Source organism: Aphanizomenon flos-aquae FACHB-1287, assembly GCF_014698755.1.
Lineage (GTDB): Bacteria > Cyanobacteriota > Cyanobacteriia > Cyanobacteriales > Nostocaceae > Dolichospermum > Dolichospermum flosaquae.
On record NZ_JACJTO010000003.1, the window covers coordinates 115,343 to 173,013 of the forward strand.

Below are 57,671 nucleotides of genomic sequence, written 5' to 3' on the forward strand. Positions count from 1 at the left end.
CCCGGAACTACTTTTATTATTTGGTTACAATCTGTAGGTGAAAATAGGAAATAAAATTAAAATTCGGGAAGTTATCTTGAGAAATTTTCCCAATAGCAAAGCTAGGGGTAAGGGTAAAGAAGATTTCAGCGATTTTATGTTTTTTAGACCAGTTTGGTTTAAAATTTGCCTATTGACGAGTGATTACTAAATTGGAAGTCAGAGTAATATTTAAATCCTCTTCAGGTTTAAGCACAAAAACCTCAGCTTTTTGTTTTCGTAATAATACACTAGCTAAAGCGCCCGCTGCTGCCCCACCTACAGGTTCTAAAACTTCAATTTTCTTGTTACCTGTAACTAATGAAATTAGACTAGCTGCACCGGCACCGATAGCTGCGTCAGTTAATATTTGTCCTGTGCTTGCTCCTTTGCTAATTGTTTCGGTTTGGGTGATAGTTTTAGAGTTAGCAAAAATCTGTAATCTTTGTCCAGAAGGAAATACTAATTCTCTGGCTACAAAACGCACACCTTGCTGGTTATTGCTAGAAGATCGATTATTTAGTTTTACTGGTTGTAATTCGCCAATAACTTCTGTATTAGCAGGAATTAAAATATTTCTGTTGCTGTCGGTAATATTTTCAGCTATTTTCAAGGTTAAGGCTAATTTTTCACCAGGTTTGACTATAACTTTTTCTTTTTCGTAGGTGACAGGTAAAGTTACATTAGCGGGGATACTAATTGTCCGCGATTGATTGAGATTAAATCCTTGGGCAAAAACAGGATTAAATGATAGTATGGGGATAGCTGTACCTGTGGTAATGGCTATGGCCATGAGTGCAGCGGTGCGAGATTGCCAACGGATAGAATTATTCATGATGGAAGTACCAATAATGTATGATATGTGAGATGACGTGGATTGATTAGAATAGTTTCTGGAAGATTTATATATTTTATTATAGCTTGAATTTTGGATAACTGTTAATTAGTTATGAAACTCCTATTTTCATTTTGTTAATCCTTTAATTCTGGACATCCTGATTCTGATAACCTACACTGTTAATAATTGTTTGACAGCAGCGTTGATAATTTTTTCCCTTTCTGTTTGAGTTTGTGTTAGTTTGGTTTCTAGTTCATCACATAGTTTCATTAATTTATCTACTTTGGTAACTATGCGTTTTTGTTCTGCAAGTGGTGGGAGAGGAAAAGGTAAGTTTCTAATAGCATCCACACCTATATTACCCTGATTAGCAGTTCCAGTTTCTGAACTAAATAATAAATCCAAAATCATTGAAGATTTTAGAAAAATATTTACTAATTGTATAAATAGAGTTTCACTTATTCTTAAGCTACCAACTCTTTGATTTAAATATAAATTTTTATCAGCAATATGTTTATCCTCTACTACTGAAGTAAAACAGTAGTCTCTTTTGTTTTTAGTTCCTGTCATCGTTATCAGAATATCTCCCTTGCGAATTAAGAATTTCTCATTTTCAAAAGCTATTTCATCAGTTATATATACTGGACTCTGTTCTAACATTATTTTATCATTTTTTACATTACCAAGCCTAATAACTTGATTGCTTGATAATTCTACATACGAATCACTTTTAAAAGCATATCCTCCGAAAAATGAACATATTTCACCTAATCTTACCCATTCCCAACCTATAGGTAAATCATAAGGTATTTCATCATCTTTAATTGCAGGTAAAGATTTCTCCTTCTTAACCTTCCCTTCCTTAACTAACCGTTCCTTTTCCTTCTTAATTCTCTCCAACAAAACCGCCGCAGGTTCATCATTTGCATTTTGCGGAACTAGCTTACCCATAACAGCCAGTTGGAGAATAGCTTGACGCAATTTACCAATATTTTCTGGCGCACTGTAGAGAATGTCAAAATTATCGCTAATGCGCTGCCAATTTTTGGTGAAAGTCTCTGGTGTCTCAGCAGTCAGGAGTTTGTTTAATGCAGCATTATTTATTAATATGCGGGTTTCTTGTTTCTTTTTTTGACGTGCTTCTAATTCGTCGCACAGTTTCATTAATTCATCTACTTTTATAACTATGCGTTTTTGTTCATTGAGGGGGGGAACTGCTATTTTAAAAGTTTCTAAATTTGTTTTTGATATAGCTTTAAAAGTTGAACCAACTCCCATTTCTGATATTTTTTTTTCAAATGCTCTGAGGAAATAAAGTAAGTAAAAATTATTAGTATTATCAATACTTCTTAAAGCTGCTAATCCGCGCCCAATACAAGATTTTTCTTGACATATATTAGTTGAACCTACAGGCGCGCGTACTGAAATTAAAATATCATTTTCTTCAGCAATCTTTAGCGGAATTTCACACCAGACTCTTGGGGTAGGATATAAATTATTGAAATCGGATTTACCTTGATAAAAAGGTAAGCCTTTTTTATGATTATTATAGTATGTTGAATCTGGAGATTGTCCCATTACTATTAATACATAACTATCTAAATTAACCCACATCCAGTTTTTTGGTAATTCAAAAGGAATTTCACTATTATCTATTTTGCTAGTAGTGCGAACCTTTTGAATCTTTTCCTTAACTAACCGTTCCTTTTCCTTCTTAATTCTCTCCAACAAAACCGCCGCTGGTTCATCATTTGCATCCTGCGGTACTAACTTACCCCTCACAGCTAAATCTAAAATCAATTCCCGTAACTTCTGCACACCATTAGGCGCTTCAGCCAACAAATCAAAATGTTTAAAAAACGTCTCTAACTTCATACAAATTCCCCTCCTAAAGCCGTCATCAATTCCAATTTTAAACTATTGCGAGTTTCACCCAAATCAGCTAAAAGACTTGCATATTCTTCTAACATATCCTCCACATCTCGATGTTCAAAATCAACAGTGTGAGGATTTTTAATATCTAAATTATATCCATTATCCTTAATCACCTGGATAGGAACTCTCCACGCAAATTCCGATTCTATTCTATTATCCCACCAAGCCTTCTCCGGTGCAAATTCTTCAATCCTAATGGGCTTAGTTTTCGAGTAGGATTTATAACCCGGTGGATAGGGGTGTTCATAATACCAAATCTCTTGAGTAGGTTCACCCTTAGTAAAGAATAATAAATTAGTTTTAATGCCAGTATAAGGACTAAAAACCCCATTCGGTAAACGGACAATAGTATGTAAATTACAATCCTCTAACAACTTTTCTTTAATGCGGGTTTTCACACCTTCACCAAATAAAGTACCATCTGGTAAAACAATACCACCTCGTCCCCCATCTTGTAATAAATTGCTAATTAATAATAAAAATAAATCAGCGGTTTCTTTAGTGCGGAAAGTAGCGGGAAAACCAGACTCAATACCATCTTCCTCCATACCACCAAAAGGGGGATTAGTAATAATTACATTTACTCTATCACTAGGTTTATAATCTCGTAAAGGTCGAGATAAGGTATTATCATGAGTTATAGCTGGAACTTCCACACCATGCAATAACATATTCGTCATACATAATAAATGGGGTAGGGGTTTTTTCTCCACACCTTTAATTAACTTATGTAATTTTTCCCTATCATTTGCAGTCTTCACATATTTATTTTTAATATGTTCCAAAGCACAAGTTAAAAAACCTCCCGTACCGCAAGCCGGGTCTAAAATTCTTTCTCCTAATTTCGGGTCAATCATATCCACCATAAACTGAGTTACAGCGCGGGGAGTGTAATATTCTCCAGCATTACCCGCGCTTTGTAAATCACGGAGAATTTGTTCATAAATGTCGCCAAATAAATGCCGGTCTTGAGAATTATTAAAATCAATTTCATTTAATTTATTAATTACTTGACGGATAAGAGTGCCATTTTTCATATAATTATAGGCATCCTCAAATACGTCCCTAACAACAAACCCGCGAGGGTTTTTATCTTGATAGGTATTCGCATCTTTTAAGGTTTTAAATAAAACATTATCCACAAAATCAAGTAAAGTATCCCCCGTGATTCCTTCCGCGTCTGTAGCCCAATTCCGCCAGCGTAAAGCCTCTGGAATGGGAGAATGGTAATTATCATCTAATAGTTCATATTCTGCTTCTCTGTCGTCAAAAATCTTCAGGAATATCATCCATACTAATTGACTAATGCGCTGGGCATCACCATCCACACCCGCATCTTTACGCATGATATCCTGAATAGTTTTAATTGTGGTACTGATTGACATTTGTTGATAGAGATAGAGTTTTTGTATTATATACGTAGGTTGGGTAGAACGAAGTGAAACCCAACACCTCAACAGGTTGTTTATGTCGGGTTTCGTTCCTCAACCCAACCTACATTTGCTTTTATTTATTATGTAATTCATATTTCATGATGCCATATAAAGTTGATTTTTTAACTCCTGTAATGCCTCTAAATACTTTTGTTTATTACCAAATAACTTGATAATTTCCATAGGTGTACCTATTTTATCAAACGGTTGCACTTTTAAATCATTTATATCTTCAATATTTTCAATCCCTTCGTCTGCATATTTATCTAAAAGTGCATTTAAAACCCCACGGGCTTTTTCACTGTATTTATGAAAATAATCACGCTGACGTACTTTTTTAGCCCGTTCTTTACGACTTAACGCCGGTTGGTCAAAAGCCACATGACAAATTAAATCAAAAGGATCAAGATCTTTCCCCACTTCCTCCGCTAATGCTTCTAATAAAATTCCCTGTTCATTCAATTCTTTAATAATAGCTTGTTTCTGTTCTGCTGCACTCCAACGACGCATAAATTTATCTAAAGTTGTAAATTCTTGTTGGACAGTTTTCCGGGTATAGTCTTTAATAGATTCGGTGATTAATTTACCATCTTTACCATAATAAAGAGTCCTTTCGGAAACTATATCAACATTCACATCTACAGGTACAAATTTAACTTGCTTTTGTCCTGATTTTTCTGGTAAATCATCAATATTATTATCTCCATTATCATCATCTGGAGGTACGGGAGAATCCCCTGTTTTTGGTTCATATATTTGTATAGGTTCACCATCAAAATCTTTATCATTAAATTTTTTAGTCGCTTTTTTAAAATCCATAATTGTGAAATATGTTTTATCAAATTCTTCATTAATTCTTGTGCCTCTACCAATGATTTGTTTAAACTCAGTCGGTGAATTAATTTCTTTATCTAAAACAATTAATTTGCAGGTTTGGGCATCTATTCCTGTAGTCATTAATTTGGATGTTGTCACAATCACAGGATAGGGACTTTCTGGTAGAATAAAGTTATCTAATTCGGCTTTTCCCTGTTCATCATCTCCTGTAATTCGCATAATATATTTACGATTTTTGGCAACTAAATCACCATTTTCATTAATTAAAGCCTGACGCATTCTTTCGGCGTGGTCTATATCTTCACAGAAAACAATGGTTTTATCAAATCTGTTGGTAGCTTTGAGAAATTCGGTAATTTTTTCCGCTACTAAAATATCTCGATTTTCTAATATTAATGTGCGGTTAATATCTTTTTGGCTGTAAAGTTTATCTGCAATTAATCGCTGATATTTATCTAATTCTCCCGGTGCTGGTTGCCAGCCTTCTAAGTCTTTATCAATGTCAATTCTGACAACTTTATAAGGTGCTAAAAATCCATCTTCTATGCCCTGTTTCAGAGAATAAGTATAAATGGGTTGGCCAAAATAATCTATATTAGAAACCTCTTTAGTTTCCTTGGGTGTAGCTGTTAAACCGATTTGGGTAGCAGCAGAAAAATATTCTAAAATTTCCCGCCATGCAGAATCATCAGCCGCGCTACCACGATGACATTCATCAATGATAATTAAATCAAAGAATCCCCTAGAGAATTGTTTATAAATATTTTTAGATTCCTCTGTTCCTGATACACCTTGATAAAGGGCTAAATAAATTTCATAGGCTTTATCTACTTGACGTTTAGTGATTTTCGTCATGGGAGAACCAAAGGGTTTAAAATCATTGGTTTTAGTTTGGTCTATGAGAATATTTCTATCTGCTAAAAATAAGATTTTGTTTTTAGTTTTAGATTTCCATAACCGCCAAATAATTTGAAAGGCTGTGAAGGTTTTCCCCGTACCTGTAGCCATAACTAATAATATCCTATTTTCACCTTTAGCGATCGCTTCTACAGTTTTATTAATAGCTATTTGTTGATAATAACGAGGTGATTTACCACTACCATCATCATAATAACTTTGGGTAACAATAGGCTGTAATTGATCATCAATATTTCGCCATTTACAGTAACGTTGCCATAATTCTTGAGGGGTGGGAAATTTATCTAAAGGAATTTCTCTTTCTATGATTCCTGATGTTACAGTTCTATCATGTTCTAAAAATGCGTCACCATTGGAACTGTAAACAAAAGGTATATCTAACATTTCTGCATAATTAAGCGCTTGCTGCATACCACTTCCCACACTGTGGTTATTATCTTTCGCTTCAATGACAGCAATTTGGATATTAGGTTTGTAATAAAGAATATAATCAGCGCGTTTACTTTCTCCTCTTGTGACTAATTTACCTCTTACATAGACTCGACCGGCGGTAAAAGTGACTTCTTCACGGATTTGGGTGTATAAATTCCATCCTGCTGTTTGCACTATGGCAGGAGTAATGTATTTAGTACAGATATCGCGCTCATTGAGGGCTTTTTTGTCAAAGTCCATAGGATTTATTCTTGTTATATCTTCAGCACATATATTACTTATTGTATCAGTAACCGCAATTTTAACAATCACTTTCCTTGACATTTAGTTTGCGATTAAGTCCAGTACAAAAATAGCTATCTAAATAGGGTCAAAAAACAATCCACAATGATTAAACTAATTGGGAGCATTTATAGTTCCAATTAATGTGATGTTTTTATCTTCAAAAAAAATATTTAGAGTGCGAGAACATCAAAAAATCCCTAAAAATACTAAATACAATTAATAACAGTCAAAAATCAAAGGCAGAATTTCCCTTTTCACATTTATTGGTCAGCTTGTGTTGCTCAGAGGTGACAATAATATGATTTAATGGTGGAAAGGCAATTTTTAAATTGAACAGAAGTTTGAATTTTTATGGATATCACCCCCAATAAATCATCAACTCAATTTTTATCTTCAGAAGAATCTGCTCAAGTTGACGCAGCTTTGTTATCTTCTCCTGAGAAATTTTTAACTAGATTGACAATTTCTTCATTGCGGACTTTACAACATATTGCTAAAGAATATGATGTTTCTATTGAGGAGTTGACAACAAAACAAATTATTACCTGGTTTGAAAATGATGCTAAAGTGAGAAGAGAAAAAGGGATTGAGGAAGCATTTTTAAAGTGGTAAATTGTGGTATGGAAGACCCTAACCCTCGTTTTGCTGTAATCTTTCCACTCTTCAACACCAATATAAAGTCACCAATTCTCACTACAAAATCAGCAAAATATTAACGAATTTTCACGGCTGTTCCTGTGGCCGTAATTACTAATAAAACACCAGATTGATCAACATTAATTGTTCCTGTATCAACGGCAATACCAACAACCGCATCCGCGCCTAAGCGTTGCGCTCTCTGTTCTAATTCTTCGATTGCTTTGCGTTGTCCTTCTTCAAAGAGACTTTCATAGCTACCAGTGCGGCCACCGATAATATCCCGAATACTCGCTAAAAAATCCCGCAGGAAATTGCTACCATAAACCACTTCTGCTGTCACAATACCTAAATATGACTGAATTACAGCACCTTGAATAACGTCAGTAGTAGTTAAAATCATAAATTTTTTAAATGTTATTTATGAGTACCGATTGCTTAAAGTATTAATCTAGTGCTATAATGGCGAAAATGTCAAGTATTTTCAGAAATTATTAATATACATTGTGTAAATGTAAATAAATAGGGATTACAAAAATAAATATTTTTGTTTTAATGTATGAATAAAAACAATTGAAAAGAATGCAGGGAAATTTATTATGTACAAAAAAACATCATTTGTATTAAGTGTCTTATTATTGGGATGTTTCTTGACCAGCACACCTGTACTAGTGAAAGCTGACGTATTAGTAGTACAAGCTGATAATGCAGAGTTAAAAAATCTAATAGAAGACGGAAAAAGACTTGTAGATAATAAAGATTATAATGGAGCGATCGCTGTTTATCAACAAGCAGCAAAATTAGATCCCAAAAATGCGGGAATTTATGCGGGTATTGGTTACTTATACACTCAGCAAGGCAATTTTACCCTAGGCTTAGATGCTTATCGTCGAGCTATTGCCATTAATCCTAATAACAGCGATTTTTATTACGCTGTTGGTTATATTAAAAGTAACACAAGAGATAATAAAGGCGCGAGAGAAGCTTACCGTAAGGCTATTCAGTTAAATCGGAGTAATTTCAACGCTTATTTAGGGTTAGGGGTTGCTCAAGCTAGTTTGGGTGATTATCAAGCAGCTATGTGGGCTTATGAACAAGCAATTAATTTAGATAAAAATAATCCCCGCACTTATGAGTTACTTGGTGTTATGTTTCAACAAAAACGACAAACTCCACAAGCAAACAAAGTTCTTAAAAAAGCATTGGATTTATATCGTCTTAGTAATGATTTAGATAGTGTTGATAGAGTAAAACAAATGTTAGGAGAAATGTAATTTTTAAGTTTTGAATCTCTAATCTTATAATAATAGGATTAGGGATTTATTGATGTTACAGCACTTCTCGCTGTTAAGAGGTACACTAACAACAATTAGTAATTTTTTTAAATATTTAGGATTCATTAAGTTGAGTGCAACTGAGATAACTATATCAAACATTTCTGTTGTAGTTGGAGCAAAAGTACGTAAAAAAGATTTGACTTGTAACCACCATAACTCAATTGGATTAAAATCGGGAGAATATGGATACTAATTTAGATAAAAAACTAAGTGTGTAGGAGCTGGATGTGCTAAACTCCTACTATCAAATGACACCACCACCTTGGACGGCTCAACGTCGTTGTGACGAAGTATCGCGCAGATTTCAAAGGAGTAATGACAACGGTACTCTGAAAAATATCACCACTGGGACGCTCAGAGGTGAACCAGTTGTTTGTGCTGGTACTAGCCAAAATACTGCTTGTACAAGTAATAATTTATTATTTACTCTCAAACGTGGAGTTAATCCCAGTGCTACTCTCCGCAGACTCTTAGACCGTCGGGGTTTGGCTGCTGGTAATACACTCAATGAAAGTGCAGGTGACACAATTAATATTGATTTCCAGCTTTACTTAGATAATGCCACCGTTGAACCGGATTAAATTAACATGATTTGGCGGATATTAAAAATTGTCGCCTGTATTGGCGGTTTGTCAATGTTACTTTCAAGTTCGGCAGGAAATATTAGTATTTCTGCTGAAGAAACTAGGACGACAAAACCGCCAATTCAATTATCAGCAGCACAGTTACAGGAAAAAGCGGCAGTAATTTAAAATATCAAATAGTTACCCCAGATAATCAACGTTATCAACTCAATTATCAGACAGTGAAACGACTAGATAATAACATAGATTTGGCGATTTTACAGTTTACTAGCAAAAAAGATTATCAAGTTGCTAAAATTGGCAATTCTGATGAGGTAAAAAGACTAATAAATGTCCATGTAGCGGGTTTCCCTCGCCAGACAGGAGGTGTGAGGAAATCTATTTATGATTGTCGCAGTGGAAGAGTAATTGACAATTTACCGGAAAATATTGATAGTGGCTACAATTTATTTTATGACAATCCTACATTGGGAGGAATGAGTGGCGGAGCAGTGTTGAATGACCAGGGAGAAGTCATAGAAATTCATGGTCAAGGAGAAGAATCAAATGATGTTGATATTGATAGAATAAATTCCTCTGTTGCTATTGTAAAATCAGGTAGAAATTCAGGTATTCCTATTAATACTTTTCTTAGGCTATCGGCAAGAAATGGTGTAGATGTGGGTGTGCGTTTCCCTGATGCGTCGAAGATTAAAAGATCCCAAACGGATGATTATTTTGCTCAAGGTGTTGAGAAGGGACTTCAGGGGGATAATCTCGGAGCAATAGTAGCTTATACCGAAGCAATTCGCCTTAATCCCAAGTATGCCGAAGCGTATAACAGGCGGGGAATTGTCTATGTTAATTTAGGAGATAAACAAGCAGCAATAGATGATTTCACCCAAGCTATCAAGATTAATCCTAACTATGACAAAGCCTACAACAACCGAGGAAATGTCCGTTCTGATTTAGGAGATAAACAAGCAGCAATAGATGATTTCACCCAAGCTATCAAGATTAATCCTAACTATGCCAATGCCTACAACAACCGAGGAAATGTCCGTTATGATTTAGGAGATAAGCAAGCAGCAATAGATGATTTCACCCAAGCTATCAAGATTAATCCTAACTATGACAAAGCCTACAACAACCGGGGAAGTGTCCGTGATGATTTAGGAGATAAGCAAGGAGCAATAGATGATTTCAACCTAGCTATCAAGATTAATCCTAACGATGCCGAAGCCTACAACAACCGGGGAAATGTCCATTATGAATTAGGAGATAAGCAAGGAGCAATAGATGATTTTCAGCAAGCTGCAAACCTCTTTCAGCAACAAGGAAACACAGAAGGCTATCAAAAAGTTTTGGAAGTTCTTAGAAAGATTCAGCCATAATAAAACTTAACTCATGAATAATTAATTATCTCAAATAAAGGAACGAAGAATGTCTGAATCAGGATATCCAGGATTTAAGGATTAACAGGATGTTTGATTGTAATTGAATGATGAGATTTTGAGAATTTTCTATTATTCTCACAGTTACTTTCTTCTTTGCGTCTTTCCTCCTTTGCGACTCTGCGCGAAACATAGCACACAGGAACACACGAAGAGAATATTAATTTTATCCTGAAAATCCTCAAATCCTGGAAATCCTGATTCTGACAATTAACACACAGGAACACACGAAAAGAATATTATTTTCATCCTGAAAATCCTCAAATCCTGTACTTCGACTTCGCTCAGTAACCGGAAATCCTGATTCAGACCAAAAATATCATGTATAATTAAACAAATCCTAATTCTGAAAAAAAGACAAAAATATGCAAATTACTATCGAAATTCCTGAAGATATTGGCAACCAACTACAACGAAACTGGCAAGACGTACCACAAAAACTCTTAGAAGCTTTAGCAGTAGAAGCTTATAAAAATAAAATCATGACCTCTGTGCAAATTCAACAATTACTAAAATTTGCTTCACTTCAAGAAACTGAACATTTTTTAAAACAATCTCAAATTTCTCTAGATTATCCTCAAGAAAATTTAGTCCAAGATAAACAAACAAAAACTTTAGCTGATGCTTTTAACGAACTTCAGCAAATTTGTATTGAAGAAGATTATTCTTTAGAAATTTCCTCTCGTCAAGACCGTCCCAACTTCTTTTTTTAATATCCGCAATGACTTTTTTATGTGATACGAACATCATTAGCGAATTAGTACGACCTCAGCCGAATACTGGTGTTTTAATATGGGTAAAAAATTTATCTTCCATAAATATTAGTGTAATTACTCTGGAAGAAATACATTAATGACATTTATGATCATAAATCCTGAAAATCCTTTAATCCTGGATATCCTGATTCAGACAATTAACATACAGGGATACACGAAAAAAATATTATTTTCATCCTGAAAATCCTCAAATCCTGGATATCCTGATTCTGACAATTAACACACAGGAACACACGAAAAGAATATTATTTTCATCCTGAAAATCCTCAAATCCTGGACATCCTGATTCTGACAATTAATTAATTTCCAATGAATTAATTATCTTGTCTGCTGTTTCCACAAACTGATCATAATCATCTACTTTCGCAGTATAAGTAATTGTATAAGCCTGATCACCTTTTAAAGTCACAACCTGCATATTCTTTAAAATATCTTGACCATTTTTACCCGTAAACACCAATTTACTAGCTTCTTTATTTGCCAAAGTCGTTACACTTTTATCAACAATCTTTGCACCCGATACAGTATTATTAATTTCCTGAATACTGGATTTTTGTAAATCATCTAATGTACCAGAAAACTTATCAACGCTAATTGTTACCTTTTCTTGAAAATTATCTTTATCACTTTGTTTAGGAGAGATAAAAGTCACAACTTCGGCTGTAATTGGGTTTTCTAAATCTTGTCTTTCCCAGGTTTTTGGATATTTTACCTTTATCCCATATTGAAAATTTTCATATATATTAAAATCATCTTTTTTAGTAATAAATAAAATAGTTAAGCTGATAAATATTGTCATTCCTAATCCCACCAGCAACTTCCAATCTATAGGCTGCGGTAATAACTTTTTAACTGCTTGTAATGCTTCCTTTGCTGTAGGGTAACGGTTACGAAAATCATAACTTACCATTTTATCTAAAACAGTGGCTAGTTTGGGACTAACATTTGCATACTTACGCCAAATAATTTCCCCCGTCTTTATATCTTCTTCTAATTTATCAGGTAATAAACCTGTAATTGCTTGAATAGCAATTATTCCCACTGCATAAATATCACTACTCAATTGTGGTTTACCTCTTTGTTGTTCAAGTGGCATATAACCAGGAGTACCAATAATTACAGTAGAAGTAATTTGTCCCTGTTTATTAACTAGCTGTGTACGAACTTCTTTAACTGCACCAAAATCAATCAGGAAAATTGTATTATCTAAATGACGACGACGGATATTATCTGGTTTAATATCTCGGTGAATAACTTTGTATTTATGAACAAATTCTAATGCTTCTAAAATTTCTATTAGGAGTTGAATAACATCAGCTTCACTCATCTTTTGACCTGATATTAATTCATCACTCAAATCATTACCTTTTATATATTCTTGAACTATATAAAATTTCTGATATTCTTCTATGTGGGCTAAAAGTTGAGGAATTTGGTCATGCTTACCTAACGTTTCTAGCATTACTGCTTCTTGGTCAAAAAGCCTTTTAAGTATTATTAAAGTAGCCGGATCTGTACTGGCTGGTGTAAACTGCTTAACAACACAAAGAGGATTTCCTGGTCGCTTGGTATCTTTCGCTAAAAAGGTAGTCCCAAATCCACCTTGTCCTAGATTTTGAATAATGTGATAACGCCCGTCTATAATTGTGCCTATCATTAGACTCACCCTTTAGTCAAAAAGTCATTTTCCCCCCATTTAGGGTTGATTATGACACAAATTTGACATTAAAAGTCTATTAATTTCCGCAACTGCTATAGATCTAACCTTGATCCTAACTGATTTTGAGGATTAGTAATTGTCGAAATCAACCTTCTAAATTCATCGGACCTAAGTATTTAGTTAAAAAAGGCGAAAAAACCTCATAAATCAAAGTTAGCGGTTTTCCATGATGCCAAAACAAATAATGACGACCCCAAAAAGGTCCCCGTTCCTCAAAACCCGACTCTAACGCCTCTGAGTTACCATAATAAATACCTTGCACATCTCTATATAACTCAGTCCGTAACCGCGCCAAACTTGCCCAAATTGGTAGAGACTTGTTTTGTAAATACTCATCTACATGACTTGCTTCCCACCAAGAAGCAGCATAATATAACCGTTGACCAGAAGCAGTTCGCACCCACACCTGTCTTCTAATTCTTGGACCCGGTAACATTTGCATCATAGCAGGTGCATTATCCAAACTCATGCCAATGGGTGACATATCAATCACATCTACCTCCGTGGGATCACCCGTCAGCAGTTGTACGTGTCGAGTTGGAGAACCATCACCTAAAAGCAGTAATTGCCAAGCTGGAGCTAACTGAGTGTGAGGTAAACCTCTTTTGACAACTTCCTCAGCACCCACCCAAATGGGAGTTAGATAATGCCAGGCACTAGGGAGGATAACATTATGTATCGGATTAAAAATAGTAGTCAATGTTCTTTACAAAAGTTCATCTATCTATATACTATAACAATCTAATTTGATTTATCCACACTCCTAATTCCTCTTCGCGCCTCCGCGCCTCTGCGTGAGACAAAAAATCCTCGACTTACCAGAAAATTGCCCTAAAACTCAGAAACCCACTCCTAATATCATTTCTCTGACATTAAAAGTAGGTATTGTAAGTTAAAAATGCGGATGGCGAGACTCGAACTCGCAAGGGCTATGCCCACACGCACCTCAAGCGTGCGCGTATACCAATTCCGCCACATCCGCAGGATTTCAACACAGGTTTTACTATAACATAAAAAATCTCTTAACTGCAATATTTTTCAAATATTTCTCAAATATTTTTTGAATGGGTATGAGACTAACAGAAATATAGTTACAGCACCAGTCATATTAAAAGGTCTAGCAAAGATACCACATAATCCAATAGTCTGCTAAGAATGAAGTTTGGGAATCTCCTGTCACGATTTATAGTAATACAAAAGCTTTATGTCAACAGGATGGGAGAAAATGTGAATCTACTGGTACTGATATCGTAACTAGAAAATGAAATTTGATAAAATATTAATTGCCAATCGAGGAGAAATAGCCCTTCGCATTCTCCGAGCCTGTGAAGAAATGGGAATTGCCACAGTTGCCGTTCATTCTACCGTTGACAGAAACGCTCTCCACGTGCAACTTGCAGATGAGGCCGTTTGTATTGGTGAACCTGCCAGCAGTAAAAGTTATTTGAACATTCCTAATATTATTGCTGCCGCATTAACGCGCAACACTAGTGCCATACATCCTGGTTATGGTTTTTTATCTGAAAATGCCAGATTTGCAGAAATTTGTGCTGACCATCATATTGCTTTTATTGGTCCTAGTCCCGAATCTATTAGACTGATGGGGGATAAGTCCACCGCTAAAGAGACAATGCAAAAAGCTGGTGTACCTACAGTTCCTGGTAGTGAAGGATTAGTAGAATCTGTCACTGCAGGACTAGCGATCGCTCAAAAAATTGGTTATCCTGTAATGATTAAAGCTACCGCCGGTGGTGGTGGTAGGGGAATGCGGCTTGTCCGCTCGGAAGATGAATTTGTAAGACTGTTCCTTGCAGCCCAAGGGGAAGCAGGAGCAGCTTTTGGTAATTCAGGCGTTTATATAGAAAAATTTATTGAACGTCCCCGTCACATTGAATTTCAGATATTAGCGGACAATTACGGTAACGTCATCCATTTAGGTGAAAGAGATTGTTCAATTCAGCGTCGTAACCAAAAACTTCTAGAAGAAGCTCCCAGTCCGGCTCTTGACCCCGACCTACGGCAAAAAATGGGAAAAGCTGCCGTGAAAGCTGCCCAGTTTATTAACTATACTGGTGCAGGAACTATTGAGTTTCTCCTAGATAAATCTGGTAAGTTCTATTTCATGGAAATGAATACTCGGATACAAGTTGAGCATCCAGTTACGGAGATGATTACTGGTGTAGACTTAGTGGTTGAACAAATTCGCATTGCTCAAGGGGAAAGACTAAAACTGACACAAAAGGATGTGGTTCTCAGAGGACATTCAATAGAATGCCGAATTAACGCCGAAGATCCAGATCATGATTTTCGCCCAGCCCCTGGCAGAATTAGCGGTTATCTGCCGCCAGGAGGACCAGGCGTAAGGATTGATTCCCACGTATACACAGATTACCACATCCCCCCTTATTACGATTCCCTGATTGGTAAATTAATTGTCTGGGGACCTGATAGAGCTACTGCTATTACCCGTATGAGACGAGCATTACGAGAATGTGCTATTACTGGAGTCCCTACAACCATTCCCTTTCATCAAAAAATCATGGAAAACTCCCAATTTTTGCAGGGTAATATTTACACCAGCTTTGTTCAGGATATGAAAATGCAATGATTGGTGATTGGTGATTGGTGATTGGTAAAATTCTTACCCATTACCAATTACCAATTACCCATTACCAATTACCCATTACCCATTACCAATTACCCATTACCCATTACCCATTACCCATTACCCATTACCAATTACCCATTACCCATTACCCATTACCAATTACCCATTACCCATTACCAATTACCCATTACCCATTACCCATTACCCATTACCCATTACCAATTACCCATTACCCATTACCCATTACCCATTACCCATTACCCATTACCCATTACCTGTACAACATGGTCAGTAATCCTTGCTGACCTAGTAAAATTTCTCGGATAAAACTAAAAATACCTACCCAAATAATCGGGGTAATATCTACACCACCAATAGGCTGTACCAACTTCCGCAACGGGATTAAAAAGGGTTCAGTCGGCCAAGCGATAAGACTAAAAGGCAACCGATTGAGATGGAATTGGGGATACCACGTCAGAATAATGCGGAAAATAAATAAAAACGTCATTACTCCCAAAAAGGGACTAAGAATCCAAGCAGTCAGGTTAACACCAGTCATTTTGTTTAGCTACGATTTGTGAGAAAATCCTCAATTTAGCCGCAAGTTGAGAAACTTGAAGTTTTGTAACGTATTCTTTCCTTAATTTTAACTAAATAGTGCCATTTTATTGTGAGAATAGAAAAACAAAGTTATTAACTTGGGATCATCAATCAAGTAGATACCAAGTTAGATACATAATCCTGGTCCGCTTTTCAAGAAAGTAATCCAAGATTAAAATGAGAATAAACTGTGTAAAAAAAGGTTGAGAACTATGACACCCTCTTTAGCAAATTTTCTTTGGAGTCTGGTTTGGGGTACTGCAATTGTGGTTATCCCTGCTACCATTGGTCTAATTTTCATTAGCCAAAAAGATAAAATCCAACGTTTTTAATTCTTAGGGACTGGGGACTGGGGAAGAATTTTCCCCTTTCTTCTCCTTTCTCCTGAAATTCTCGACTCCAGTATTCTTCTTCTACAATATTATGACTGGTTAAAATAGTGATAGTAAGTGTAACTCGTTAATATAGATTTGATATTAGGAAAACGCCAATGGTTAATTTTGGGCTGAACTCAGCCAGTGTTTTAGCTCAGGTAAATTTTGGAGCAAACTCAGCCAGTATTCTGGGAATTTTCCTGGCTGTAGCTGGAGCAGCACTGTACTTTCTTCGTACTGTCCGTCCAGAACTGTCAAGAGATCAAGACATCTTTTTTGCAGCGGTTGGCTTATTATGTGGCTTTATTCTGGTCTTCCAAGGTTGGCGACTTGATCCAATTTTACAATTTGGTCAACTGCTTTTGGTAGGTTCTACGGTATTTTTTGCGGTTGAAAGTATTCGTTTGCGGAGTATCGCTACTCAACAAGCTAAACGGAATACTCCCATAGTAGATGATGAGCGGGAGGTCAGCAGAAAATATTCCTATTCTGAGCGGCGCAATTATCAAGCGGAGATGGATGCAGATTTAGAACCGCTACCTTATGAAGAAGAGGAAGAAGTTCCTCAACGCCCCAGAATTCGCGGTAGTCGTGATGAGCGTTCTCCCCGTGATGACTATTACGAAGACCAATCACCCCGCAGTTCATCAAACCCACGCACCAGAGAAAGACCGGATTCAGGAGCAAGAAAACGTCGTTCTAATTCTGGGCGTTCGGTCAGTCGTCCCAGCGGGAGTTATGAAGATGAAAATTGGGGTTCTGCTTCTAGACCAGTTGATGATTGGGAAGGTTCAAATTCTCAAGATGAAGCCAGAAAACCACCACGGCGCAATAATAGCGGTAATAGCCCTAATAATCGTCCCCCACGCCCTGAAAGCGGTGAGGATGATACTCCTACTTCTAGACCGAGAAAACGTCGTCCCCCCAGAGATTCAGTTCCTCCCAGAAGACAAGATGATGATGAGGCGATACCCACGGAGTATGTACCCTACAATCCCATTAATAAGCCAAATAATGAGCCGGATAATTCCGATTTTGATACCGATATTTAAAATATTTGGGGTGGACGACGGAAAACATTGATGTGAAGACATTTACATTTAGCTTCTGGCTCCAAAAATCACTTTATTGGAGCCTAATTTTTGGTTTGGTTAGTTTACTAGTATCTTGTACTGCTGATAATATTCCGATGGGAGTGACTTCTCTGAATAGCCGATATACGGAGGAACAACCTGCTATTAGTGGAAATGGTCGTTTGTTAGCGTTTATATCTAATCGCTCTCGTCATCAGCAGTTATTAATATACGATTTAGAAAATCAGAGTTTTATACCGACACCGGGCTTAAACCGACAATCAGTAGTTGCAGAAAGTCCTAGTTTGAGTTATTCGGGACGCTACATTTGTTATATTACTAGTGATCAGGGTAGACCTGTAGTAGCACTTTATGATCGGGCTTCCCAACAGTCACAGATTCTAACTCCTACCTATCGTGGTTGGGTAAGAAATCCTAGTATTAGTCCTGATGGTCGTTATGTGGCGTTTGAATCATCTGATCGTGGACAATGGGATATTGAAGTTTTAGACAGGGGTCCGACTGTTGAGTTAGATATTCCTAATGGTGCAACAGTGAATACCAATTAAAATTTCTTTTGTCTGAATAATTGGTAATTGGTAATTGGTAATTGGTAATTGGTAATTGGTAATTGGTAATTGGTAATTGGTAATTGGTAATTGGTAATTGGTAATTGGTTTACCCTCTGCGGTTCCTCCTTCCTGCTTTTCTTTCCTGTTCCCTGTTCGCTGTTCCCTCATCTTTAAATGAATTATAAATTATCAATTATTTTAATTTTCTGCTCAACTCTATTAACTGGGTGTTTTGGCTATCCACGTTTACTCAGTTACCCGTTTGATTCGGGGGGAAGGAGTCTTAATAGTTTTTCATCGGAATTAAACCCGCAAATATCGGGTCGATATATTGTGTTTACGAGCGATCGCAGAGGCAGTCAAGATGTATATATGTTTGATACGTTAACTCGTAATTTGATAGATTTACCTGGGTTAAATTCTTTTGATACGATTGCTTCTCATCCAGCGGCTTCTGACAATGGTAAATTTATTGTGTTTGCTGCTAGTCGTCAAGGACGAACCCAAATTGTTTTTTATGATCGAGATGTACGTCAATTACGGAATTTAGCGGGTAATTTGCCAGGAGAAGTACGCAATCCTACCATTAGTGCTGATGGTAATAGAATCGCGTTTGAGTATAGTAATAATGGACAATGGGATGTTTTGGTTTATGACCGCTTTGGGCGAAAATTGAATATCCCTCAAGATCCTAGTTAGTCAGGGGGAAAGCGGAAAGAAATATTATTTTGCAACTGACAACTGACAACCAACAACTAACAACTGACTAATCACTGTTTTGTACAGATTCGATGAGCGATCGCACTTGTTGAGTTCCTTGAGATGGTTCAAAGGAAAGGGGAAATTTACCTTTTACTAGCATTCGTAACCCCAAAGGTGCAAGACTGAGTAATCCTTGTAAATCGCGGAAATAATCACCAACTACTTGGATTCCAAATTGACGTTCATCAATCCAACCACCTTGTTTGACTAAATCTACTAAAACCTTGCGGTGACGAATTGAACGACTGTCACTAGCTTGTTTACGTTCCAGAATTTCCTGTTTAATTTTGGTGATTTGCTCTAATGGAGCAACCGACATAGGACAAACCGAATCACAGTAAAGACAACGAGTACAACCCCAAACCCCTTGAATTCCTTCACTATAGCTTTCTAATCGTTGTTCTGTATTGCTATCACGGGAATCTGCTACCATGCGATATGCTTTAGCCAGAGCATGAGGTCCGACAAAGTCAGGATTGACTTCCAAAGCATTACATTCAGAATAACAAGCCCCACACATAATACAATTACCAGTTTGATCAAGGAGCGATCGCTCTTGTGGTGTTTGTAAAAACTCTCTTTCAGGAACTTGTCTACTTGCTGTACTCACATAAGGGGTAACTGTCTCCAAATTATTCCAAAAACCACTCATATCCACCACCAAATCTTTAATGACCGGCATATTGCCCAAAGGTGCAACTGTAATTTCTGGAGTAGTTTGAGGCTGATTTCCAGATAGTGAGATTTTTTCTAGTCTAGCTAGTTCACTTCCCACATTTTCCTTACAAGCCAAAGCAGAACGGCCATTAATCCGCACAGCACAACTACCACAAATTGTATTGCGGCAATTTTTGCGAAATGCTAAAGTTCCATCTTGTTCCCACTTGATCTGATTGAGACAATCCAGGATAGTATTGCCTGGTTCTACCTGTAAAAGGTAAGATTTGAGAACAGGACGAGAATTTTCTTGTTGTCGAGTAATCTTAAAAATAACTTCCATTATTATCAATCCAAATGTGGGGTACAAATCTTCTCTATTGCCTTACCTACCTCAAAATCATGAAGCTAGGGAGGGATGAAGTCCAAAGCATCAAGTATAAAAATACATTTTCTTTTATGCTTAAGTTGACCAAAGCCTTCATCCTTGATCCTTTACACTTAATAGTTCTTTCGTCAAGCCCTAGTTATAAAAATTCTACATCTTTAAATATATAGAAGTGTTCAAGCCAGTAAATATTTTTTCTGGTGGCTATCAAATACTCAATAGATGTGGTAAATTTATTCTTTCCCTAGACAGACGTGGACAATTTGATTCCTGCGGAGCGCTTCGCTATCAGAGCTTGGAATCTGACGGTAATCAATCGCGGAGACTTTCCAGCCCGTTTTTTGTTTCTAGTCACTCATAGCTAACGTAGTGAAGCTATAAAATTATAAACTTTAACTGACTCACAAAAAAGCTAGTCCAAAATAGATTAACTTTTATAAAAGTCTTGACATCATCCTTATGACAGCATCAACCATAGGGAAAATCTTTACTGGTTTTACCCCCTCTACTCCAGGGATATAGATCAAAATTTAGTTTCAATTTAAAATTTAAATTCAAAAAATATTTTGCTATTATTATTTCATGCTACTATTTAATAGAAAATTACGAACTAACAAAATCAGAAACAATAGCCGCATAAGCACAGCTAAAGATGATGATTGGGTGCTAATCTATATCAAAGGCGAGTAAGATTAACACCGAGTGTGAAAAACCTGTAATTTATTGGCACAAAGAATGGCAGTTCCTCGATTTGAGGAAACCCCAAGACCGAACTGCATTAACTTTTTTGGAGTAGAACTAACCTGATTTGTAAAGGTGGCTTGAAGTTACACCGCTACAGTAGCACCCAAAGGGAAAATAATTTAATTTCTGATGGTTAATGATGGTTAAAAACGCAGTAAAATTAGTGACAATAAATTTTTGTGGCAACTATAACAGAGAATCGAATTATAGTCATCTATCAGAGATTCCCTTGTTACTTCCATATCAGCAGGAATTCACTCATCACCCTCATGTTCGTTGATTTCTGAAGTCCAGTTGTGCCTATTGTCCATACTAGACTTAAAGAAAATTTTTGAATGGCTAAGTCCATTTTCCGCTAACATTTTGAAGAGATTAAGGAAAATTAGAACATAATGGCTGAAATTGCAACTGCCCCATTAACTGGAAAAACATTGTTAGCGAAAGTTAAAGAACTTTCAAACTTACCACGTCGGGAAAGAGCCAAGCAATGTGGTTATTACACTGTTACCAAAAATAGCCAAGTTCGGGTTAATTTAACAGATTTTTATGATGCTTTACTGTCAGCTAGAGGTATTCCCCTCAGCCCAGAAGCACCAAAAGATGGGCGTGGCCGCGAACCGACATATCGGGTCAGTGTTCATCAGAATGGTCAAATCGTGATTGGTGCAACCTACACCAAAGCTATGAACTTAAAGCCCGGTGATGAATTTGAAATTAGACTAGGTTACAAACATATTCACTTGATTCAACTCGGTGAAAGTGACAAACAATTAACCCAGTCTGATGATGATACTGATGAATCAGACGCAGAAGAATAAATTTTTTCACCTATTAGGGGTAACTTAAAAGTCAATGCTGAATAATTTATCCCTGAAGCTACCGCTAATTAATAGCTGTAGTTAAATAATTTCAGTTGAATAAGACATAGAAAAACGTTTTGGACTCTTCCATTAGTCACAAATTCTAGTAGAGTCTTGATTATTAGTCAAGAAATCTATTGTTGCGGGAAGTTAGTCATGTTTTTTATGTCTATTCCACTGTCATTTTTAGTATCTTTGGCCAATACTTTACTGGAGTTTCTCAAAGATACACCAGTATTTTTGGTCATAGCTTTTTTTATGATCTGGGTAAGTTGTTGGTTGCCATTAGTAGCAATTTTAGCCATTACCTTGAATTGGCAAATAGACAAATCTTTACAAACAGAGCAAAAAATTCCTTTATTGGTATCTCTCTATTTATTAGTCCCTCTGATTCTATGGGGATTCCAATGGTTGAAATTGGGTTCTTTCACTGATTACGGACTAGTAGGGAAAGTTTCTGTTGTTAGTTCTTTCTTTCTAGGTTTTAGCTTGGGCGTTTTCGGCCTAGCTATAGTATTTTTTGGGCAACTTTACGTCGGTTGGTGCTATTTAGAAAAATCTCATTTCAAGTTAATACCATCTAACTTATTGATAATTTCCCTAGTAGCTTTGTTTGTCGGAGGAATAGAAGAACTGATATTTCGGGGCTTTTTATTGACTAAGTTAGAACAGAATTATTCAATTTGGTTAGGGGCAATTATTTCTAGCTTGATTTTTGCTGTCTTGCATTTGTTATGGGAACAAAAAGAAACGATTCCTCAACTACCTGGATTATGGCTAATGGGCATGGTATTAGTATTAGCGAGATTAGCTGATGATAATAATTTAGGGATAGCCTGGGGACTTCATGCTGGTTGGGTATGGGCGATCGCTACTATAGATACAGCGGAATTAATCACTTACACAGACAAAGTATCTCCATGGGTAACAGGTATAAATAAAAAACCCCTAGGGGGGTTAACAGGAATTATTTGCGTTTTATCGACAGGAGGAGTGCTTCTATGGATATCTTAATTATTAAGCGATATTTTTCGCTCCCAGAAACACTGGTAAACAAGAGGAAAGAAGAAAAAGTTACTTAATTCCGGTCAAAAATTGCCGTAAGCTGATTAAACTGAGAGTTTGTCCTAAACTGAGGGGTAACATAGATATACCTTCTAAACGGGATTGTACCCAGCCCTCACCCCAATACCATTCGTGAAAGCCATCAATGCTACCACTGAGTAATAACCGTAGACAATTGGGTTTAACTACATCTACTCGATGATGAATAGAGATAAGTCCTGTCATTGTAGTGAACTCAAATCCTAGGGGTAATTTTATCGGCATTTCCGGGGGGAAACTTTGCCCCAAGAGCCATTTTTTTAGTTCTGCGGGATGGAGAATACTGTCATGAATGGCATTAGCTGATGCAGAAACTTCGATGCGGATTTGGCTTTGTTGAAATGTACCTAGCATAATGATCGGTAATTAATAATTGGTGAAAAAAATATTCTCCTCTATCCCCTACCTCTTCCCTAGTCACGAAACCACCTAAAATATAAAAGTTACCTTGTCAAGAATTGTTAGGTTTTTCATGGCAGATCAATTAATTCGTGCGACCACGACAGATGGTGGTATCAGAGCAGTTGGCGTGATTACCACCCGATTAACAGAAGAAGCCCGACAACGCCATAAACTATCTTATGTGGCAACAGCAGCATTGGGAAGAAGTATGGCTGCCGGTTTATTAATGGCTTCTAGTATGAAACGGGTCGGCTCCAGGGTGAATGTTCGAATTAAGGGAGATGGTCCTTTAGGTGGTATATTAGCAGATGCGGGCTTAGATGGCACGGTCAGGGGCTATGTTGGTAATCCATCTGTGGAATTACCACCCAATAGTCGGGGTAAACTGGATGTTGGTAGGGCTGTGGGCAAAGGCTTTCTTTATGTAGTCCGGGATATTGGTTATGGTTTTCCTTACTCTAGTACCGTAGAACTGGTGTCTGGGGAAATAGGTGACGATGTTGCCCACTATTTAGCAAGTTCAGAACAAACTCCTTCAGCTTTAGTTTTGGGCGTATTTGTGGGGAAGCAGGGCGTAACCTCAGCAGGGGGGATACTAATACAAGTGTTACCCAAGGCGGCTCAGGATGAAGCCTTAGTGGCTACATTAGAATCACGGGTTTCAGCTTTATCCGGGTTTACACCATTACTCCAAGCAGGTAAGACACTGATAGAAATTTTTAACGATTTGTTAGGAGATATGGGATTGAACATATTTCCTGAAACTCAAATGCTACGCTTTCATTGTGGCTGCTCTTTTGATCGGGTGCTAGGGGCACTGAAAATATTGGGAGTGGCTGAACTGCAAGACATGATTCTTAAAGATAATGGTGCAGAAGCAATTTGTGACTTTTGCGGTAATATTTATCAGGCAAGTAGTGATGATTTAACCCAGTTAATTGGAGATTTACAAGAATCTGGTTAATGTAAGCACTCATACTCAAACCAAGATACAGTAATGTTATTGATGGAGTGATGAGTGCCAAGAATGGGTTTTTCTAGATGGGAAAGTTAGGATAGCAAACATAAAATTATCTATATGGATCTATCTACTTTCATATCGCTATTCAATTCGTGTGGTGTGAGCAATGACAGAACGGGATATTCCAGATAATTGGTCTCAAGACCAAACAGGAGAACCAATTGGGCTGAACCCCAATTATATATCAGATCATCAAACTACTGATCTGACTGGGGTTGGTTCTCATTCTCAGTCTGTGCAGAAAAGAACAGGTAAAGATAACAAAGGTTTGGTTATAAATAGTGATTCAAATTTTAATCTTAATGTTTTAACTGAGAAGTTGCCCCGCTGGACTAAAAGCTGGGTGTCTTGGGCGATAATCCTGACTTTGATTCCTGGTAGTATTGGTTTTCTGGCTATATCTATATTGTTTAAGCTGCCTTCTGCTCCTAATTGTCCACAGATTTTCTGGCCTTTGGCTAGTGCGTCTGTTAGGTTGCATTGTGCTCAGTTGGCTGCTTCTAAGCAAACTATTAAGGATTTGTTACAAGCGATTACTCTGGTGAAGCAACTTCCAGAAAATCATCCTTTGCGGGGGGAAATTAATCGTCTTTTGGAAGAATGGTCACGGGATATTTTAAAATTAGCTGATCAGAGTTTCCAATCTGGAAATTTGGAGGCAGCAATTGCTACAGCCCGTCAAATTCCTACTGATGTCAAAGTTAGTGAATTGGTAGAGGGGCAAATTCAAAAATGGCAGATGATTTGGTCAAAAGCGGAAGAAATTTACCAAGAAGCTGAAAAGGAACTGCGTCAACGACATTGGCAATCGGCTTTTATGCTCACATCTAAATTGCTGCGTGTAGATAATAAATACTGGGCAAGCACTAAATACGATCAATTAAATAACATTATTGTCACGGCGCGGGAAGATGGGGATAAACTTTATAAGGCGGAAGCTTTAGCGAAAAGTAGCAATGTAGATAGTTTACTCAAAGCTGTTAAATTAGCTCAAACGATTAAACCAGATAGCTATCTATATCAAAAAGCTGAAGAGTTAATATCAGGCTTTGCTCGCAAAATGCTCAGGTTAGCACAGGCTAAAATGAAAGAGAGGGATGCTAATACAGCGTTGGAAATTGCCCGACAAATTCCGCCAATTACTGAATTGCAAGCGGAAGTTGATGATTTTATGGTTTTGGGTGAAGCTCAAAAAAGTGCTTTTATTGGGACTGCGTCTGGGTTAGAAACGGCAATTTCCCAAGCTCAACAAATAGATGCTTCTAGGGATATTTATAATGAAGCACAACAATTAATTGCCCGTTGGCAATTGGAAATTGAAGATGTTTCTCGGTTAGAAAGAGGCCGGAGTTTAGCCAGTCAAGGCACAATTAATGATTTAACGGCAGCAATTTCCGAATTACAGCTAATTCCTGCTAATAATCCCCGTTCTAGGGAAGCGCGTCAAGAAATTAGACGCTGGCGTGGCCAAGTAGAGTCTATTGAAGATCAACCATATTTAGATCGGGCGGAACAAATAGCTATTAATGAAGATGTTAACTCATTACAAATAGCGATCGCTGAACTTAATCAAATTCGTTCTGGACGAGAATTATATCCAGAAGCGAGGAAAAAGATTAGACTATGGACGGACAAGATTGAGCGGATTCAAGACCAACCATATTTAGATCAAGCTAGGGCGTTAGCAGATAGCGGTAATTGGACAAATGCTATTAGTGAAGCTAAAAAAATTGCTTCGTCAAGACGGGCTTTGTCTGGTGAAGCCCAATCCTTGGTAGATACTTGGGAGGAGCAAATTCGCGCTAAAGATAGTTGGCAAAAAGCCAAACAAGTTGCAGTTGCTGGCACTCCAGAAGCTTTGGTTCAAGCTATCGAGTTGGCAAATCGGGTATCTAATCGTAACAGTTTGCGTTTAGATGTGAACATTGCCATTGACCAATGGAGTCAACAATTATTACAAATAGCACGTTCTCAAAGTGAAGATGATGTTGCCAAAGCTATTGATACAGCGAAGTTAATCCCTCGTGGTAGTAGTGCTTATACTGATGCTAGGGAACAAATTAGAACTTGGCGGCAATTACTGATTCCCAAATCACCACTTACTCCATCAGTGGAATCCACGCCAGAAGCAACACCAGTAGAAGAATTTCAGCCTTCAGGAGTTAGTAATTAATTAGTAATTAATTTATAATTTTGCTAATTTTAAGTATGAATTAGCCTCACGTAAAAGCGGAAACGAGCAAAGTGAGGAATCCTTGATTTTTCAATTTCATACTTAATTTAGCAACGTGTTAATTTTGAATTACAAATTATTCTGAGGCTTTTAATTTAACCCAAGTGCGAAAGGCACGAGTTACGGCAATTTGTCCAATTTTTTTGCTTTCTTCGATAAATCTGGGGATTTCTTTAATTGGTATCACTGCAAATGTGGGGCTAGTTTGAGTTTCTGAATATTGCCCGTTTGCAAGGATGTAGACTCTTAATGTAGTTCCGTTATAATGCCAAAATTCGGGAATTCCCATTGCAGCGTAAAGTTTAAATTTGTCTATTTTTGGTCGAGAATATTCTACTTCTAATACTAAGTCTGGAGGTGGATCAAATGCTAAATCAATATTCTCTTTTTCTCTCACTAATAACTCATTTTGGATGTAATAACTGCTATCTGGTTCTGCACCATATTCTAAATCATCCCTAGTTAATGTGAGTGAACCGACTCGATTAACTTCTAATCCCAATTCTTCACACAATACCCCAACAAAAACCTCAATTAGACGGTTTGAGCTTTCGTGAGGTTTGAGTGGTGTCATAACTTCTATATTTCCCTGACGATAAGAAATTTTATTTGCGCGTTCTGAACCCATTTCAGCCAACATGGTTTTAAATGTTTGCCAGGTGATGTTTTCAAGTAAAACTCTGGTTTCTCCCGGTATTGCTGTTGTTACCATATTTCAAATTATTGACTAATTAAATAGATTTTTTGCTACATTACCACATTTATTAACAAATGTGCCATCAAAGCCCGCTCCAACTACACCACCAACGATAGGGACTAACTTCATTAAATTGACAACTCCTTTCTCTCCTGCTTTAGTAATTAACCTAAAACCAACTTTTTTATTAATTTCTATTAATACTTTTCCTGGTATTTGACTAATCAGTGATTTTGTGAGTTTTGTTCCTAGATTAACACCCACTGTCTTCATAACTTCTAAAGTTGAGTCCCCCAGTAATGCCAGAAGTACAAAAGTACAATTCTACCCTTGATTTTGAATTTGTCTAACTACCGTCAAAGCTGAATAACTGACCCCCGCAGTTCCTTCTCCAGGGTGGGTAGAATCACCAACTAACCACAAATTATTAATAGGAGTCCGATTAGCAAAACCAAAGGGTCCAAAGGTAGAAATTCTTTGACCAATACCGCCGACAATTCCCTTTTCTCTGCCTGTATAATTAGCAAAGGTGCGAGGTGTGGCTGCTTCTACATAAATGATAGTTTCTGGTTTTAAATAGAAATATTGGGAAAGTTTGGATATTGCTTCTTGGGTGAATTTTTGTTTTAACTCTTCGTAATTTTCAGTTTCCCACCAGGTCGTAAAATCAACAAAGGAAGAAGCAATAATTGTGGCTTTTCCTAATGGTGCGCGGCCGTCTCCTTCATGACTTACAGATACAAATAGAGAATTATTTTCGCCAATTGGTCCGTTAATATCATATAGAAATTGTAAATGCGGTGGACAATTAGGAGGAATTGCACTTTTATCTACACCTATATAAACCACAAAAGCACCGGAAGCTGGGGGAATTTTTTCTACTCTTTGTTTATATCCTAAAGGTGCATTTTCTCCTAATAATTGGACTAAGTTCTGAACGGTGACGTTAGCAATTATATGATCTGCTGATTCTGTCCAAATTTCTCCGGTTTTCTGATTTTTAATGATTACAGATTTAGCTTGGTTATTTGCAATTTTGATTTTTTCGACAGTATGTCTCATTAATAATTTACCACCATCTCGTTCTAAAGATTCTACCAAGCGATCGCTCAAAACTTGCATACTCCCTTGTAAATGAAATAATCCTTGGGGTAATTGGGATACATTCAAAGCTGTAGCTGCATAAAGTAAAGCGGTTTCTTCTGCACTGACTTGGGAATATAATTTAAGTTGTAAATCTAAAAATGTCCGCAATCTTTTGTCATTTCCTAAACCACATAATCTTAAGGCATCTCCCACTGTAAATAAAGTAAAAGGTGCAGTTAGAAATGTACTCGGACGCACTGCTTTAATTAATTGTTTTAAATCCCATAAATTACGCGGTGGTAACACAGGATCACGTCCTTGAAATTCCCAACTAGCATTAAATAAAGTTGTTAATAATTGCCAAAAAGATTCACTTCCCGGAAACTGTTTTTGGCGTTCTTCTTGCCATTTTTCTGCATCACGCCACACATTAATGGGTGTAGACTCTCCTGGAAGATATACCGCACAAGCTGGGTCACAAGGTGTAGCTGCGGGTAATTCTATATTTAATTCCGAGAAAATGCGGTGATGAATTCCCCCAGGTTCTAAACCTGCAACTTGCGTCGCACCAACATCAAAGGTAAATCCTTGACGCTTAAAAGTGGAAGCACAACCACCGGGAACTATTGCTTGGTCAAGAATAAGGACATTATAGCCTCTATGTGCTAATAATGCTCCGGCTGTAAGTCCACCTATACCTGCACCAATGATAACAATACGAGATTTATTGTTTTTATTGGTATAATTTACCACTGATTATTACCTTTAAATTCTTCATATTACTCATTATTAGTTTATCTTATCAAACAAGAGACTAAATATATATTATTAACCTCTGCCATTAAAATAAGAGACATAGAAGTAACAAATTGGTTTATACTGTAAACAGTAAAAGTTTAAGAAATATTAAATTCTCTGTTTTGAGTGTATTTATGCAATGTATTGTTAATCGTCGTGATCAGTTTTCAGCAATTTCTCGGTATTGGTTGCCAGAACTGAGTGAAATCGAGAATTTGCAAAAATTTGGTGCTTACTCGAAATTTCCTGGACACGGACACAACTATGTTTTATTCATATCCATGCTTGGGGAAATAGATGAGTATGGAATGGTGCTGAACCTGTCTGATGTGAAACACGTTATCAAAAGGGAAATTACTGGTCAACTAGATTTTTCCTATCTCAATGACGTGTGGACAGAATTTCAACCAACTCTCCCCAGTACGGAAAATATTGCCAGGGTGATTTGGCAACGTTTAGCACCTCACTTACCTTTGGTTCGTGTCCAGTTATTTGAAAATCCTCAACTTTGGGCAGATTATAGAGGAGAGGGAAAACAAGCTGATTTGACTATTAGAACTCATTTTAGCGCTGCTCACCGTCTAGCGCCTAACCTCAGTGCTGAAAAATATGGTAAGTATACCAACACCCACGGGCACAACTATCATCTAGAAGTGACTGTAGAGGGGGAAATAGATTCACGCACTGGTATGGTTGTAAATGTAGCCGCTTTAAATCAAGTAGTAGAAGATTATGTAGTTAAAATATTTGATCACTCTTGTTTAAATGATGATATTCCTTATTTTGCCGATATTGTGCCGACAACAGAGAATATTGCCCGTTACATTAGTAATCTACTAGAATCACCAATTGATGAATTGGGAGTGAAACTATCCAACGTTAAACTGTTTGAAAGTCATCAACTTTGGGCAGATTATACGGGTAATGATATGCAGGGTTATCTCAACATTAGCACTCACTTTAGCTCGGCTCACAGATTGGCTCACCCTGATTTGAGTTTACCAGAAAATACAGAAATTTATGGTAAATGCGCTCGTATAAATGGACATGGTCATAATTATCAATTAGAACTGACTGTTAAGGGAGAAATTGACCCCTCTACAGGGATGGTTATTGATTTAGGGGCTTTAAATCAGGTAATTACAGATTACATTGTTGAGCCATTTGATTACACTTTTTTAAATAAAGATATTCCTTTCTTTGCTAAAGTTGTACCAACTGCAGAAAATATTGCTCTTTATATTAGTAATACTTTGCGATCGCCTATTCAAGAATTAGGAGCGAAACTTTACAAAGTTAAACTCGTTGAAAGTCCCAATAACGCTTGCGAAATCTATATAACTGATTGATAATCATAACAAGATTTTGATCATCTCAGTATACAGCGTTTTCCGCACTGATGAGGTACAAAATTGAATCATCAAACTCTTGTGGTGCGGGCATTTTGCCCGCTAGATATATACCTTGTAAAATGGGGAAGTGCTATATTTAAAACTGAGATTATAGCAGTTCCCATGATCGTTTTCTTAGTTTCTATTCCCGTTGACAACTTCTTTATAAAATGCTTCTAGTCCCACTATACAAGCTTGATCATCAAATAGATAATTATGATTTTGACTCATCATTTCTGAAATACTATTTCGCCAATTTTTATCTATTCCTAATTTCACAGCAATATCAATATATTCTGCTTCATTTTTAGCAATAGTGTCTGTTACTCCTAGTAGTTTTAAAAAACTATCTGTATGACGGCCACGCATAAATTCCCCCGGACAAGTGACAATGGGAAGATTGCAAGCTATAGCTTCTAAGCTAGTGTTACCACCTGACCAAGTAAATGTGTCTAAGTAAACGTCTGAAAGCAAATTAATCATTACATAATCTAGTCGTGCTGGAATATTCAGGTGGACACAGTAATCTTCACTATTTAGCCCTACCGCAGCAAAAGCACGTTCTAAACGAGTCTTTAATACGGTACCTCGTAAAAAGACAAATTTAGCTTGAGAGACGCGACTAGCAATTTCTGCTAATATGAAATCGTATTGGGGTAAGTATTTAAAAGGTGCTTGACAACATAAATAAATTATATCATTATCACTTAAACCGTAATTTGAACGAGTTTTAACAACTGGGGGAATATAAGGTTCGGGGTAAGCAACACCAATATTAGGTAATAAAATCAATTTTTCTGAATAATGTTCTTGAGCATTTTCTCCTTCCATTAATTGGCTAGATAAAAAATAATCAATTGTTGGTAAACCTGTGGTTACAGGGTGTCCCCAAGCTGTACATTGTACAGGTGCAAGTCGCAACCCTGCCATTTGCATGGTTGGTGCATCCATACCAATTTCAGGATATACTAAAATGTGTAGTTTATCAGTCATTATCTGTTGACAAACTGCTGGTAAATTCCCAGGAATATGATAGAAAAAATCGCTATATTCTTGAAATTTTTCAGTAATTGGATCTGGTTGATTACCTGTGTAGTAACAGTAAATTTCAAAGTTATCATGATCACAGTATTTTAACCAACCAGTTAACCACAGTGTTCCGCTATAAGAATGTAGATAGTTAGAAGCATAACCGATGCGGATTTTATGATTTTCTTTGAGAGGAGGCATTAATAATGGCATACTCCACTGAGGATAATTAGCTTTCATAATTTGATGAAGCCAATTACCATATTGAGATTGTAAAACTAGAACATTATCTGCTTGATAAGGAAGATAAAAGTTTGTCCAACAACTGGTAGCAATGAGGGTATTTTGTTGGTCTTCAATATTATTGAGGGGAATATTATTAATTAAATTATCAAGTCCTTGCTTAAATCTTTTTCGGTAAGCATCAATTTCTTCTACTTGATCATAAACACTAGGTAAGAGAAGATTAAAAAGTAATTGAAATGTGCGATTATTAGGTAAGTTTTCTAAAGCTATATTAGCAGCCCTAATTGCCTCTTGAATACGTCCACTCATTTGATAATTAACAATTACAGTGAAGTGAAGTTTTACATCAAGTGGATATAGTTTAATTCCTGCTTGAAGAACAGCAAAACATTGTTCAAGAAGATTAAGTTGTCTGAAACATTCGCTAAAACTCCAGTAAAATTCAGGATTACCTATTTGAATTTGTTGGAATTTTTGATATTGTATAATTGCTTCTTGATACTTGCTTTGAAAAAATAAGCTATTTCCTAGTTGAAAAAAAAACTGTTCTGCACTTGCTTCTTTTAAATTTTCCAGAGAATATAAAGGAATTTGCTCTACTTGTTTGTTGACAATTACCTTTTGATTTTCATGTTGTAAAGAAACTCTCGCATTAATACGAGGAATTAAATTTTGCCACTGAATTTCATTCAAATCAATGACTAAAGAAATTGTTAATTCCTCAGTTATATCTATTTCTGCTTCCATCATGAGATTCATAGCTATAGCCGCTAGAACAATATCCGCTTCTTCTGCGGAAGTATCCCCAACATCAATTAAAAGTGTAATTTTACTTTTATGATTTGCTAAAATTTGAATAACTTGCTGTAATTCCCAGCCTAAATTATCTTCATCTACTGACCAATCTGGGAAAATAACTATATTAATTTCTTGTAATTTCAAGTCATTTATCAGGTTGCTGTTTTGGTATTTTTCCGAATTAAAATATCTATACCAGTCTTGCGATAATTTATTTAAGACAGAGATAACATGAGGTTTTCCATGAAATCCAAAGGTGTTTTCCCAAGAGAAGTTTTCAATTTCTTCTATAGTTTGCTCAAAACTAAATTTAATAGCCACTTCTAAAGGTGCAAATTTAATACCTTGATCTTTAAACCATTCATAAAAATATTGACAGATAATCAAATCTTCTGATAATTCTGATAATGAAGATGTTTTTGTATGATCAAAATCTAACTTTGAGCATACTTCTAATAGTTTTTTACTTCTTAAAGAAAAACCACCATTACCTACTCTATTTTTATTTAAGTCAAGTATATCTACTGTCTGACCTTGGGGGTTAACTAAATGAGATTGATTACGCCAAGGTGCGCCAATATAATCATAATTTAAAAATTCCTCTGACCACAACTGAGGATTGATAATAAAACCATCTCCTTGTGTAACTAGGCAAAATTCAGTCTCTATAAATGAATTAAGCTCTTTGATTATAAATCTGCTATATTCAACTAAATTCTTGATAGGATGAATTTTAATAATTTCTAATTGGGGAAAAAGTTCCAAATAACTTTGATCAATTTCCTCAGATGTAAAGAACAATACTCTATTAAAGTTTGCGTTTAAATTGGAAATTACTAAACTTAGTAAAGTAAGTTCTATCTCTACGGAAGATATGGTGACTAGAGTTATATTTTGGAGATTGATTTTATTTGTATTTTTATCCAGTAAATGAATAGCATTATTCAATAATTCTGTGATATTAATAGTCTGTTGTGTTTTAGCTAAAGATCCACTATAAAAAGTTCTTTCAGTAAAATTATCTGCTTGGGTATCTCTGACTATGAAAGGAGGATGTTTTAAAGGAAACTGCATTTCTTCAACTGGTATATTAGCTAAAATACTATTTGTATCTGTTGCATGAGTTCCTTCTTTTCCAAAACCAATATTAGAAACTAAATTGATATTTGGTAAAACACTTAAACCTTGATTTATATAACAAGCAAATAACCAAGGATAATCCCAGGTATCAAAACCTTCATACATACCTTGGAAAGTTGCTGACCAATATCTAAATGCTTGTTCATCTTGGAGAATATCAAATAGCCAATTTTCATTTTTAACTAGAGGCCAAAGCTCCATAGTATCATCATAATATTGCCATGCTCTTTTCCAAGTAGCCCATCCCCAACAATGATTATAACGAGAAAAATAATAACTATAATTTCGTCTTTTTTGTCCAAACTGAAGATTTTGTCCAGAAACTAACATGATTTTGGTATTATGACGATACTCTTCTAATAATTCTTCACAAAAGCGAAAGAAACTAGGATCAGGGAGACAATCATCTTCTAAAATAATTGCTTCTTCAACTTGAGAAAATACCCAATCTAGTCCAGTATAAATTCTCTTTCTACAACCTAAATTAACATCAGAGTAATTAGTTAATACTTCACACTTCCAGTCAACTTGATGAATAATTGCTCTAGTAGCAAGACACTTTTCTTGTTCTCCAATTTTATTCGCTCTTGCACCATCAGCAATAACCAATAATTTGGGAGGTTTAGCTTCACGAATTTTTTCAAAAACTCGCTGAGTTACATCGGGACGGTTAAAAATGATAAAACATACTGGAGTTTTTAATTGCCATTTACTCATGAACTTTTACCTTTTAAATTGCAATTACGGGACTGGTAATTTGAAAACATGATCTTCACAGCTAGTGCAGCACTTTTTAATTCTTCTAAAGAAAAAGCAGGTATCTGTTCTAATCCTATTTGATTAATAAGTTCTTTGTTTTCATTTTCTACAATAACTCTAGAATACAAATGTGGCAATATACCTTTATATTCTTCTAATGAATTAATTTTTAGCAAATTAAATTCTGGTGAATTATTATCATCACTTTCTAAATTTTGATCGTAGCAAATATTTAGCAATACATCTGCTAATAAAAATTGTGCATCTTCTAAATCTATGTTGTTAGTATCAATTAGTAGATTTATTACACTAGTGTTTGGATGATTGATAATAGTTTTACATACTTTTACCAACTCTTCAAATATTATATCTCTAGATTGATTCCAATTTGGAAAGATTATTAAATTTATATCTTTTAAATTTAGCTCAAGCATTAAATTTTCCTTTTTAAATTGCAATTACAGGACTGGTAATTTGAAAACATGATCTTCCTAAACAAGAGCGTTTTTCGCTAGGTAATCCTCCTCTTGACAAAAGATTAACATCTTTAAAGAAGATGGAAGTACAGTTTTTATAAAGGTAACTAGGAATCATTCCATAAAAATCAATCCTGATAAATCCAGATGCTTGTAATTTTTCCACACCTGGTGCGTGTCTGTGATCATCTGTATTATCAAAAATGATAAATCCTTGATTTTTAACTTTGGATATAGCAAATTCTGCACATTGATTTCTATTGCTACCATCAACAATAATTACATCAAAGGAATGATCTTCATATTGATTAATAGCAGAAGCATATTTTAAATCATCTTCAATCAAATATAGTTCTACATTTGAAGGCATATTTTCTTTGATATATCCAAACCAGTTTGCATCACTTTCTATAGAAATTACTTGTGTTACTCTTTCCGACCACCAAAGAGACGAATTCCCACTACCATATTCAAAAATACGAAAATCACTATCTATTTTATTTTCAATAAATTCTATAGCAGGATAAGTGTACCAAGGAATAGGTTTTGCTTCTTGATTAATAGGTTTCCCTGAATATAAAGAATTTAACCATCCAGAAGTCTGTAAATAATTAATACCTGGCGGTAAATTTCTGGAAATTTCTTGCCAATCATTAGCTAATATTAAGCTATGAGCTAAGGGTATTAAGCCAGTTTCAGAAAATTGAGGATTTTCAATGATTGTTTGTTTAAATAATTCTATGGCTTCAGGAAATTTTTGTTCAGCAAATTTTTGATAAGCTTTGGATAAACTACTTTCTTGTTGTTGTGACTGTGTATTTGGTAAATTATCTAATAGTTGTGATTTCTCTACAGCTAGTGCAGCACTTTTTAATTTTTCTACAGAAAAAGCAGGTATCTGTTCTAATCCTATTTGATTAATAAGTTCTTTGTTTTCATTTTCTAAAATAATTCTAGAGTGTAAAATTGGCAATAAACCTTTATATTCTTCTGGTGAATTTGTTTTTAATAAATTAAATTCTGGAGAGTTATCATTATTAGCTTCTATATTTTCCTCATAGCAAAGATTTAGTAAGACATCTGCTAATAAAAATTGTGTATCTTCGAGATTGGTATTTTGGGTATCAATAAGTAAGGTGATCTCTCTACTTTTAGGATGGTCAATAATAGCTTGACATAAATTTACCAATTGTTCAAATATTACCTCCATAGATTGACTCCAATCTGGAAATATAATTAGATTAATATTTCTTAAATTTAGTGGATAATTATTTTCTTCTGATTTTATAGCTTTTAATACAGCATGAACATGAATCACTTGATTTCCCGAATTTTTCTCATCAATGCTAACAATACTAAATTCCCCTTTAAAACCATAATGACTTTGACAACCTGCTAAATAAGGAGGAAATTCTTGGCAATAATACATAAAGGAATTAATATTCCAAAAACTGACATGGGTAGGATCTTGAAATGCTCCTCTGCCATCAGTTGATGGTACACTAATGTCAACTATTCCATCTGGCTTTAATATTCTCCATATTTCATTCATTGTGTGGATTCTATCAGGCAGATGCTCAATAATATCATGTGCTTTAAGAAAATCAACACTATTATCTGGAAATGGAAAATAACCATTCAAATTAGCAATAACATCTACACCATCAGCAGTAACTACATCTACGCCTATAAAACCTTCAGCTTTATGAGTTCCACATCCTAAATCTATACAAATTAGTTTCGATGAAGCTGATAAGTTAGAATTATCCATAATGTCAATTTCTTTTTTTATATTATCAAGTTGTTGTTGATCTGACTGGATTTAATTTTACCAACTTCTCCACCAAAGCGATCGCTTGCTTAACACCATAACCCCCTCAATTACCCCTACTTAGTAGAGAGTACCCACAATTTCCAAAAATCTATCACTTTCTATATAGACGGACGTTTATTTTCACAAATCTTTACAATTGACATGAAAATACAGCATTTTTATTTTTAAAGTACCACACCTAAATATCTAAACGGTTTATGGGACAAGAATTGAATTTACATCCCCTACCTAGTTTATTATACAATCCAATCATACTATTCTTTACTGTTGTGTGGAAATCTCAAATTCAGTAAAAACTTTGGCTTGTTCTAAAACCAGTTCCATTGCTAGGGCTTCCATATCGGGGGGATAGCCATATTTACGCAGCAGCCGCTTAACAGCAATCTTCATCCGAGAGCGCACACTTTCCTTGAGATTCCAGTCAATAGAGGCGTTTTGGCGGATTTTCTCCACTAGAACAATTGCTAATTCCCGCAGCTTATCAACACCCATAATATCCTGGGCACTCTGGTTTTGGGAGAGGGCATCATAAAAGGCCAATTCAAAAGGTTCTAATCCTAGTTCTTCACCTCTAGCATCAGCAGCTTTGGTGTCTTTTGCCAGTTCCAGCAGTGCTTCTAAAACATCTGTCACACTGATAACTTGGTTACGATAGCGGCGCAGGGTATCTTCCAACATTTCCGAGAGTTTGCGACTTTGGACAATATTTGTCTGACTGCGGGTTTTTACCTCATCCTTGAGTAATTTTTGTAGCAGTTCCACCGCCAGATTTTGATGTTCCATCCCCCGCACTTCTGCCATAAATTCATTGGAGATGATGGAAATATCAGGGTTTTTAATTCCTGCTTCATCAAAAATGTTAATTACAGCATTGGATACCAAAGCCTGATCTACAACTTGACGAATGGCGGTTTCGATATCTCGATGGTTGAGTTTACTATTACCACTGCTTTCTAGTTTTCTGAGGCTGGCTTGAATGGCTTGGAAAAAGGAGATAGTTTCCGAGGCGGCGAGCGCTTCATGGTGAGGAACAGCCAGAGAATGGGCTTTTGATAGGGCGTTAACTTCTGTCAAAAATCTATCTTTGATAGTCGGTGTAGCTACATAGTTAACGGCATTTTTAAGGATATTGAGTTTTTCGCTGGTGTCAGTGTGAAAATAATGCTGATAGGCAAAGCCTGACATGATTTGTTCAACTATTTCTAGTTTGGCTAGAAGTATGCCCACAGCCACATCTTGATCTAGGGTTAATGCCCCTTTTCCGCCACTTTGAGCATAGAAGGATAGGGCTTTTTTGAGTTCAGCAGCCAGTCCCAAATAGTCTACAATTAGTCCCCCTGTTTTTTCAAAATAGACGCGGTTAATGCGGGCGATCGCTTGCATTAAATTATGACTTTTCAGTGGTTTGTCAATATACATGGTATGCAGACATGGGGCATCAAAGCCTGTCAGCCACATATCGCAGACTATGGCTAATTCTAGGGAGTTTTCCGGGTCTTTGAGGCGTTGGGCGAGGGTTTGCCGTTCACCTTTACTGGTGTGATGTTTAACTAAATTACCATCATCAGATGCGGAGGTAGTCATGACAACTTTGATTTTGCCCAAGTTAATATCTAGATTGTGCCAATCTGGGCGGAGTTGAATAATAGCAGCATAGAGATTAACAGCAATTAAGCGGCTCATGGTGACAATCATGGCTTTGCCCTTATTTACCTGTTGTCGTGCTTCAAAGTGGGTAACGATATCTTGGGCAATCTGTTGTAATCGTTGCGTAGAACCGACAATTGCTTCTAATTGAGTTTGGTTAGCTTTGGCTTTTTGAGTAGTGCTGAGGTCTTCATAGCTGAGGTCTTCGTCTAGTTCATCTAAAAGTTGTCTCCCGGCTGCGTCTAAATCCACTGGGACTAAGCGGCTTTCGTAATAAATCGGCACTGTAGCCCCATCGGCGACCGCTTGGGAGATGTCGTAGATATCAATATAATTACCGAAAATGGCGGGAGTGTTTTTGTCCGTTTGTTCTACGGGTGTGCCGGTAAAGCCGACAAAGGTAGCATGAGGTAAAGCCTGTCGAATATATTTGGCAAAGCCGTATTTGGTGCGTTTACCAATTATATTACCTTCAGTATCAAGGACATTAACTTGTTTAGCTGTGAACCCGTATTGGCTGCGGTGGGCTTCATCCGCTAGGACAATGATATTCGGGCGGGGGCTAATTTGGGGATAAAGAGTTTCGCCGTCAGCAGGGGAAAATTTCTGGACAGTGGTGAAAATGATACCGCCTGAGTTGGTGTTGAGCAATTCCCGCACCTGATCTCGATTTTCTGCTTGTTGGGGGTCTTGTCTGAGGAGTTGTTGACAACCAGCAAAGGTATCAAATAGTTGATCATCTAAATCATTGCGGTCTGTCAACATGACAATGGTGGGGTTCTGGAGGTGGGGATTTAAAACCAGTTTTCCGGCTAGAAATACCATTGATAAGGATTTACCGCTGCCTTGAGTGTGCCATATAACACCGCCTTTACCCGTGCCTTCTGTAGTATGAGATATTTGATGAGCGATCGCATTCAACACCATTTCCGTATCATTGTATATAGACTGATTAGGAAATCTTAAAACCGTATTACCTAGAGATTTGAGATAGCAATCACGATCCTCATCCCGCTGTTTTTGTTTCGGTGTATTGTGAATACCACCATCTAATTCAATAATCAAACGGTATTCGTGGCAATAAAAATCAACAATATAGTTACCAATTTGGTGTTGTCGCCGAAATTTCAAATCTAAAAAACGCTTTCCTCTCACCAATTCCCAAAAAATACTCTCTGCCGGAGTTTGATTTTTTCTTAATTCCCGAACTCTTTCTATTAAAGTCGTAATATTTAATCCTCCGCGATAGTTAGCCCTCTCCCTAAATCCCTCTTCCACTGGGAGAGGGACTTTGAGATTTTTGTCCCTAATTCGCTTCTTGTCCCCCTCCCCTTGGGAGGGGTTAGGGGAGGGCTTCTTACACACCCCAATAATAGACTGAATGGCTTTATTAACGGCGTAATATTGATGATAGGCGGCGATTTTTTTAACTGTGGTAATGCTAACAATATCTGTTTTTAAGTCTGTGGTTTTGGACTTTTCAAACACAGTAAAATGGCGAATTAAATCTAGTAAAGTTTGCTTATTGAGTAAGCCATTGGTTAAAATTTCTAGTTCATTGATTTCTGGATTTTGCCTATTTCCCTCACCTGCTAAGGGAGGTACTTTCCACGTCAAAAAGCGGTTAAAGCCAGCCGTAAGTGAACCAGCACGGGCAAAAAGTCCATCGGAAATTACTAATAGGGCGTTATAGGTAAATAGGCTGGGGATTCTCTGTTTATAGGTTTGCAGTTGGTTATAGGCGGCGTTGAGATTGGCTTTTTCATCAACGGCGTTTTTTAGTTCAATGACGACGAGGGGTAAGCCGTTAATAAATAAGACGATATCGGGGCGGTGGTTATGATTATCTTCAATGACTGTAAATTGATTTACTGCCAGAAATTCGTTATTTTCCGGGTGTTCCCAGTCAATTAATTGCACGGGTTCGCCTCTGGTTTGGCCGTCTTTTTGATATTCTACGGTAATGCCTTCTGTGAGGTATTTATGAAATATTTCGTTGTTGTTGAGTAAGTCGGAACTGGCGATATTAAATATTTCCCGTTGTGCCTGATATTGGGCATCATGGGGAATTGATGGGTTTAGAATAGAGATTGCATGACTAAGACGATTTGTAAGAATGACATCGCTGTAAACTTGTCGTTCTGGTTTTTCAGCATTGGGAGCAATATCAACGCCATGTTTGTATTCAAAACCTAAGTTCTCTAACAAACTTATTAAAAAAATTTCTATTTTTTCTTCAGTTAGTTTGCTCATTTACCACCTCTAAATATTTTCGATATTCGTCTTTATAAGCAGTTTTATCTATTGCAAATAATGCTTCACTGGTAGCATAGGAGATTTTGGCAATTTCAATATAGCCATACTCATTATCTATATAATCATTAAAATCTTGCATTTCTTCAAACCTAAATTCATTCTCTCCCTTTTTTCTAGGATGCTCTATTTCGTAAAATTCAATTAAAAAACAGGCTATAGTTTCTGCTGAATTAATCAGAAATAATGCAGTTATTGAATCAATTTTTTGAGTTTTATCGAATAAACTTTTACCATGAGAACTTTCATCTATGTAATTTCTTAGCTCTCCTAGATTATGGATAGATGTTACTAGTGCATTACCAAATAGACTGATTTTATCAGGATTTTCAATGTTAAATGAGTGAATTGTTTTTTTCGCCAATTTATTAATATTGTCATTTCTATCATATTCTACTTTTTCGTGATCTAAAATAGTTTTACAAATGGACTCTAAAAGTGATTTGGTAGAGCCTATAGCTGCTGTAATATCGTTGTCTATTTGATATTCAATTCTAATAATATAATTTGATAGATTTGTCCATCTACTATAATTATTTATAAGTTCTTTTAATCTATCCATTACAAACTCCACATTTATCTGTTAAAACAACTTTTTTTATGGTTTTCATAGATTATCTATCACTTTACGCGGAGTTGTCCACTCATTAATTTAGGTAATAGGGTATCACGGGTTTTAGTTAGGGTTTGGATTTGTTTTTGATTAGAACTTGTTTTCAAGAATAGAGGACAGCATAATTTTTGATAATTTTTAATTGTTTGAATATCTGGAATAGATAACTGATAATTTGAAATAACATCATTTGGTATTCTTTGACGACCAGATGAACCAGTCATATTTTTAACAGCAAAATCTCGAAAATATGGACTACGGGCAAGAGGATATACATATTCAGGACAACAATTTTCTTTTGCTCTTAAAACTATAAATTCGGTTGATCCAAAAGCCAATTCATCATCATCTAAGATACTTACAAAAGCTGTTTTTCCATTTTCTAAACAAGGTGTAATTCTTGCTAGTAATGTATCTTGATTTCTAAATTTGCTCCCCGATGTAAATTCTCTAGTTACATAATCTGTAATTTCCATACTAGAAGTAGATAATGCTCTCATATCTACATATTTTATAATTTCACCATTCTTAATTGTTTCTTTCGGATTTACTGTTATTAATTCTTCCAACTTCCCAACACGCCAACCTTCGGGAATATCGCCTAACTCTGAGGGAGACATCGCACCACCAGATGATTTATAGGGTTTACCGTCTGCGTTGGGGAACTCGAAATCTATAAACCAATGCTTAAATAGAGTTTGGGCGATTTGTTCTAGAGTTTCATTTTGTCGCCTCAAGTTCTCAATTTTCGCATCAAGACAAGATAAAATAGAAACGATTTCTTCTTGTTCTTTTAAAGGAGCTATGGGTAGTTTAAGATTAATTAAATCTACACCTGTAATTCCAGAAACAGCAACTTGTCTTAAAATAGTTTTTAATAAATATTTACCAAATTTCGATGTAAATAAATAGAAAAGATATTCTGATTTTGCTTTTTTCTGATTTGGTCTAGCACGGATAATTGAAGATTCAAAAGTTAATGGTTCTTTTTGAGATAAAACTAATGTACATTTTCCTGCACCTTCAGCCACAAGTGATCTTCTAGCAAAAAGAAGATCATCTTTTAAAACAGATGATTTTTGTAGCTCGTCTTCTGTTAATTCAATGCGCGACATTTCGATATCAGGAAGTTTATCAAAAGCGAACATCTCGCCCATATTTACAACTCTTGTTCCTTTGCCATGATATTCTTTAGATTTATAAATTCCATTTCTTGTTGGCTCAGATAAAATTTGTTTAAAAGGTATATAATCCCAATCTTTAGGAATTAAACCTATTTCTGTTTCTTTCCAATCACTCATAACTCAAACTGCACCTTTAATAAATATCCTTAAAGCAATCCTGACTCATTCCCAAACTGATAGAAATACTAGCGATTTATCCTAATTCCTCAAAAACAATATCCTCATAAACCGACTCAATGGGAAAACTTAAATCAATACTTCTTAGCTCGATATTATCCCCAGACTGATAATTAAAAATCTCCCAATTACCGATATCATTCTTGCGGTATAAATCAATCGCTATTTTCTCAGCATCAACCAAAACATAATCTTGCAAACTAGGATTGCGACGATACAATCTAAACTTATCCCCTCTGTCATAACTGGCTGTACTGGGAGATAAAACCTCAACAATTAGACAGGGATATTGAATGGCTTCAATTGCAGTCCTATCTCTCTCGTCGCAAGTAACGCTCACATCAGGATAAACATAATCTTTCGTTTCCAAAATATTTACACGACAATCGGAATTACCAACCTGACAACCACCGCCCCGTAAATGACCTTTAACAATGAAAATAATATTACTAGCAATTCGGCCATGATTTTGAGTTCCCCCACTCATGGCGTAAAGTTCACCATTAAGATACTCATGGCGAAGCAGTTGTTTTTCTTCCCAGAGAAAATATTCTTCGGGTGTTAATTTAGGAAACTTATCTTTGATAGCAACCATTATTTCACCTCCAAAGAAAACCCAACCTTAGCTAACTGTATTTTAATCTCCGCATCCAAAGCCAAACCCTCATTCATCTGCACCGCTAAATCAGCCGTTAAAGCCCCCATTTTCTCATCAAAGCTTACCCCATCCTCCACCTCATCAGGAATACCCACATACCGCCCTGGAGTCAACACAAAATTATGCTTTTCGATTTCAGCTAAATTAGCCGACTTACAAAAACCCTTAATATCGCGGTAGGGACTTTCCCTCTCCCTCACAGATACTTCCTCATTCCTGTCCCCCTCCCCCTGGGAGGGGCTAGGGGAGGGTCTCTTCCACCTATGGTAAGTATCAGCAATCTTGCTAATCTCAGCTTCCGTAAAAGCCCGACTACTGCGATTCACCATATAACCCAACTCGGAAGCATCAATAAACAATACCTCACCGTGTCTATCCCTGTTTTTATTGCCGTTCTTATACCGACTGAGAAACCACAAGCAAGCAGGAATACCTGTATTATAAAAAAGCTGGGTTGGCAACATGACAATACAATCTACCAAATCCTTCTGCACTAAAGCTTTGCGAATATCTCCTTCACCGCTGGTATTTGAGGACAGCGAACCATTGGATAAGACAAAACCCGCCGAACCTGTGGGCGCTAAGTGGTAAATGAAATGGGATACCCAAGCAAAATTGGCATTTCCCTCTGGAGGAACAAGATCCTTATCTAGCCAGCGGCCATCATTTCGCAATAAATCACCACCCCAATCACTATCGTTAAAGGGAGGATTAGCAATGACAAAATCCGCTTTTAAGTCTTTGTGAGCATCATTGAGAAATGAACCTTCAGGATTCCACTTAATATTTGAGCCGTCAATGCCTCTAATTGCCAAATTCATCCGGCACAATTTATAGGTGGTCTCGTTGCTTTCCTGCCCATAAATTGAGATATCATCCAAACGCCCTTGGTGATTTTTGATAAATTTCTCACTCTGGACAAACATTCCTCCAGAACCACAACAGGGGTCAAAAACCCGCCCATTGTAAGGTTCGAGAATTTCTACCAATAAGCGGACAATGCTTTCTGGAGTGTAAAACTGTCCGCCTTTTTTACCTTCAGCTAGGGCAAACTGTCCTAAGAAATATTCATAAACCCGCCCTAATACATCCTGTGCCTGTGCTTCGGCATCCCCTAGAGTAATTGAACCAATTAAATCAATTAATCCACCTAAGGACTTTTGATCTAATTTCTGCTGTCCATAGACTTTGGGTAAAATCCCTTTTAAGCGTTTGATGTTTTGCTGTTCGATAGCTTCCATAGCTTCATCAACCAATTTGCCAATAGTTGGCTGTTTGGCCTGTGCCTGGAGAGATGGCCACCGTGCGGTTACTGGCACAAAAAACACATTTTCTGCTGAATATTCTTCTGGATCTTCGGGATTAGCTCCTTCGTATTCTCCCTCACCTGCAATCAGTTTTTGGTGCAATTCTTCAAAGGCATCGGAGATATATTTGAGAAAAATTAAGCCTAAGACAATGTGCTTGTACTCGGCAGCATCAATATTTTTGCGGAGTTTATCGGCGGTTTTCCAGAGTTTTTGTTCAAATGACTCGGAGTTATTCGGCTTTGCTGCTTTTTCTGCCATTTTATCCTTGGTTTTCTTGTCCTTAATTTCGGGAAATACATCCCACCAATCCAAAATATCATTCTCGTTTGTTAAGCCAGTCAACATATTTTTCAGAAAACCTGCAAAAATTACCTTCTTAAACTCTTACCTCCCGCCCCTCTGCGTGAAAAGAAAATATAAATTATACCTCATAATCCAGTTACCAACTGACTGGCGTACTACATTTTACCCAATTCTAATTTAAATCTTTTTTCAAAAAACCATAAGATTTAGATAAAGGAAAAAGTGACGGACCGAAAAAGATAACTCTACAATTAGAGTAGGTGAGAGCAAAACCAGCAACAGCAGTTTATGTACAAATCATAACCAAAGACTTGTATCGGGGATAAAACCTTTATAAACACGCTGCTTATCTTACAAATAGTATTCCCGTCCTTAATCCAGTAGGTTTTATATATGAACGACCAACAAAGAACTAACAGTATTTCTTCTGGTGTGGTAGCAGCTATATCCGCAGCCGTGGTAGCAGTAAGTGGTAGTGTAGCTTGGTTTTCTGCCCAAACTCCTGATACTCCCACACCTACCAACTCCTCACAAACTATTAAGCAGCCAGTAACTCAACAGGGTAATGAACAAACTGCTAGTATATATTGGCTCAAATCTAAAGAAAATCGGCTGGCTTTAGTTCCCCAACCCTTGAAAATTGCTGCTACCCAACCCGACCAAGTTTTAGAAGCAGCATTTAAAACTTTATTAGCCGGGCCAAGTGAAGGTAGTGATTCTACCACTATTCCCAAGGGGACTGAACTATTAGGAATAAAAGCGGAAAATAATGATGTTCATGTGAACTTATCTGAAAACTTTACCACTGGTGGCGGTAGCAGTTCTATGATGGGACGGGTTGGACAAGTTGTATATACTGCTACTAGTTTAAATCCTCAAGCTAAAGTATATATTGATGTCAACGGTAAACCCTTAGAGGTTTTAGGTGGTGAAGGTGTGGAAATACCACAACCACTCACCCGCGAAAGTTTTCAGAAAAATTATCCGCTTTAGTTAGTGGTCAGTGGTCAGTGGTCAGTGGTCAGTTGTCAGTTGTCAGTTGTCAGTTGTCAGTTGTCAGTTGTCAGTGGTCAGTGGTCAGTGGTCAGTTGTCAGTTGTCAGTTGTCAGTTGTCAGTTGTCAGTTGTCAGTTGTCAGTTGTCAGTTGTCAGTTGTCAGTTGTCAGTTGTCAGTTGTCAGTTGTCAGTTGTCAGTTGTCAGTTGTCAGTTGTCAGTTGTCAGTTGTCAGTGGTCAGTTGTCAGTTGTCAGTTGTCAGTTGTTAGTTACCTGTTAATATTTAATCGGGGTTAATTCTCATCAAAGCTTGACCATATTCTACTGGTTCACCATTTTGAACTAAAATTTCCATTACCTGTCCAGAGACTTCGGCTTCAATTTCATTCATTAGCTTCATGGCTTCAATGATACACACACTTTGACCAGCTTTGACGCGATCGCCCACTTCCACAAATGCAGCCTCACCCGGTGCAGGAGCGCGGTAGAAAGTCCCTACCATTGGTGATGGGACTTCAACCAATTTTTGATTAATTGGTGAAGAAGAATGAGCAGGTTGTGCCAGAGAATTATCCACAACCTTATTTATTACACCTCCTTCAAAAATTGCACTGGGTGGAGTTGTAGATCCCAACTGGGTTATACCAGCATTAACTACACCACTAACCATTCCTTGGGGATTATTGCTAAAACTGACAGCTTTCCGTACTGTTAGCTCAAATTCATTATTTTTGAGGGTAACTTCCGCGATATCTGTTTGGGCAATAGTTACTAATAGCTGACGGATTTCATTAAAGTCTAATGTCACAATTATTTTACCTCGACCTAATTGTTAAATTAAAATTCTCAGTAAGGCAGGGATTTAATCCCTCTATAAAAAAGGGATTGAAATCATTAGTACCAATTTGGGTTTTAGTCCTCACTATTCCCAGTTAGTATCAAAAAAAATGAGAAAAATCACTCCCTGCCTAAATACTTGTCTTCTCTGGTATCAATCTTAATTCGCTCCCCTTGGGCAATAAACAAAGGAACCATGATAATTGCACCAGTTTCCAGAGTTGCGGGTTTAGTACCACCTGTAGCAGTATCACCTTTGACACCAGGATCAGTTTGGACAATTTCCAAGACTACAGAATTAGGTAGTTCCACTTCCAGTACCTGTTCACCCCAGCGAATTACGTTAACTTCCATACCTTCTTTTAGGTACTTGACGCGATCGCCGATTTGCGCTGTAGTTAATTTACCTTCTTCATAACTTTCCATATCCATAAAGACAAACTCATCACCGTCCTTATAGGTATATTGCATCGTTACTTTTTCCAAAGTTGCCTGGGGAACGGTTTCCCCAGCCCGAAAAGTTTTTTCTAACTGTTTCCCAGTTTGGACATTTTTTAAAGTTGTCCGCACGAAGGCAGAACCCTTGCCTGGCTTAACGTGAAGAAAATCTATCACGCGCCAGACTGAACCATCTAATACAATTGAAACACCAGGTCGAAAGTCGTTACTAGAGATCATGAAACTTTCAAATTTTGCAAGACAATCGGCATTTATTGTACCCTTCCCGCGCCATAAGTTGTTAGTTCTCAGGAAAGAGGAAACAGGGAAACTGACAACTGACAACTGCTCCCTGGTTCATTAATCCCCAGTCCCTCAATGTGGGAAGATAATTAGTGAATTACTTCCAGTCAACACTTTGATGCTGAAGAAAGGGAAATTTCATGTTGAACTTATTTAAGTCCTGGGTGAAGAGTAGCCTAAAGGTAATATTGCTCTTAACAATATTTTTAGGCATAAGTACGACTGGGTGGACTGCCACTAGTAATGCTGGCTTACCACGGGGAAACGCAATCACTGACGGTAAGGCTTTGTTGCGCTATGCACTGCCGATAAATAATCAACCCGTACGTAAACTACAAGCTAGTTTAGAAGATATTTCTAACCAACTGCGGGCAAATAAGCGTTGGAGTGCAGTTAATAATGACCTCAAGCAAGCATCCCGGATACTCGATAAACCTTCCCAAATATTAGCAAGTATTCCGGAAGAACGCCAACCTCAAGCCCAAGCTTGGATGACTGAATTGAAATCTGGCATTACAAAACTGCAAGAAGTAGTTAAAACTAAACAAAAGGAAGCAGTTCTTGATGAAAGAGCTAAATTACTGGATCTTGTCAGCTTGTTAGAAGAATCAATGGTGAAGGAATTTCCCTTTGATGTTCCTGCTGAGTACAGTAATTTGCCCCAACTCAAAGGACGGGCTACTATTGCTTTCAAAACTAATAAGGGCGATTTGACTGTAGTTGTAGATGGCTATAGCGCACCTGTCACCGCTGGTAATTTCGTGGATTTAGTACAAAGAGGTTTTTATAACGGTTTAGAATTTACCCGTTCTGAAGAATCTTACTTTTTACAAACTGGAGATCCTGTAGGTAAGGAAGTCGGTTTTATTGACCCTCAAACTGGTAAATATCGGGCTATTCCTTTAGAGATTTTAGTCCAAGGTGAAAAAGAACCAACCTACGGTATTACTCTCGAAGAAGCTGGGCGTTATTTAGATATGCCGGTTTTACCATTTTCGTCTTTTGGCGCTTTAGTTATGGCCCGTCCAGAAAGTGATGATAATGGCGCTTCTTCTCAAATTTTCTTCTTTTTGTTTGACCCAGAACTTACTCCCGCAGGACGTAATCTTTTAGATGGTCGTTATGCTGTATTTGGTTATCTGACTGAAGGTAGAGAGATTTTAGATAAACTCAAAGCTGGTGATAAAATTGAATCTGTAACTGTTGTTCAAGGCGGAGAAAATTTAGTTCAACCTCCAGTAGTTTCATAAGAGATTAAAATCAAAATTTAGGGACGTTTAATTAACCTTAAACGTCTCTATTTCCTAAAAGCAATTTCATATTTTTTCCTTTGCAATTAGCAGTAATAAAAACGTCTTTTAATTAATTTTTGAGTCTATCCATTATTTTCTTTAATTTAGCTAGAACGTTGTTTTCTAAACTTGTAGACCAACGATATTTATAGTCTTTATGCTGATATATACTAACCTTTTCCTTGAGGTTTTCTATATGTTCAATCAGTTCTGACAAATCTTTTTCAGTTTTAACACCCCTAACAATACCAGCAGTCTTTAGGTAATAACTTCCTATTACATCTGCTTCTGCTTCTGAAGCATTATGATCTTTACGATAATGGCGGATTTTACCATTCATTTCTTCAAAATACGAGGCTAGACTTCTGACAAGAGCAAAATCTAGTTCATCTAGTTTTTTAGGTTCATAATTAATGTTTTCTTGAACTGATTTAGGAGGAGTGTTTGGTTCAGAAATAAAAGCAGAGTTTTGGATTTGATCTGAATTTTTAGATTCAGCATTACTAAAGATATACTCTAGAGTTTTTAGACAGTCCAAGAAAGATGAGATATTGCGGGCAATTACCTGTTTTGTGTGAGTATTGATAATGGCATAGCCAGAACCTTCATTGACTACAGCATATTGCCCTTGTACTGTCACATAGGCGTTTGTGTCTATTCTTTTGATGTCGCTCATTTGGGAAACTAAAAAGACAACTGTTTTTTAAAACTCTCTAATTGTAACATGAATTTGCATGAGACAGAAACTCTTTGTCTATCATATCCAGATTTTACGCTGGTTATATTTAACTAACTCAGTTCATACAAGAATCTAAACTTTTTAATTCTCTAATTTTCATTTTTTAACGGAAATATAATTAAAGTATATGAATTGATGATAATTTAATACTAATCAGTAATAGGAAATTCTGACAAAAAATGCTGAAAGCTAAATATTTTTCATATTTACTGTCATAAGTTATAAATAATAATGATGCTTTTTGCAGATTTTACTCAATTAATTAAATTTGATCGCTTAAACACTCATGTCTTCAAATCCTCAGTATCTTAGCGGTAACGATATTCGTCAATTATTTCTTGATTTCTACACGCAGCGAGGACACCAACCGCTTCCAAGTGCTTCTCTTGTTCCTGAAGATCCTACTGTGCTGCTGACTATAGCAGGTATGTTACCATTTAAACCGATTTTTCTGGGACAACGGATACCTGAATTTAAACGCGCTACAACTTCGCAAAAGTGTATCCGTACTAATGATATCGAAAATGTGGGACGCACTAAACGCCACCATACATTTTTTGAGATGTTGGGGAATTTTAGCTTTGGTGATTATTTTAAACCACAAGCGATCGCTTGGGGTTGGGAATTATCTACTCAAGTGTTTGGGATTTCCCCTGAAAATCTCGTTGTCAGTGTGTTTGAGGAGGACGACGAGGCTTTTGTCATTTGGCGCGATACTATTGGTGTAACGGAAAAACGCATCAAGCGCATGGGTGCAGATGATAATTTCTGGGTATCAGGTATTACTGGTCCCTGTGGTCCTTGTTCGGAAATTTATTATGATTTTCACCCAGAATTAGGTGATGATCATATTAATTTAGAAGATGATGGGCGTTTTATCGAGTTTTATAACTTGGTATTTATGCAATATAATCGGGATGCTTCGGGAAATTTAACGCCGTTACAAAATCAAAATATTGATACGGGAATGGGCTTGGAAAGAATGGCGCAAATTCTCCAAAAAGTTCCTAATAATTATGAAACAGATTTGATTTTCCCGATTATCGAAACTGCGGCGAAAATTGCCAAAATTGATTATCACAAAAGTGATGAAAATACCAAAACTTCCTTAAAGGTAATTGGTGATCATGTCCGTTCTGTTGTACACATGATTGCTGATGAAATTCGCGCTTCTAATGTGGGAAGAGGTTATGTTTTACGGCGTTTAATTCGTCGCGTTGTTAGACATGGGAGATTAATAGGAATTGCTGGGGAATTTATTAACCAAGTTGCAGAAACAGCAATTTCTCTTTCGGAATCAATTTACCCCAATTTGCGACAAAGAGAAGCTGCAATTAAAGCCGAATTACAAAGGGAAGAAGTTAACTTCTTGAAAACTCTTGATAGAGGAGAAAAGCTATTAGCTGAAATTATCGAAGATATCAAACAAAAAGGATTAAATTCTATTAGTGGAGAAAGTGCTTTTACTCTCTATGATACCTACGGTTTCCCCTTAGAATTAACCCAAGAAATCGCAGCAGAAAATAATATTACTGTTGATGTTGATGGTTTTAATGCAGAAATGCAAAAACAGGTAGAACGAGCAAAAGCAGCACACGAAACCATTGATTTAACTGTACAAGGTTCTTTGGATAAACTAGCAGAACATATTCACTCTACAAAATTCATTGGTTATAACCAATTAACAACTACTGCAAAAATCGAAGTTTTGTTAGTTGCTGGTGTTTCTGAAGAAGCCGCAGAAGCAGGAACAGAAATACAAATTGTTCTTGATAAAACGCCTTTTTATGCTGAATCTGGGGGACAAATTGGGGATAAAGGATATATTAGCGGTGATGGTGTTTTAGTCAGAATTGAAGACGTGAAAAAAGAATCTGATTTCTTTATTCATTTCGGACGCATTGAACGGGGAACAATTAGAATTGGTGATGAAATTACCGCACAAATAGATACCGCTTGTCGTCGTCGCGCTCAAGCTAATCATACAGCCACTCATTTATTACAAGCTGCTTTAAAAAAAGTTGTTGATGAAGGAATTTCTCAAGCTGGTTCTTTGGTTTCTTTTGATAGATTGCGGTTTGATTTTAATTGTCCCCGCGCTTTAACCGGTGAGGAAGTTATCCAAATTGAAGAATTAGTAAATAGTTGGATTTCTGAAGCTCATCCTGCTACAATGGAAGAGATGCCTATAGCCGAAGCTAAAGCGAAAGGTGCAGTAGCCATGTTTGGGGAAAAGTACGGTGATCAAGTGCGCGTAATTGATTTCCCAGGTGTTTCGATGGAATTATGTGGGGGAACTCATGTTAATAATACGGCGGAAATTGGCGTTTTTAAAATCATTTCTGAAGCCGGAGTTGCTTCCGGGGTAAGAAGAATAGAAGCGGTTTCTGGGGCGGCGGTATTGGATTATTTGAATGTGCGTGATATAGTGGTCAAAGATTTGTGCGATCGCTTTAAGGTCAAACCCGAAGAAATACCCGACAGAATCACCACTTTACAAACCGAACTTCGCAACAATGAAAAGGAAATTCAAAGTCTGAAATCACAAATAGCAATTGTTAAATCTGACAGTTTATTACAGACTGCGGAAATGATCGGAGAACATAAAATTATTGTTGCTCAAATGGAAGATATTGACGCAGAATCATTAAAAGCTGCTGCGGAAAGATTACTGCAAAAAATTGGTAATGGGGCGGTAGTTTTAGGTTCTATTCCTGAAGAGGGAAAAGTGAGTATCGTTGCTGCTTTTAGTGTTGAGGTGAATAAAAAAGGAATCCAAGCGGGAAAATTTGTAGGAAATGTAGCGAAAATTTGTGGAGGTGGAGGTGGTGGAAAACCCAACCTCGCGCAAGCTGGGGGAAGAGACGCAAGTAAATTACCAGAAGCTTTAGAAACAGCGAAAAATGATTTGTTATCATCTCTAGCTTAACATCTTGTGGGGTAGGCATCTTGTCTGCCCTAATTTTAAATGATCGCCTATTTTTGATCCTTGATTTAGGGGTGAACGCTGATAAACGCAGATAAACGCGGACAAAAAAATCATAATCGCACCCCAACATTCCCCAAACGGTGATCGCCCACAACCACCCTAATTTTAAACGATTCCTAGGTCGCGCTTCGCTATCGCTCACAACCCCCTAATTTTAAATGATTGCTCTCCCAACTGATTCCTAAATTTCTATCACAACCAATTTTCTAATTTAAGTCCTTCAATTCTTAATAAATCAGAATCATTAGAAACGAGAATTAAATCGCGGACAATTGCTGTAGCTGCTATTAAAATGTCAGCATCTTGGATAGGAGTACCTTTGGATTTTAATTTTGCATGAATTTCACAGGATTTTTCAATAATTTCTAAATCATCTAACAATAATACAGGATAATCATTACAAAATCCATGAAAATCTACCAATTGTTTAGTAGCATTGAGAGATATTAAACCTCTTTTAATTTCATAGTAGGTTATACAACTAATAAATATTTCTGCACCGAGAAAGCTTAACTCTTTCAATTTATTATTTATGGTTGTATTTTTCTTTAACGCATAGCTAACGATATTTGAATCAAGTAAAAAATTCATGGTTTTATTTTCTCGCTACTGCTGCATCAAAAATCGCTATTTCTTCTGGTGTTAAATCATTTAATGTCCCAGCAACAGCTTCTAATGTTAATATTTTACTAATTCTTCTAGTTAAATCATGTTCTTTAATTGCTCTCATTTCTTCTGGGGAAAATCTGCTAAATAATTTTATTAACGTTGCGGTCATTTCATATTGATCTAATTTCACCATGTAGAAACTACTACCTCGAAATAGTTTATCTACAACATGAGAAATGCGTTCTGTTAGTTCTTGTTGATAGTCGGTTAATTGTTCTTGCATGATGTTTACTCTGTTTGTGCTTTGGAAAAATCTAATTCTTATTTATATTATATCGTTCAATAAATTAATTTTTTAATACTCATTCCCAAACAGCGATTCCTAAGTCGTGCAACGCTTACGCTCACAACTCCCACCAACATCCTAAACAGTGATTCCTAGGTCGCGCTTCGCTATCACACACAACTACCCTAATTTTAGGCGAACTGCTTGCAGCAGCGCTTACGCTATCGCACCCCAACATCCCCAAATAGCGATCGCTCATAACCACCCTAATTTTAAGCGAACTGCTTGCAGCAGCGCAACGCTTACGCACCCCAACATTCCCAAACAGCGATTCCTACGTATCCCTTCGCTATCGCACAAATAATTTGTAGAAGGTTTAAAAATTTGATATGATGTTAATGAAAACTGTTTAATTTTTGCAGAAAAACTATGTCTCAAGCAACTGATAAACCTATAATTCAAGAAAACACACTGTTAGATAAATTTAGAAATCTAACTATTGAACAACAACAAACTATCTTAGATTTTATGGAATTTATGCACAGTAAAAAAACAAAATCACAAGACAATCAAGAGGTTTCAGCTTATGATTTAGCTAAGGAATGGGCTGGATCTGTAGAAAGTGGGATTAGTGATTTATCTACTAATAAAAGGTATCTTCAAGGATTTGGTAAATAATGAAATCAGAAATTATTATAGATACTTCGCCTTTAGTGGCTTTTATTGATAAAAGTGATAATCTTCATAAATGGACAGTAGAAAAATGGAAAAATTTACGTCCCCCTTTATTTACTTGTGAAGCGGTTATTGCGGAATCTTGTTTTTTATTACAAAATGTTCATGGAGGAGAAAGTGCTATTTTATCTTTATTGGAAGCAGAAGTAATTAAAATACCTTTTAATTTAAGTGAAGAAGTAACAGTAATTAAGCAATTAATGAAACAATATCACTCCGTTCCTATGTCTTTAGCTGATGCTTGTTTAGTAAGAATGAGTGAATTAATTAGAGGAAGTAGTGTTTTCACTTTAGATAGTGATTTTAGGGTTTATCATCAATATAAAAATAAGGTTATTCCTGTTATTATGCCTGAATAACATCATTGAATTGCACCACAGTCTCCTGATTCCTAGGTCGCGCTTCGCTATCGCACCCTAACATCCCCAAACAGCGATCGCACTACTCTAATTTTAGGCGATCGCTCTCCGAATAGCGATCACACTAATACTTAAAATCTTTTGCCCAAGAACAACCCTTCAATTTAGCGAATCTGGCATAGTAAATACCATTTTTGAGATGCTGTAAAGCAACTTTATCATGTTCTCCAAAAACTTTAGCTCTAGCCCTGTAAGCATCTCCAGAATTACGCGCTTTAATAGAAAGTAAATCACAAGTTGATTTACTTGCATTTATCAGCCTGTCTGCTTCTGATTCAAGTGATCTAGCTTTAGCATCATAAGGATTATCAGCACGGACTGGAGTTACAAAAAAAGCTGTAATGTTTACTAGCATTAATCCTAGCAGTAGTTGTTTAAAATACATTTGTTGTTGCCTCTAAGGAATTTTGTCAAGTTATGCAGAAATTTTCCGTACAACGGCACAATTGAGCGATCGCTGCCCAACTCAAAACCAGAATATCACAATACTGTCAGCACTAACGTTTTGTTACATAACACCATAACTATTGTAAACAAAATTTAAAACCAGGTGAGAGAACCTGCATTCTTTGTTAAGATTCATGAATAAATGTGTTGTTTTCTATATCATTTTATGTCAGATATAGGACAAAACCCCCACAGAATCCGAGTTTTCTGCTAAAAAACTCTTATTGCCGAAAATAATTGAAGTTACAAACGGTTATACCGCGACTAACTTCATGAGAACACGCTTGAAAGGAGCTTATTTGAATGTTTACCCAAGTCAAGTCCACTATTAGACATATTGCACCTGACGATTTACGGGGACGTAAATTAATCAAGGTTGTCTATGTCGTGCTAGAATCCCAATACCAAAGTGCATTATCGCAAGCGGTACGGGAAATTAACGCTAATCATCCCAGCGTTGCCATAGAAATCAGTGGATACTTGATTGAAGAACTACGCAACTCTGAAAACTATGAGGAGTTGAAACGCGATATAGCCAGTGCTAATATATTCATTGCTTCTCTAATTTTTATTGAAGACCTAGCACAGAAAGTAGTTGCCGCAGTCGAACCCCATCGTGATAATCTAGATGTATCCGTTGTCTTCCCCTCCATGCCCGAAGTTATGCGCCTCAATAAAATGGGTAGCTTCTCCTTGGCGCAGTTAGGACAATCTAAAAGCGTAATTGCTAACTTCATGAAAAAGCGCAAAGAGAAATCTGGCGCTGGTTTCCAGGACGGAATGTTGAAGTTATTGCGGACTCTTCCCCAAGTGCTGAAATTCCTCCCCATGGAAAAAGCACAAGACGCGAGAAACTTCATGCTCAGTTTTCAGTATTGGCTAGGTGGTTCAGCGGAAAACCTGGAAAACTTCTTGCTGATGCTGGCTGATAAATACGTATTGAAAGGCGTAGAAAAAGAAAGCTTTGCTGCTGCTAAGTATGAAGCACCAGTTGTTTATCCCGATATGGGGATTTGGCATCCTTTAGCGCCAACTATGTTTGAGGATGTGCGAGAATATCTGAACTGGTATTCTGCCCGCAAAGACATTTCTAGTAACCTGAAAGACCCCCTTGCACCCTGTGTAGGTTTGGTTTTACAACGAACTCACTTAGTGACTGGTGATGATGCCCATTATGTGGCAATTGTCCAGGAATTGGAATCTTTAGGGGCAAGAGTTCTCCCTGTTTTTGCAGGTGGTTTAGATTTCTCTAAACCGATAGAAGCTTACTTCTATGAACCAATTACCAAAATGCAGTTAATAGATGCGGTAGTATCCTTAACTGGTTTCGCTTTGGTGGGTGGACCGGCTAGACAGGATCATCCTAAAGCTATTGAAGCCTTAAAACGGTTAAATCGTCCTTACATGGTTGCCTTGCCTTTGGTCTTCCAAACCACCGAAGAATGGCTCGATAGCGATTTGGGGTTACATCCCATTCAAGTGGCTTTACAGATTGCTATACCTGAACTAGACGGCGCAATTGAGCCAATCATCCTATCAGGTAAAGATGGGGCAACAGGCAGAGCGATCGCTTTACAAGACCGAGTAGAAATAGTTGCCCAACGCGCCTTAAAATGGGCAAATCTCCGCCGCAAACCCAAATTAGACAAGAAAGTTGCCATCACTGTTTTCAGCTTCCCTCCTGACAAAGGTAACGTGGGTACAGCCGCATATTTAGACGTATTCGGTTCTATTCATGAAGTCATGAAAGGACTCAGAAACAACGGTTACGACGTGCAGGACATTCCCGAAACTCCCCAAGAGTTGCTAGAACAAGTCATCCACGACGCACAAGCACAATACAACAGTCCCGAACTCAACATTGCTTACAAAATGTCCGTGCCAGAATATGAAGCACTGACACCCTACTCCCAACGCTTAGAAGAAAACTGGGGACCACCTCCCGGAAACTTGAACAGCGACGGCCAAAATCTCTTGATTTATGGGAAGCAATTTGGTAATGTGTTTATTGGTGTGCAGCCTACATTTGGTTATGAAGGCGACCCCATGCGGTTGTTATTCTCCCGTTCCGCAAGTCCCCACCACGGTTTTGCAGCATATTACACCTATCTAGAACGGATTTGGGGCGCTGATGCTGTGTTACACTTTGGGACACATGGCTCATTGGAATTCATGCCTGGTAAGCAAATGGGAATGTCTGGTGATTGTTACCCAGATCAACTAATTGGCTCAATTCCTAACCTGTATTATTACGCAGCCAATAACCCCAGTGAAGCCACAATTGCCAAACGTCGCAGTTATGCAGAAACAATTTCTTACCTGACACCACCTGCGGAAAATGCTGGTTTATACAAAGGGTTGAAGGAACTTAGCGAGTTAATTGCTTCTTACCAAACTTTGAAAGACACTGGCCGGGGTGTTTCCATTGTCAATTCTATCATGGATAAATGCCGCATTGTCAACTTAGACAAGGATATTGAGTTACCAGAAACCGATTCTAAGGATATGTCCTCGGAAGAACGGGATAACATCGTTGGTAGCGTT

52 protein-coding genes, 1 tRNA gene and 2 pseudogenes (2 of these 55 running past the window's edge) are annotated in these 57,671 nt (G+C 36.9%); 26 read left to right on the forward strand and 29 right to left on the reverse strand.

Annotated features, from left to right (window positions below):
• A protein-coding gene (locus H6G44_RS02530) for a GAF domain-containing sensor histidine kinase (RefSeq protein ID WP_190385548.1) crosses the window boundary here: on the forward strand, window positions 1–54 show its 3' portion. 1,314 nt of this gene lie to the left of the window's left edge; the window shows 54 of its 1,368 coding nt (coding positions 1,315–1,368); the start codon falls outside the window, past its left edge; its stop codon occupies window positions 52–54.
• A 115-nt stretch (window positions 55–169) separates the two neighbouring features.
• On the opposite strand, the gene H6G44_RS02535 is transcribed toward H6G44_RS02530, so the two are convergent.
• From H6G44_RS02535 to hsdR, 4 genes are all read right to left on the reverse strand, one after another.
• A complete protein-coding gene (locus H6G44_RS02535) occupies window positions 170–853 on the reverse strand; it encodes a conjugal transfer protein TrbI (protein WP_190385547.1) in 684 nt (227 codons plus the stop codon).
• A 174-nt stretch (window positions 854–1,027) separates the two neighbouring features.
• Window positions 1,028–2,731 carry a restriction endonuclease subunit S gene (locus H6G44_RS02540; protein WP_190385546.1) on the reverse strand — a complete coding sequence of 568 codons (1,704 nt, stop codon included), beginning with the start codon at window positions 2,729–2,731 and terminating at the stop codon, window positions 1,028–1,030.
• The gene (locus tag H6G44_RS02545) at window positions 2,728–4,176 is read right to left on the reverse strand and encodes a type I restriction-modification system subunit M (RefSeq protein ID WP_190385545.1); all 1,449 of its coding nucleotides are present in this window, start codon (window positions 4,174–4,176) and stop codon (window positions 2,728–2,730) included. The genes H6G44_RS02540 and H6G44_RS02545 overlap by 4 nt, the downstream gene beginning before the upstream one ends.
• Window positions 4,177–4,320: 144 nt before the next feature.
• Entirely contained in the window at window positions 4,321–6,651 is a 2,331-nt protein-coding gene (gene hsdR, locus H6G44_RS02550) for an EcoAI/FtnUII family type I restriction enzme subunit R (RefSeq protein WP_190385580.1), read from the reverse strand.
• Window positions 6,652–7,047: 396 nt separating this feature from the next.
• On the opposite strand from hsdR, the gene H6G44_RS02555 reads away from it, so the two are divergent.
• Window positions 7,048–7,308, forward strand: coding sequence for a hypothetical protein (locus H6G44_RS02555; protein ID WP_190385544.1), 261 nt, complete (start codon window positions 7,048–7,050; stop codon window positions 7,306–7,308).
• A gap of 100 nt (window positions 7,309–7,408) precedes the next feature.
• On the opposite strand, the gene H6G44_RS02560 is transcribed toward H6G44_RS02555, so the two are convergent.
• Window positions 7,409–7,735, reverse strand: coding sequence for a YbjQ family protein (locus H6G44_RS02560; protein ID WP_190385543.1), 327 nt, complete (start codon window positions 7,733–7,735; stop codon window positions 7,409–7,411).
• A gap of 196 nt (window positions 7,736–7,931) precedes the next feature.
• On the opposite strand from H6G44_RS02560, the gene H6G44_RS02565 reads away from it, so the two are divergent.
• The 5 genes from H6G44_RS02565 (at window position 7,932) to H6G44_RS02585 (ending at window position 11,399) form a co-directional block, all read left to right on the forward strand.
• Window positions 7,932–8,606 carry a tetratricopeptide repeat protein gene (locus H6G44_RS02565; RefSeq protein ID WP_190385542.1) on the forward strand — a complete coding sequence of 225 codons (675 nt, stop codon included), beginning with the start codon at window positions 7,932–7,934 and terminating at the stop codon, window positions 8,604–8,606.
• Window positions 8,607–8,896: 290 nt separating this feature from the next.
• A complete protein-coding gene (locus tag H6G44_RS02570; RefSeq protein ID WP_311138874.1) occupies window positions 8,897–9,250 on the forward strand; it encodes a COP23 domain-containing protein in 354 nt (117 codons plus the stop codon).
• A 6-nt stretch (window positions 9,251–9,256) separates the two neighbouring features.
• Entirely contained in the window at window positions 9,257–9,421 is a 165-nt protein-coding gene (locus H6G44_RS02575; protein ID WP_190385541.1) for a hypothetical protein, read from the forward strand.
• 8 nt (window positions 9,422–9,429) lie between these two features.
• Window positions 9,430–10,626: a tetratricopeptide repeat-containing S1 family peptidase gene (locus H6G44_RS02580; RefSeq protein WP_390802631.1), complete on the forward strand. Its 1,197-nt coding sequence runs from the start codon at window positions 9,430–9,432 to the stop codon at window positions 10,624–10,626.
• A gap of 425 nt (window positions 10,627–11,051) precedes the next feature.
• Window positions 11,052–11,399, forward strand: coding sequence for a UPF0175 family protein (locus H6G44_RS02585; protein ID WP_190385539.1), 348 nt, complete (start codon window positions 11,052–11,054; stop codon window positions 11,397–11,399).
• 358 nt (window positions 11,400–11,757) lie between these two features.
• Here the strand turns inward: H6G44_RS02585 and H6G44_RS02590 are convergent, their stop codons facing one another.
• The 3 genes from H6G44_RS02590 to H6G44_RS02600 all read right to left on the reverse strand — a co-directional run bounded on the left by H6G44_RS02590 (window position 11,758) and on the right by H6G44_RS02600 (window position 14,164).
• Window positions 11,758–13,119 (reverse strand): serine/threonine-protein kinase, encoded by a 1,362-nt coding sequence (locus tag H6G44_RS02590; protein WP_190385538.1) that lies wholly within the window; start codon window positions 13,117–13,119, stop codon window positions 11,758–11,760.
• Window positions 13,120–13,267: 148 nt separating this feature from the next.
• Entirely contained in the window at window positions 13,268–13,882 is a 615-nt protein-coding gene (locus H6G44_RS02595) for a chorismate lyase (protein WP_190385537.1), read from the reverse strand.
• Between the two features lie 199 nt (window positions 13,883–14,081).
• Window positions 14,082–14,164 (reverse strand) — tRNA-Leu (locus H6G44_RS02600).
• A 279-nt stretch (window positions 14,165–14,443) separates the two neighbouring features.
• Here H6G44_RS02600 and accC point away from each other — a divergent pair.
• On the forward strand, window positions 14,444–15,790 hold the full coding sequence (gene accC, locus H6G44_RS02605; RefSeq protein ID WP_190385536.1) for an acetyl-CoA carboxylase biotin carboxylase subunit: 1,347 nt from the start codon (window positions 14,444–14,446) through the stop codon (window positions 15,788–15,790).
• 14 nt (window positions 15,791–15,804) lie between these two features.
• Complete coding sequence (locus H6G44_RS02610) at window positions 15,805–16,095, forward strand: hypothetical protein (protein ID WP_190385535.1); 291 nt, start codon at window positions 15,805–15,807, stop codon at window positions 16,093–16,095.
• Here the strand turns inward: H6G44_RS02610 and H6G44_RS02615 are convergent.
• A complete protein-coding gene (locus tag H6G44_RS02615; protein WP_190385534.1) occupies window positions 16,062–16,349 on the reverse strand; it encodes a YggT family protein in 288 nt (95 codons plus the stop codon). The two genes, H6G44_RS02610 and H6G44_RS02615, sit on opposite strands and share 34 nt — an antisense overlap.
• Window positions 16,350–16,602: 253 nt before the next feature.
• Between H6G44_RS02615 and psbX the strand changes: the two genes are divergently transcribed.
• The 3 genes from psbX to H6G44_RS02630 all read left to right on the forward strand — a co-directional run bounded on the left by psbX (window position 16,603) and on the right by H6G44_RS02630 (window position 18,406).
• The gene (psbX, locus tag H6G44_RS02620) at window positions 16,603–16,722 is read left to right on the forward strand and encodes a photosystem II reaction center X protein (RefSeq protein WP_096669626.1); all 120 of its coding nucleotides are present in this window, start codon (window positions 16,603–16,605) and stop codon (window positions 16,720–16,722) included.
• Between the two features lie 158 nt (window positions 16,723–16,880).
• Window positions 16,881–17,816, forward strand: a complete 936-nt coding sequence (locus tag H6G44_RS02625; protein WP_190385533.1) for a Ycf66 family protein — start codon at window positions 16,881–16,883, stop codon at window positions 17,814–17,816.
• 32 nt (window positions 17,817–17,848) lie between these two features.
• Window positions 17,849–18,406, forward strand: a complete 558-nt coding sequence (locus H6G44_RS02630; protein ID WP_190385532.1) for a TolB family protein — start codon at window positions 17,849–17,851, stop codon at window positions 18,404–18,406.
• On the opposite strand, the gene H6G44_RS02635 is transcribed toward H6G44_RS02630, so the two are convergent.
• Window positions 18,368–18,577 carry a hypothetical protein gene (locus tag H6G44_RS02635; RefSeq protein WP_190385531.1) on the reverse strand — a complete coding sequence of 70 codons (210 nt, stop codon included), beginning with the start codon at window positions 18,575–18,577 and terminating at the stop codon, window positions 18,368–18,370. The genes H6G44_RS02630 and H6G44_RS02635 overlap by 39 nt on opposite strands.
• A 6-nt stretch (window positions 18,578–18,583) precedes the next feature.
• Here H6G44_RS02635 and H6G44_RS02640 point away from each other — a divergent pair, with 6 nt between their 5' ends.
• The gene (locus tag H6G44_RS02640) at window positions 18,584–19,108 is read left to right on the forward strand and encodes a TolB family protein (protein ID WP_190385530.1); all 525 of its coding nucleotides are present in this window, start codon (window positions 18,584–18,586) and stop codon (window positions 19,106–19,108) included.
• 67 nt (window positions 19,109–19,175) lie between these two features.
• Here the strand turns inward: H6G44_RS02640 and H6G44_RS02645 are convergent, their stop codons facing one another.
• Window positions 19,176–20,171 carry a succinate dehydrogenase/fumarate reductase iron-sulfur subunit gene (locus H6G44_RS02645; RefSeq protein WP_190385529.1) on the reverse strand — a complete coding sequence of 332 codons (996 nt, stop codon included), beginning with the start codon at window positions 20,169–20,171 and terminating at the stop codon, window positions 19,176–19,178.
• Between the two features lie 1,181 nt (window positions 20,172–21,352).
• Between H6G44_RS02645 and H6G44_RS02650 the strand changes: the two genes are divergently transcribed.
• Both H6G44_RS02650 and H6G44_RS02655 read left to right on the forward strand, forming a co-directional pair.
• Window positions 21,353–21,778, forward strand: a complete 426-nt coding sequence (locus tag H6G44_RS02650; RefSeq protein ID WP_190385528.1) for an AbrB family transcriptional regulator — start codon at window positions 21,353–21,355, stop codon at window positions 21,776–21,778.
• 198 nt (window positions 21,779–21,976) lie between these two features.
• Window positions 21,977–22,834: a CPBP family intramembrane glutamic endopeptidase gene (locus H6G44_RS02655; RefSeq protein WP_190385527.1), complete on the forward strand. Its 858-nt coding sequence runs from the start codon at window positions 21,977–21,979 to the stop codon at window positions 22,832–22,834.
• 60 nt (window positions 22,835–22,894) lie between these two features.
• On the opposite strand, the gene H6G44_RS02660 is transcribed toward H6G44_RS02655, so the two are convergent.
• On the reverse strand, window positions 22,895–23,278 hold the full coding sequence (locus H6G44_RS02660) for a hypothetical protein (protein WP_190385526.1): 384 nt from the start codon (window positions 23,276–23,278) through the stop codon (window positions 22,895–22,897).
• 118 nt (window positions 23,279–23,396) lie between these two features.
• On the opposite strand from H6G44_RS02660, the gene hslO reads away from it, so the two are divergent.
• The gene (gene hslO, locus H6G44_RS02665; protein ID WP_190385525.1) at window positions 23,397–24,290 is read left to right on the forward strand and encodes an Hsp33 family molecular chaperone HslO; all 894 of its coding nucleotides are present in this window, start codon (window positions 23,397–23,399) and stop codon (window positions 24,288–24,290) included.
• Window positions 24,291–24,453: 163 nt separating this feature from the next.
• Window positions 24,454–26,520: a chromosome segregation ATPase gene (locus H6G44_RS02670; RefSeq protein WP_190385524.1), complete on the forward strand. Its 2,067-nt coding sequence runs from the start codon at window positions 24,454–24,456 to the stop codon at window positions 26,518–26,520.
• 136 nt (window positions 26,521–26,656) lie between these two features.
• Here H6G44_RS02670 and H6G44_RS02675 read toward each other — a convergent pair whose 3' ends face one another.
• From H6G44_RS02675 to crtD, 3 genes are read right to left on the reverse strand one after another with little or no spacing between them, the layout of a single operon-like run.
• Entirely contained in the window at window positions 26,657–27,292 is a 636-nt protein-coding gene (locus tag H6G44_RS02675; RefSeq protein WP_190385523.1) for a Uma2 family endonuclease, read from the reverse strand.
• 15 nt (window positions 27,293–27,307) lie between these two features.
• Window positions 27,308–27,550 carry a hypothetical protein gene (locus H6G44_RS02680; RefSeq protein WP_190385522.1) on the reverse strand — a complete coding sequence of 81 codons (243 nt, stop codon included), beginning with the start codon at window positions 27,548–27,550 and terminating at the stop codon, window positions 27,308–27,310.
• Window positions 27,551–27,601: 51 nt separating this feature from the next.
• Complete coding sequence (crtD, locus tag H6G44_RS02685) at window positions 27,602–29,116, reverse strand: C-3',4' desaturase CrtD (protein WP_190385521.1); 1,515 nt, start codon at window positions 29,114–29,116, stop codon at window positions 27,602–27,604.
• A 179-nt stretch (window positions 29,117–29,295) separates the two neighbouring features.
• Between crtD and H6G44_RS20790 the strand changes: the two are divergent.
• Both H6G44_RS20790 and H6G44_RS20795 read left to right on the forward strand, forming a co-directional pair.
• Window positions 29,296–30,072: pseudogene (locus H6G44_RS20790) on the forward strand (6-pyruvoyl trahydropterin synthase family protein); the annotation flags it as partial.
• A 45-nt stretch (window positions 30,073–30,117) separates the two neighbouring features.
• Window positions 30,118–30,510, forward strand: a pseudogene (locus tag H6G44_RS20795) (6-carboxytetrahydropterin synthase); the annotation flags it as partial.
• A 177-nt stretch (window positions 30,511–30,687) separates the two neighbouring features.
• Here H6G44_RS20795 and H6G44_RS19955 read toward each other — a convergent pair.
• From H6G44_RS19955 to H6G44_RS02735, 8 genes are all read right to left on the reverse strand, one after another.
• A complete protein-coding gene (locus tag H6G44_RS19955; protein WP_242031652.1) occupies window positions 30,688–34,482 on the reverse strand; it encodes a DUF5672 family protein in 3,795 nt (1,264 codons plus the stop codon).
• Window positions 34,479–34,958, reverse strand: a complete 480-nt coding sequence (locus H6G44_RS02705) for a hypothetical protein (protein ID WP_190385519.1) — start codon at window positions 34,956–34,958, stop codon at window positions 34,479–34,481. The genes H6G44_RS19955 and H6G44_RS02705 overlap by 4 nt, the downstream gene beginning before the upstream one ends.
• 13 nt (window positions 34,959–34,971) lie before the next feature.
• Complete coding sequence (locus tag H6G44_RS19960; protein ID WP_199291723.1) at window positions 34,972–36,771, reverse strand: methyltransferase domain-containing protein; 1,800 nt, start codon at window positions 36,769–36,771, stop codon at window positions 34,972–34,974.
• Window positions 36,772–37,095: 324 nt separating this feature from the next.
• On the reverse strand, window positions 37,096–40,734 hold the full coding sequence (locus tag H6G44_RS20130; RefSeq protein WP_190385518.1) for an HsdR family type I site-specific deoxyribonuclease: 3,639 nt from the start codon (window positions 40,732–40,734) through the stop codon (window positions 37,096–37,098).
• Window positions 40,718–41,356: an abortive infection family protein gene (locus tag H6G44_RS02720; RefSeq protein ID WP_190385517.1), complete on the reverse strand. Its 639-nt coding sequence runs from the start codon at window positions 41,354–41,356 to the stop codon at window positions 40,718–40,720. The genes H6G44_RS20130 and H6G44_RS02720 overlap by 17 nt, the downstream gene beginning before the upstream one ends.
• Window positions 41,357–41,415: 59 nt before the next feature.
• Window positions 41,416–42,708, reverse strand: a complete 1,293-nt coding sequence (locus H6G44_RS02725) for a restriction endonuclease subunit S (RefSeq protein ID WP_190385516.1) — start codon at window positions 42,706–42,708, stop codon at window positions 41,416–41,418.
• 76 nt (window positions 42,709–42,784) lie between these two features.
• On the reverse strand, window positions 42,785–43,363 hold the full coding sequence (locus H6G44_RS02730; RefSeq protein ID WP_190385515.1) for a Uma2 family endonuclease: 579 nt from the start codon (window positions 43,361–43,363) through the stop codon (window positions 42,785–42,787).
• Complete coding sequence (locus tag H6G44_RS02735; protein WP_242031651.1) at window positions 43,363–45,048, reverse strand: class I SAM-dependent DNA methyltransferase; 1,686 nt, start codon at window positions 45,046–45,048, stop codon at window positions 43,363–43,365. The genes H6G44_RS02730 and H6G44_RS02735 overlap by 1 nt, the downstream gene beginning before the upstream one ends.
• A 384-nt stretch (window positions 45,049–45,432) precedes the next feature.
• On the opposite strand from H6G44_RS02735, the gene H6G44_RS02740 reads away from it, so the two are divergent.
• Window positions 45,433–46,032: a GerMN domain-containing protein gene (locus H6G44_RS02740; RefSeq protein WP_190385514.1), complete on the forward strand. Its 600-nt coding sequence runs from the start codon at window positions 45,433–45,435 to the stop codon at window positions 46,030–46,032.
• A gap of 17 nt (window positions 46,033–46,049) precedes the next feature.
• A complete protein-coding gene (locus H6G44_RS02745) occupies window positions 46,050–46,313 on the forward strand; it encodes a hypothetical protein (RefSeq protein ID WP_190595356.1) in 264 nt (87 codons plus the stop codon).
• Between the two features lie 3 nt (window positions 46,314–46,316).
• Here the strand turns inward: H6G44_RS02745 and accB are convergent, their stop codons facing one another.
• Complete coding sequence (accB, locus tag H6G44_RS02750) at window positions 46,317–46,841, reverse strand: acetyl-CoA carboxylase biotin carboxyl carrier protein (RefSeq protein ID WP_190385512.1); 525 nt, start codon at window positions 46,839–46,841, stop codon at window positions 46,317–46,319.
• Window positions 46,842–46,990: 149 nt separating this feature from the next.
• The gene (gene efp, locus H6G44_RS02755; protein ID WP_190385511.1) at window positions 46,991–47,548 is read right to left on the reverse strand and encodes an elongation factor P; all 558 of its coding nucleotides are present in this window, start codon (window positions 47,546–47,548) and stop codon (window positions 46,991–46,993) included.
• Between the two features lie 203 nt (window positions 47,549–47,751).
• Here efp and H6G44_RS02760 point away from each other — a divergent pair, with 203 nt between their 5' ends.
• On the forward strand, window positions 47,752–48,861 hold the full coding sequence (locus H6G44_RS02760) for a peptidylprolyl isomerase (RefSeq protein ID WP_190385510.1): 1,110 nt from the start codon (window positions 47,752–47,754) through the stop codon (window positions 48,859–48,861).
• A gap of 112 nt (window positions 48,862–48,973) precedes the next feature.
• On the opposite strand, the gene H6G44_RS02765 is transcribed toward H6G44_RS02760, so the two are convergent.
• Entirely contained in the window at window positions 48,974–49,579 is a 606-nt protein-coding gene (locus H6G44_RS02765; RefSeq protein ID WP_190385509.1) for a hypothetical protein, read from the reverse strand.
• Window positions 49,580–49,928: 349 nt separating this feature from the next.
• On the opposite strand from H6G44_RS02765, the gene alaS reads away from it, so the two are divergent.
• Complete coding sequence (gene alaS / locus H6G44_RS02770; protein ID WP_190385508.1) at window positions 49,929–52,571, forward strand: alanine--tRNA ligase; 2,643 nt, start codon at window positions 49,929–49,931, stop codon at window positions 52,569–52,571.
• Between the two features lie 252 nt (window positions 52,572–52,823).
• On the opposite strand, the gene H6G44_RS02775 is transcribed toward alaS, so the two are convergent.
• A complete protein-coding gene (locus tag H6G44_RS02775) occupies window positions 52,824–53,222 on the reverse strand; it encodes a type II toxin-antitoxin system VapC family toxin (protein WP_190385507.1) in 399 nt (132 codons plus the stop codon).
• Between the two features lie 4 nt (window positions 53,223–53,226).
• Entirely contained in the window at window positions 53,227–53,523 is a 297-nt protein-coding gene (locus tag H6G44_RS02780) for a hypothetical protein (protein ID WP_168652616.1), read from the reverse strand.
• 432 nt (window positions 53,524–53,955) lie between these two features.
• Between H6G44_RS02780 and H6G44_RS02785 the strand changes: the two genes are divergently transcribed.
• Both H6G44_RS02785 and H6G44_RS02790 read left to right on the forward strand, forming a co-directional pair.
• Window positions 53,956–54,204 (forward strand): hypothetical protein, encoded by a 249-nt coding sequence (locus H6G44_RS02785; RefSeq protein WP_015078629.1) that lies wholly within the window; start codon window positions 53,956–53,958, stop codon window positions 54,202–54,204.
• A complete protein-coding gene (locus H6G44_RS02790) occupies window positions 54,204–54,620 on the forward strand; it encodes a type II toxin-antitoxin system VapC family toxin (RefSeq protein ID WP_190385506.1) in 417 nt (138 codons plus the stop codon). The genes H6G44_RS02785 and H6G44_RS02790 overlap by 1 nt, the downstream gene beginning before the upstream one ends.
• Window positions 54,621–54,744: 124 nt before the next feature.
• On the opposite strand, the gene H6G44_RS02795 is transcribed toward H6G44_RS02790, so the two are convergent.
• Window positions 54,745–55,065: a hypothetical protein gene (locus H6G44_RS02795; protein WP_190385505.1), complete on the reverse strand. Its 321-nt coding sequence runs from the start codon at window positions 55,063–55,065 to the stop codon at window positions 54,745–54,747.
• A gap of 365 nt (window positions 55,066–55,430) precedes the next feature.
• Here H6G44_RS02795 and H6G44_RS02800 point away from each other — a divergent pair, with 365 nt between their 5' ends.
• A protein-coding gene (locus H6G44_RS02800; RefSeq protein ID WP_190385504.1) for a magnesium chelatase subunit H crosses the window boundary here: on the forward strand, window positions 55,431–57,671 show its 5' portion. 1,746 nt of this gene lie beyond the right edge of the window; only the first 2,241 of its 3,987 coding nucleotides appear in the window; it begins with the start codon at window positions 55,431–55,433; its stop codon lies beyond the right edge, outside the window.

What these genes read in the sequence shown, in the direction of transcription:
- H6G44_RS02535 (WP_190385547.1), bottom strand. Translation starts at nt 853, where the DNA reads ATGAATAATTCTATCCGTTGGCAATCTCGCACCGCTGCACTCATGGCC.
- H6G44_RS02540 (WP_190385546.1), bottom strand. Translation starts at nt 2,731, where the DNA reads ATGAAGTTAGAGACGTTTTTTAAACATTTTGATTTGTTGGCTGAAGCG.
- H6G44_RS02545 (WP_190385545.1), bottom strand. Translation starts at nt 4,176, where the DNA reads ATGTCAATCAGTACCACAATTAAAACTATTCAGGATATCATGCGTAAA.
- hsdR (WP_190385580.1), bottom strand. Translation starts at nt 6,651, where the DNA reads ATGGACTTTGACAAAAAAGCCCTCAATGAGCGCGATATCTGTACTAAA.
- H6G44_RS02555 (WP_190385544.1), top strand. Translation starts at nt 7,048, where the DNA reads ATGGATATCACCCCCAATAAATCATCAACTCAATTTTTATCTTCAGAA.
- H6G44_RS02560 (WP_190385543.1), bottom strand. Translation starts at nt 7,735, where the DNA reads ATGATTTTAACTACTACTGACGTTATTCAAGGTGCTGTAATTCAGTCA.
- H6G44_RS02565 (WP_190385542.1), top strand. Translation starts at nt 7,932, where the DNA reads ATGTACAAAAAAACATCATTTGTATTAAGTGTCTTATTATTGGGATGT.
- H6G44_RS02575 (WP_190385541.1), top strand. Translation starts at nt 9,257, where the DNA reads ATGATTTGGCGGATATTAAAAATTGTCGCCTGTATTGGCGGTTTGTCA.
- H6G44_RS02585 (WP_190385539.1), top strand. Translation starts at nt 11,052, where the DNA reads ATGCAAATTACTATCGAAATTCCTGAAGATATTGGCAACCAACTACAA.
- H6G44_RS02590 (WP_190385538.1), bottom strand. Translation starts at nt 13,119, where the DNA reads ATGATAGGCACAATTATAGACGGGCGTTATCACATTATTCAAAATCTA.
- accC (WP_190385536.1), top strand. Translation starts at nt 14,444, where the DNA reads ATGAAATTTGATAAAATATTAATTGCCAATCGAGGAGAAATAGCCCTT.
- H6G44_RS02615 (WP_190385534.1), bottom strand. Translation starts at nt 16,349, where the DNA reads ATGACTGGTGTTAACCTGACTGCTTGGATTCTTAGTCCCTTTTTGGGA.
- psbX (WP_096669626.1), top strand. Translation starts at nt 16,603, where the DNA reads ATGACACCCTCTTTAGCAAATTTTCTTTGGAGTCTGGTTTGGGGTACT.
- H6G44_RS02625 (WP_190385533.1), top strand. Translation starts at nt 16,881, where the DNA reads ATGGTTAATTTTGGGCTGAACTCAGCCAGTGTTTTAGCTCAGGTAAAT.
- H6G44_RS02635 (WP_190385531.1), bottom strand. Translation starts at nt 18,577, where the DNA reads ATGAGGGAACAGCGAACAGGGAACAGGAAAGAAAAGCAGGAAGGAGGA.
- H6G44_RS02640 (WP_190385530.1), top strand. Translation starts at nt 18,584, where the DNA reads ATGAATTATAAATTATCAATTATTTTAATTTTCTGCTCAACTCTATTA.
- H6G44_RS02645 (WP_190385529.1), bottom strand. Translation starts at nt 20,171, where the DNA reads ATGGAAGTTATTTTTAAGATTACTCGACAACAAGAAAATTCTCGTCCT.
- H6G44_RS02650 (WP_190385528.1), top strand. Translation starts at nt 21,353, where the DNA reads ATGGCTGAAATTGCAACTGCCCCATTAACTGGAAAAACATTGTTAGCG.
- H6G44_RS02655 (WP_190385527.1), top strand. Translation starts at nt 21,977, where the DNA reads ATGTTTTTTATGTCTATTCCACTGTCATTTTTAGTATCTTTGGCCAAT.
- H6G44_RS02660 (WP_190385526.1), bottom strand. Translation starts at nt 23,278, where the DNA reads ATGCTAGGTACATTTCAACAAAGCCAAATCCGCATCGAAGTTTCTGCA.
- hslO (WP_190385525.1), top strand. Translation starts at nt 23,397, where the DNA reads ATGGCAGATCAATTAATTCGTGCGACCACGACAGATGGTGGTATCAGA.
- H6G44_RS02670 (WP_190385524.1), top strand. Translation starts at nt 24,454, where the DNA reads ATGACAGAACGGGATATTCCAGATAATTGGTCTCAAGACCAAACAGGA.
- H6G44_RS02675 (WP_190385523.1), bottom strand. Translation starts at nt 27,292, where the DNA reads ATGGTAACAACAGCAATACCGGGAGAAACCAGAGTTTTACTTGAAAAC.
- H6G44_RS02680 (WP_190385522.1), bottom strand. Translation starts at nt 27,550, where the DNA reads ATGAAGACAGTGGGTGTTAATCTAGGAACAAAACTCACAAAATCACTG.
- H6G44_RS19955 (WP_242031652.1), bottom strand. Translation starts at nt 34,482, where the DNA reads ATGAGTAAATGGCAATTAAAAACTCCAGTATGTTTTATCATTTTTAAC.
- H6G44_RS02705 (WP_190385519.1), bottom strand. Translation starts at nt 34,958, where the DNA reads ATGCTTGAGCTAAATTTAAAAGATATAAATTTAATAATCTTTCCAAAT.
- H6G44_RS19960 (WP_199291723.1), bottom strand. Translation starts at nt 36,771, where the DNA reads ATGGATAATTCTAACTTATCAGCTTCATCGAAACTAATTTGTATAGAT.
- H6G44_RS20130 (WP_190385518.1), bottom strand. Translation starts at nt 40,734, where the DNA reads ATGAGCAAACTAACTGAAGAAAAAATAGAAATTTTTTTAATAAGTTTG.
- H6G44_RS02720 (WP_190385517.1), bottom strand. Translation starts at nt 41,356, where the DNA reads ATGGATAGATTAAAAGAACTTATAAATAATTATAGTAGATGGACAAAT.
- H6G44_RS02725 (WP_190385516.1), bottom strand. Translation starts at nt 42,708, where the DNA reads ATGAGTGATTGGAAAGAAACAGAAATAGGTTTAATTCCTAAAGATTGG.
- H6G44_RS02730 (WP_190385515.1), bottom strand. Translation starts at nt 43,363, where the DNA reads ATGGTTGCTATCAAAGATAAGTTTCCTAAATTAACACCCGAAGAATAT.
- H6G44_RS02740 (WP_190385514.1), top strand. Translation starts at nt 45,433, where the DNA reads ATGAACGACCAACAAAGAACTAACAGTATTTCTTCTGGTGTGGTAGCA.
- efp (WP_190385511.1), bottom strand. Translation starts at nt 47,548, where the DNA reads ATGATCTCTAGTAACGACTTTCGACCTGGTGTTTCAATTGTATTAGAT.
- H6G44_RS02760 (WP_190385510.1), top strand. Translation starts at nt 47,752, where the DNA reads ATGTTGAACTTATTTAAGTCCTGGGTGAAGAGTAGCCTAAAGGTAATA.
- H6G44_RS02765 (WP_190385509.1), bottom strand. Translation starts at nt 49,579, where the DNA reads ATGAGCGACATCAAAAGAATAGACACAAACGCCTATGTGACAGTACAA.
- alaS (WP_190385508.1), top strand. Translation starts at nt 49,929, where the DNA reads ATGTCTTCAAATCCTCAGTATCTTAGCGGTAACGATATTCGTCAATTA.
- H6G44_RS02775 (WP_190385507.1), bottom strand. Translation starts at nt 53,222, where the DNA reads ATGAATTTTTTACTTGATTCAAATATCGTTAGCTATGCGTTAAAGAAA.
- H6G44_RS02780 (WP_168652616.1), bottom strand. Translation starts at nt 53,523, where the DNA reads ATGCAAGAACAATTAACCGACTATCAACAAGAACTAACAGAACGCATT.
- H6G44_RS02785 (WP_015078629.1), top strand. Translation starts at nt 53,956, where the DNA reads ATGTCTCAAGCAACTGATAAACCTATAATTCAAGAAAACACACTGTTA.
- H6G44_RS02790 (WP_190385506.1), top strand. Translation starts at nt 54,204, where the DNA reads ATGAAATCAGAAATTATTATAGATACTTCGCCTTTAGTGGCTTTTATT.
- H6G44_RS02795 (WP_190385505.1), bottom strand. Translation starts at nt 55,065, where the DNA reads ATGTATTTTAAACAACTACTGCTAGGATTAATGCTAGTAAACATTACA.